Origin of the sequence: [Clostridium] symbiosum ATCC 14940 (assembly GCF_000466485.1) — a bacterium.
GTDB lineage: Bacteria > Bacillota > Clostridia > Lachnospirales > Lachnospiraceae > Otoolea > Otoolea symbiosa.
This window is the reverse complement of the sequence record NZ_KE992999.1, coordinates 1-48,675: the sequence shown is the minus strand read 5'-3', so window position 1 is coordinate 48,675 and position 48,675 is coordinate 1. Positions and strand designations below refer to the sequence as shown.

Sequence of the window (48,675 nt, the reverse complement as noted above, 5' to 3'; positions counted from 1 at the left end):
TCACGACAACCTCCAACCGGGGACGGAAGACTCAACCCGCCTCCAATACCGATCCTTCGATTATGGTCGAATTGCTTTTATATGAGCCGGTGCTGCTAATCGGCGCAATATCTCATCCGGCGCTGGGAAATTATGACATTACCCATGTGGATATCGAGCATCCCATTTTCATCAATGTTTCAGAACTGAATGACATCCCCATGATCCAATATAAAAACAGCTACGCAGAAGCGGCGTTACGTCAGAAATCCTATGCGCCTAAATCGGTCATAAAGGCCTCGTCGGCTCCCCTGGCTCTCGAACTGGCCGCAAAGGGCGTGGGCTTCACCAGCGTGATCCGCAGTCAGCTCAAATACGGGCGGCTAATCATCACCCAGTCCCTGTGCCCCATTTCGATCGGAGACTGCAAGCTGCCTATCTATCTGGCTTACAACAAACTGGCCGATAAAGCGATTCCGGAAATAAATCGGTTTATCCAGGAGGTTAAAGAGGAATACTGCGATGCATCCGGACTGTAACGGGATGGCCGGACGAACGGCAACCTGCAGGGACCGCGCAAAGGTCACCACCGTCAATAAAAAATGCAGCCCGATTGCATTTTCTATTTTACTTAACTGCTCCTGTCCTTTCCCGCTTTTTCCGGCAGAGGCCGATTGCCCTTGTTTTCACATATATGAAAGACTGGTTATGAGTGAGTACGGATAAGAACAGATAAATCATTCCCCCGGTAACAAGCTGTACCGACAGCTTCAAAAAATTGCCAAGCGGCAAGCCTCCTGCTAAAAAAACACAGCATCCCATCACCCCGCTCATCCACAGCGCCGGGAATATATCGGCCAGCTGCATCCGAAATGGATAATTTAAAAGCGATTTATTCGGAAAGGAATTTACCAGCAGTGAAAAAATCGAAAGCGGCAATGCACATACCGCTACTGCGAATACGCCATATCTTATCGACCAAATCAGACAGATAACCGTAACGGCCTTTTTAATTATCTCCAGTTTTAAGCTGATATCGCTTCTTCCCATTGCCTGAATCACCTGCAGGTTCGCCGTATGCAGCGGCCAGAACGCATAGCTGAAACATCCAATCCACATGTAGGGGACCGCTGCCGACCACACATCCGTATATAACAGCTGAACCAGAGTGGACGAGACAACCGCAAGTCCCGTCATTGCAGGAAAAATCAGGTAAGTGCTGATGGAGATCGATTTCCGGACCAATTCCCGCAGCTTTGATTTATCACCGATCGCGGACGAATATGCAGGAAAGAAAACGCTCTGTATTGAGGTATTCACATTTGATATGATTAATTCCGGCAGATGGTTTCCGCGGTTATAGAATGCCAAATCCGACTGGGTGTATACTTTGCCAATCAGCAGGCTTCTCAGGTTCTTGTAGAATGTATCTATTAAATTTGACACAAATACTTTCCACCCAAATGCAAACAGGGGTTTAAACCGCTGAAAGGAGAACTGAAACCGCGGATGCCAGTCAAGCATCTTCCACAGGATAACCGTGTCCATCAGCTGGTTCGTCAAAATCTGTCCGGCTAAGGCCCATACCCCGAAACCTGCATATGCCATACCTACACCGACAAAGGCGGAGCAGACCGTTCCGCCAATCGTAGCCCTGAAAAATAAGTGGAACCACATTTTTTTTGAAATATAGGCCTGTTGTATTCCATTGATGCCTCCCAGGACAACAGTTAGGGATAAGACCCGGATTACCGGGAGCATCTGAGGCATTTCATAAAACTTCGCCACCGCCGGGGCGGAGAAAAACAGGCCTGTATACAGTACGAGGGACATGCAGATATTAAAGACAAATACTGTCGTAAAATCCAGATCGTCCGCCCTTTGTTTCTGAATCAGAGCCGTCGATAAACCGCTGCTGACAAATACATTCAAAATATTTGTGATAACGGTGATTAATGCAACCGTTCCATAAACAGAGGGTTCCAGCAGTCTGGCGAGGACTACCGAAACAATAAAACTGACTCCCTGGGCCCCAAAGCGTTCTGCCAGACGCCATAAGATATTCGTAGAAATAGAAGTACTGTCATTTGTATTTTTCATCATTCTGTCTCTCTGCCGTCATCTCCGTAAATAATTGTTTCCATTTATCCCGGATTAGGTTGATATCCGTATATTTGCGAATCAATGCCATGTTTTTTTCTTTTTTTACAGGATCATAATAACGGAAGGTATCGAATGTCTCTTCTGAAAGAGTAAAGGCATTTTCAATCCGGAACCCTCTTCCCTCATAATTCCCCCACATCGTCGTATCATTGCGGATATAGATTTTCACTCCTGAAGCCAGGGCAATGGCGATGTTTCCCATGGCCTGCTGTCTGTCATTATAAAAGATACCGATATCCATATCGCTGATAAACTCCGAATATGCCTCGCCGTCCATAGACTCCGTGACGGGAACCACCTTATGTTCCCCGAATATTCTGACCGCCTCCTGAACCACCATCTCCCGGTATTCCTCATAGCCTTTAAACCCGTATGTGAGAGGAATATATAGCTTCATATCTTCCGGCGCGAATGCCGCCAGTTCCTGAAGCGCATCCATATGGCAGTTGGTCAGGGTCGCGGAGTTTCCCAGCATCACCTTTACCGTTTTCTTACCGAAGCCTTTCTTATTTCCTTTATCCGTAAGCTTCTGCATCACGCCCGGACGCTGGATGGGAAGGGGGTAGCTCAGAGAAAAATGTTTTCCGCCAACATGGTACCACTGGCGCGCAAGCGGCAGATCCTTGTCCACAAGAGTCGCCACATAACCAATCTGACATGCATACTTTTGTTTTAAGTATTCCGTCAGCTTCACTCCCCAGCGGTTCGATTTTTCATTATAACGGTAGATATCGCCGCCCCAGATTACCCAGCATGTCTTTTCCAGCCATTCCTTTTTACGGGAAATAAAAATAAAATGTTTGAAATTAAATAATCCATGTAGGATAATTGCATCACAGGCATCCAGATTTTTAATATACCTGATGAAATGTTTCGGGTTAATGACCTCGGCGTTTCCTTTTGCCTGATTTAATCCAATCGGAGCTAAAGAATCCTTTCGCTTTGCATGCCCTGTGCAGAATTTATGTTCTGTTCCGTCAAAACATGTATTAATCAACATATACATATCCTGTGTATACATTGTCTGAGCCATAATATGTGTGATGTTCATCTCTGCTTCCTTTCCGCGAATATTAACTTTTCCTAATACTTATCTTCTAATCCTCCGGTATAGCCAGACAGCGGCATTTACAGCACAGACAGCAGCCGTAAATCCTACTGCATCTACCAGTACATCCTGGAATCTCGCATTTCTGCCGTTTACAAAGTACTGATGGAATTCATCCATGCACCCGTAGATAAAGCAGAGCAAAGCTGACAGAAATGAACATTTTAATATCTTTATTTCTGTCAGCTCAGTCTGTTTTAACAGCAGGTAAGCATGGGTGACTCCGCCCAGCAGGGCAAAAAGTGTAATGTGTCCAAGCTGTCTTATATTCCATTCCCAGAAAAGAAACCGGCCGTAAAATTCTCCATTTTCATCTTCCCTCAACACCCCTAAGAGTCTCCCCGCCGCATTGCTGAGATAGTGGGAAGAAGCTCCGGCCTGGCTTGAAAAGATAAAAATGAGAAACATGACTCCAATGACGCAAAACAAAAGAAAATTCCGACGCATAGCATAAACCTCCAGTTTTTTCAAATTGACTACAATGGGATATTCCCATGTTTTTTCCGGAGTATTTTTGCTTTCCGCAATTTCTTTTTCCGCAGTGCATCATTTAACAAGGCAACGACAGTCTCCCTGGTTTCAGACGGCTTAATCACTTGATCTATATACCCCATTTCAAGGCCATGTTTGTAATTGATAACCTCCGCCTTATATTCTGCTTTTTTCTTATCTAAAAAATCTGTTTTTTCTTTTCCCGACAGGTTTTTCAGCTCTTTCGCATAGAGTATTTCAACCGCGCCGTCCTCACCCATAACCGCCACCTCGGCAGTCGGCCATGCTATTACGTAATCCGCTCCCAAGTGTTTGCTGTTCATCGCTATATAGGCCCCGCCATAGGCTTTTCTCAGTATAATATTAATCTTTGGAACCGTCGCCTCTGAAAAAGCATACAAAAGCTTTGCTCCATGGCGGATAATGCCCTTTGTTTCCTGAGATACCCCAGGCAGATACCCGGGTACATCCGTGAACGTGATTAACGGTATGCCAAATGCATCACAGAATCTGACAAACCGCGCCGCTTTATCACTTGTATCACAGTCCAGGCTTCCCGCAAGACAGCTTGGCTGATTTCCGACGACCCCGATTGTGGTCTGGCAAAGGGTTGCAAACCCGACTACTATCGACATTGCGAATTCCGCAGACACCTCCATAAATGATCCCTCATCCGCCACGGCCCGGATTACGCTCCTGACATCATACCCGATCCGGGTATTCTCCGGTATCGCAAGCTCAGCTTCTGCTTTTTCACAGAGTTCTTTTCTGGGAAGCGCGGTCTTTTCTTCACAGTTTGCCGGCAGCATGGCTATCAGACGGCGGAGCTCCTCAAAACACATCTCCTCATCCGGATAGCAGAAATGGGATACGCCGCTTTCCCTGTTATGGACTTTAAAGCCTCCCAGCTCCTCTGCCGTTATATTACTGCCTGTCACGCTTTTCACTACCTTCGGTCCCGTAATATACATCTGCGCAATATTCTCAACCATAAAGACAAAATCTGTGATCCCCGGCGAATATACCGCGCCGCCGGCACAAGGGCCTAAAATCACGGAAATCTGAGGAATAAAACCAGATGCCATAACATTTCTGTAGAATATTTCACCATAACCGGCCAGCGAATCAATGCCTTCCTGGATTCTTGCTCCTCCGGAATCATTGATTGTAATAAAGGGACATTTTTTTGTAATCGCAATATCCTGGGCTCTGGCAATATTCTCTCCTATTTTTCTGCCCAGAGTTCCGCCTCTATATGTAAAATCCTGAGCAGCAACAATCACTTTCTTGCCGCTGATCCGTCCTTCGCAAATCAATACGCCGATCCTTCGTCCCTTGTCTAAGATCTCCTTATATTTACCTTCATCAAATAATTTTTCAAGTCGTTCTGTCACAAACAGTTTCCCTTTTGCATGCTGTTTTTGCTTTGCAGTTTCGATTTTATTTAGCTCGTCCATTCTTATCCTCTGTATCTTCCGACAAAATATAACTATTTCTTTTTTCTTACGAACCGTATGCGGCCGGTAAACGTTTCTTTCTTCTCTTCTTTAAACACAAAGAACAGATATCCGATCAGCATCCAAAATTGAGGGTATCCCCAAAATGTGTCCGACAGGAATAATTTTGCATTGGCCGCAAGCAGGATACAGATGACAAACGTCTGCTCTTCCCTGGCTCTGATTAAAACCTGTATACTTCTGACACAGATAATCAGGAAAATGATAATTCCAAACAGCCAGCCGAAATCAATAATCAGTTCCAGGATGATATTATGGCAATATCCCCAATAGTAATAGGGCGTGATAAACTGCCGATCCCCGAATGCACCGTATCCCAGAAAAGACATTGTTTTAACAGCCCCGGCCGCAAGTGCATAAATCGCATCCCTGCCGTTATCACTGGTAATATCTCCGCTGAGGAACATTTGAATCGTCCTCGCGTCAATCCCTGACAGCCATGATAAAATATCATAATAAAACGCATTGAACAGGATCCCAGCCAGTACCGCCCCAGCGGTTATCAAAATTTTTTTATAGACAGGAACAACGGAAAACTCTTTAAAAAGATAGAGTATTCCAAAAATGAGAAGACAGAGAACACAGCCTCTGGATCCCCCTACTAAAGCCAGCACAGTGGATATGCAGCCTAACAGCAGATAAGTTTTTTTTCTTTCCCTGATAAAAAGTCCCAAAAAAACAGTGGCACAGAAAATAACGGTGTAACCAAAGCCAAGGTTATAGCTCTGCTCTATCGATTCACCCGCGGCATTTAAAACCGTCCAGTATCCGTCACTGACGGCCTTAAGGAACTGGTAGATGCTGTACAGCAGTAAAAGCATCGAAGCGTATTTAAGATTCTCTATTAACCGCCTGCTGTTCCTACTGGCAGTTACAACCAGAAAGCCAAAAACAGCTCCGCTGTCCGGCCGGAACACATCCTCCCATGCACCATATGTCTCCCTGAAAAAGAAGCGGTCATAATCCGGATGGAAAAACAGAGTGAGAGCGAAAAAAAATACTGTTGCACACAGAACCAGTAAAAAGCTCCATAACGATTTATCAATCTTTCGTTTTGATATCATCAGAACCAGCACAAGAATAAGCGGCATATATATGATTAAGTTTGCGAATAAAATATAGGAACTCTGTAATCTGGCAACAGACAAAACCCTCCTTGCAGCCAGTCTGACCAAGCCATTTGAAAAATACAGACAGATAAACCAGGTGATCGCTTTATCAAAATCTATATGTACAAAATTAAAACGAATTTTCAGTTTATCCATAAATATCGACTCCATTACTCATATATATCCCGGCTCCATTCTATTCATTCATAACCAAACCTGTACCTGACGGCAGATTCTAATGTAAATCCTTATACAGTATTTTTCCCGATTCATTTTTAGGCAGCTTAGCAATGACCGTCACTTCAAATGCAGAAGCGTTTAAATTCAATTTTTCTGCCAGATAGCCCGGAATTTGATCCTTCAGTGCTTTGTCTACAATATAAATCCTCATTTTGTCATCATCGCCGGTGCAGGCGCATTCGCAGTTAAATTTCTCTTTGATGATTCGTTCCGATTGATCCAGGCTGATACGAAGACCGAAGAGCTTCAAAAACCGTTTTTTTCTCCCGATTATAAAGTAATAGCCCTCCAAATCCCGCTTCGCAATATCTCCCGTGTGGTACTCACCGTCCCACTCATCACCTTTAAGCAAATCCTCCCGGCAGATTCCGTATCCCATCGTGACATTCGGTCCGCGGTACCCCAATTCTCCCTGTGCCTCCGGTTCCTCTATCTCATTTCCATTCACATCCAACAGGAATAATTCACCTTCCGGAATTGCCTTGCCGATGCTGCCGGTTTTCAGCCGCGCCATCTCCGGCGGCAAATATGCCATTCTGGCGCTTGTCTCCGTTGTGCCGAATGTGGCACAAAAACGCTTGCCTGCTTTCTCTGCGTATTCCGCCAGAGCCTTGAACATATCATCCGTCAGTTTTCCGCCGCCTTCCGATAAGGTCCTTAAATCAGGCAGAACCATTCTGGTAAATTTAAGTTTCATCATTATTTCGTAGCTGTAGGGCACACCCGTGAAGTTCGTCCCATGATTTTCTTTAATAAAGCTCCAGAATTCCGGACTCATCAGATTATTTTTTATCAGAAGAACCGTGGCTCCCACAATGAGATGGCTGTTTATGACATTCAGCCCCATGGTATATTGTACCGGCAGATCCATAATACAGTTTTCGCTGCTCGTCCATCCGAATACGGCGGCCACATTCCTGGCATTGGCTTCCAGATTGCCATACTTATACCGTACCAGCTTCGGGCTGCCGGTTGAGCCGGAAGTTGTCATCAGCAGTGCAAGCCTGTCATGAACCGGATAGACCTCATAGCCTGTTTTCACAAGGCAGCAGCCATATCCGGAAAATATCACCTCACCCTTTAAGCGTTCCTTCTGTGTTTCGGGAATCCAGTAATAGTGCGGTGTGTACATAGCATCCAATTCTTCTAACAAAGAGGCGTCAATGGATGCGCTTAACAGCAGCGGAACAACCCTGATGCTTTCAAACGCGGCAATTCCCGCAAGTATTCCCGCCGTATTCTCACACAGGCAGAATACAATGCTGCGCGGCAGTTGCAGCGCTTCCATCTCACTGATAAAATCGCACAATTCCCCATAGGTAAGCTGAGTCCCGCTGTCATCATGGATTGCTGTCTTTTTTCTTTCAATGCTTTCAATATTTAAAAACATAGTAAACCTCCGCCTTTACATTATTGTGCAGCCGTCAACAGCAAGAACCTGTCCGGATACATATCCCGACAAATCAGATGCAAAAAACACACATGCCTGGGCTATGTCCCTTGGTTTGGCCGGTCTCCCCATACAGATATTCTTAATTCTGGCCTCCAGTTTTTCCTGATCCGCCTGTTCCATCATTGGTGTCTGTGTAAGTCCCGGAGCAATGGCATTCACTCTGATCTTTTTACCGGCCAGTTCTTTGGCGGCTGATTTGGTGAGCGATACCACGGCGCCCTTAGTCGCTGAGTATACAAGCTGTCCGCGGTTTCCCCGGAGCCCTACCATGGAAGAGATATTGATTATGCTTCCTCCCTCCGGCTGCCTGCCCATTACTCTGGCAGCCGTCTGAAGCATATTAATGGTTCCTATCACATTGACACTTAGCATCAAATCCATATTTTTTCTGCTGATCATGCCAATCAGCTCATTGAATTCCACGCCTGCGTTATTGATAAGGACATCGATGCGTCCGCTCTCTTTTTTGATCCCCATCACGGCCGCCTTCACCGCCGATTCATCGGTTATGTCAAAGTAGGAGGCATATATCTTTCCGGGCCGTCCGGCTCCCGCTTCCGAAAGCCAGCCGTCCATGCATCCCTCCCTTGCGTCATTGGCATAGACAGTCGCCCCAAGTTCGGCAAACAGCTCTGCAACCGCTCTTCCGATCCCTCTCCCCGCGCCTGTTATCAGACAGATTTTATGTTCGAGAAGTCTCTCCATTTTGCTCCACCCTTCCTCAGATTTCCACTCCGTTTCTTCTCAATATTTCTAATCCGTTGAGATAGGAACCGTAATGAAGGATATCCTCTGTCTCAAGCATTGTGTCAAAGGTATCTTCCAATTCCGAAATCAGGTTCAGGTGAGCCACCGAATCCCATTTCTCAACTTTTCCAAAAACAAAATCTTCTCCCAGCTCGCTTTTATCCACCGTAAAAACATGGGCAAATATCTCATCATAAAGTTCTCTGTTATTCATTTTTATCCTCCGTAGCTGCTGCCTGTGGCTTCTTTACTTCATGCAATCCAGTATATCTGCCACCGTCTGGAACTTTTTAACAATATCTCCGGTAAGCTTTACCCCGCACTCGTCATCCATCATGACAATCAGAGATAATTTTGCCATTGAATCGTACTCTTCTATATCCGACAGCATCATTTCCGGTGCAAGGGTTCCCTCGTCCAAATCCAGTGTTTCTTCCAGCAGCGCCAATTTTTCTTTTTCGCTCATCATCATTTCCTCCTGTTGTATGTTTTATTAAATTCCGCCGTCCGGCCGCACTCTTCTGCCCCGGCAATTCAGGACGTAGTCATGCCGCCGTCCACCGGCAAAGTGATACCTGTGATAAAACGGGCCGCAGGGCTCATCAGAAATGCAATCGCATTTGCAATATCATCCGGTTTTCCCACCCCCAAATACTGGCGTTCCAGAATTTCCCAGCTGATCCGGCTGTCCTCCCCGTTCTTTTTAATGAATTCATGGTACATCTGCGTTTCCGTCATCGCAGGCGCCACGGTATTAATACAGATGCCTTTGTCCGCCACTTCTTTTGCAATACATCGGACGGAGGCGTCCATCGCAGCCTTAGAGCCGGAATAGGCAAGATGGGCTTTATCCCCCTGCAGTGAAGCCACCGATGATACTCCGACAATACGCATCCCTTCGTTATATCTTCCTTTTTTGCAGATTTGGCGGACTGCTTCGATAAAACCGAAATAGTTAATATTAAACACTTCCCGTATTTTTTCAGGTTTGAACAGCTTTAGTGGCAGTGACATCGCAATTCCCGCCGCGTAAACCATTCCGTCCAGTCTCCCCTGTTCTTCTGCGATCTGCTTAAAAAGCATTTCTATCCTGTCCGTCTCACTTAAGTCCGCAGCGTAACAGGCGTTATTATTACCGTCCAGCTCATTCAATACTTCTTTCAGCTTCTCTTCCCTTCTTGCAACCAGAATCACGTCTGCTCCCAGCTTCCCAAGCGTAAGGGCCGTCTGCTTTCCGATGCCGGAGGATGCCCCTGTAATCAGAATCTTTCTGCCGGTAAAATCAATGAAATTCATCGCTGTTTCTCCTGTCTCAATATGCTCCCGGCTCAAATTTCCCCTCCGCGTAAAAATCCTTTGTTCTGATGACGGGAAATATCTTCTCTGTGTCCACTGCCGCTGATGTCACTCCCCAGGACAGCCCGATTCCAAAGCCGCTCATCAGGATATTCTTTTTCCCATCCTCTGTGTCCCCAAAATGATCGCAGAGTGTCAGCGGAATCGACATCCCTCCCGTATTGCCGAAACGATCCAGTGAGATCAGAACCTTTTCCTTCGGAGCCTTCAGCTTGCGTGTAATCTGCTTTAAGATAAACCGGTTGGCCTGATGAAAGGCCAGACAGTCATATTCCTCGATTGCGCTTTCCGTTAAGCTGAGATATTCTTTCACTGTCTCCGGTACATCTGTTATGGAAAAGGAGAAGACCGAGGTGCCATCCATAAAGATGTCATAGAGGGATCTCTCGATCCCGTCGCTGCACATAAAAGACTCATCGGAGGGATTCATATCGCGGAATCCTCCTGCCGGCAGGACAATCGCTTTAAACCGGTTTCCGTCGCTCTTTAAAAGAGTCTTCATGCTGGCGCCTTCTTCTCTTTTTAACAGAATTGCCGCACCGGCATCGCCGTACATCATAACAATGGATTTGTCAAGCGGATTTACAAGTTTCGATGCGGTCTCCCCTATCAGCACAAGCGCATACTCCATATCTGATGAGGCCATCAAAGAGGCGGCCGTCTGCAGCCCGTAGACGAAGCCGGAACAGCCAAGGCCGATATCCATAGCGGCACAGCCGAGTGACAGGCCAAGCCGTTTCTGTAACACGCAGGCCGTCGCAGGTCTCCGGTAATCCGGCGACTGCGTCACAAAAACAAGGGCGCCGATTTTACTGCGATCCGTCTCTGTCTTCTCAAAAAGATTCTCAGCGGCAGCATAAGCCAGATCGCCTGCCGTCTGTTCCGGCAGAGCCTTATACATTTCCCGGATCCCCGTACTCTCTGTAAACTTTTTACATGCCTCCGCACCGAAAACAGGCTCAAAACTCTGAACGAGAACCAGGTTGTCCGGCACGGCGCATGAAACTGCCTCGATTTTTATATCTTTTATCTCAAAAAAAGCCATTCTATCTTCTCCTTCGTACAAACTCGTTATAGTGTCCGGGATAGACTATGATACCTTCCGGCAAACCGGCAAGCCGCCCGCTGGAAATGGTTTTCCATTTTTCACGGTCCCCTCCGGGGAACCCAAGCTCCACCTCATGTTCCTCAAACAGGCTGTCTCCGGAAAAGAAATTGCAGCGGTTTACCATGATTCCGATACTTCCGTCCGAATGGCCCGGCAGGGCAAATAATTCAAAAAAATTATCCTGCCAGTAAAACTGCATCTGATCATCAAATGTGAATTCGGCGGTGCAGCAATAATTCTTTTCTATGGATACATGTTCATCCTGTCTGGCGTAGGTCTGCATCTGGCTGAATGCCTCAAAGTACCGGCTCATATTCTTCCTGGAAGTTCCAATATTGACGGCACATGCCCTGCTGCAAATTACCGGAGCGCCGTATGCGTCTTTCCATGCATTGACTCCGGAGATATGATCATAGTGTTCATGGGTCAATATCAGTGCATCTGTCTTCAGGCCGGAACCAGGAGACGTATCACGGCAGGGATCGATCACAACCGCATGTCCGTTTTCAGACAGCAAATACATATTGGATGCCATCATATCTGACTCAAACCGTTTGATTTCCATCTGAGCCTCCTCATAATTCAAACCGCCTGGCGGGATTCCCCAGCACCCGCCTTTCTCTTTTTACCTTCGCAAAAACCGCGCTTCCGGCCGCAATGACAGCGTCATCCTCTACCGTGATATGGGGAACAATAAATGCATGGCCTCCGATTTTCACCCGCCGGCCTATCTTAACGTAACCGGCCAGCCCGCAGCCGCCCATCACGCATGCGTAGTCACCCACCTCGGCATCATGTCCCAGTGTCGTGCACCCGTTAATAACCACGCCTTTTCCGATTTTAATATTCACAGTCATCATAACGCCATGGGCAATCACAGAACCTGCGCCGACTTTTACTGTACTGTGAAGTTCCACATCCGGTGAAATCAAGGTTTCAAACTGAATGCCCTTTTGTTCCAGCTCTTCCTGAATGGCTTCCCGAGGTCCCGGCTCACCAATCGCACAGGTACACACCACTTCATTTTTATGGGCAATCAGCCACTGCCTTGTGCCAAGAACCGGATAGCCGTTGATCTCCAGACCGTCCCGGTAGTAAGCATCGTCGACGATAAAGCCCAGCAATTCATAAGCGGCTCTTACGTTATTTATTCTTTCTATCAGATAAGCGGTTTCCCGTGCAAAGCCTCCGGCTCCAAATAATACAATTTTTTTCATACTAATCTGCCTCTCCGATGAACTCTCCATCGATTTTCTCACTTCGAATGCCGGCCCTTTTTCTGTTGAACACCAGCTTAAAAAGCCTGCAGATCATGATGCAGTCTGTTTTAAAGCTGATATGCTCCACATACCAAACGTCATTTTCCAGCCGTTCCTCCCAGGTTAAATCGGTTTTTGAGTAATCCGGCAGCGGACATTCCAGTCCGGGACGGACCGCATGGCGCAGGTGCTGGCGTTTTGAATACCGGGGGAGATATTTCATCAGCAGCGGCCTGGGGCCGATAATCGACATCTTTCCTATGAATATAAGCCAGAACTGCAAAAGCTCATCGAGAGAAGTCTTCCTCAGAAATTTTCCAAGCTTTGTAATCCGCTCTGAGGCCGGCAGCAACTCGCCGTTTTCATCTGTCTCATTTGTCATATTCCGGAATTTTATCATTTTAAACGGTCTCTCTCCCACGCCCGGCCTCTCATGGATGAAAAAAACAGGTTTTCCGACATCCATAAGGGTGGCTGCCGCTATCAGGATATTAACCGGCAGCGTCAGCAGAATTGCGGCCGATGAGACTATGATATCGATTGCCCGTTTTACATATCGGATGTAAAATGTATGTTTGATACGTATTTCGCCTGTCATGAAGGGACTTATAAACGGCTCTTCCAATTCTCCATAATAATGCGGACCTTGTTTTACATCTCCCATTCCCAATCCCCCCTTTCCCGGCTGACGCACCTTCATTTCTTCTTTGGGAAACCGTCACATTCTCAGCGATAAAATCATACCGCATATCCGATCGACATCCTCCATGGCCAGATCAGCGTACATGGGAAGTGTCAGGATATTTTTTGACACCCGCTCTGCTACCGGTGTCTCCCCATGGGCAAATTTACCTTTGTAGGAATCGAGATCATTCGTAGCCGGGTAGAAATACCTTCTGGAGAAAATATCATTTTCACATAGTTTTGTGTACACCTCATCGCGGTTCTTTCCAAACTCTTCCTCATCAATATAGAGAGGAAAATAGGAGTAATTTGGCTCAATCTCTTTGTTATAAGTGATTAATGTAAGGCCGTTTATTCCTGCCAGATGGCCGACATACCTCTCATACACTTTTTTCCGTTTTTGGATTTCCTCGTCCACATGGCGCAGGTTACAGATTCCCATGGCTGCCCTGAATTCATCCAGCTTTGCATTTCCGCCCACTTCCTCGATAATATCCTCAGAAGTAATACCGAAATTCTTCAGACAATGCAGAGGATTTTTTAAATTTTCATCGGAAAATGCGATGGCGCCTCCCTCTATCGTGTGGAATACCTTCGTCGCATGAAAGCTGAACATCGATGCATCACCGAAATTCCCAACCCCAACTCCTTTATATGTAACGCCAAATGCATGTGCCGCATCGTAAATCACTTTCAGATGATGCTTTCTGGCAATCCGCTCGATCGACTCCACATCGCAGATATTGCCGTATACGTGGACCGGTATAATCGCCGATGTCTTCTCGGTAATCAGCTCCTCAATTTTTTCAGGATCCATCGTATAATCATCGGGTTTAATATCACAGAATACCGGTTTTAGCCCATTTCTCACTATCGCATGCGTCGTCGAAACAAATGTATAAGGAGTTGTGATCACCTCTCCTGTCAGCTTTAATGCCTGGATTGCAATTTCGAGAGCCATATGGCCGTTTACAAAGAGAGATAACTGCGGAACCGACAGGTAATCTTTCAGCTGATACTGGAACCGCTTGTAAACGGGTCCCATGTTGGTCAGCCAGTGACTTTCAAAAATAGGTTTTATCTCCTCGACAAATTCATCTAACTCCGGCATTGAAGATCTAGTAACTAAAATGCTCATTTGTATATCCTCCTGACCCTTCCCTTAATCCTGGTTCTCTTCTGGTATCCTATCGGTTCCCATACATTTTTTCATAGTAATTCTGATAATCTCCGGAGATTATGCTTTCCCACCATCCACGGTTTTCCAGATACCACTGAATCGTTTTCCGTATTCCGTCTTCAAATTTTGTTTCCGGCTGCCATCCAAGCTCACTGCTTATCTTCTCCGGGTCGATTGCATACCGCATATCATGGCCCTTCCGATCTGCCACATATGTAATCAGGCTCTCCGGTTTGCCCAGAGCCTGGCAAATCATTCTGACAATATCGATATTTCTCATCTCGTTGTGTCCGCCGATATTGTAAACCTCGCCGATTCGCCCTTTGTGAAGGATTAAATCGATGGCTTTGCAGTGATCTTCCACATACAGCCAGTCGCGGACGTTCAGCCCTTCTCCGTATACCGGCAGCGGTTTATCGGCCAGAGCGTTTACGATCATCAGGGGTATCAGCTTCTCCGGAAAATGGAAGGGCCCATAGTTATTGGAACAGCGGCTGATGGTCACGGGGAGGCCGTAGGTCCGGTGGTATGCCTGCACCAGCAAGTCCGCTCCGGCCTTAGAGGCACTGTATGGAGAACTGGTATGAATAGGAGTGCTTTCAGTAAAAAACAGGTCAGGCCGGTTCAGCGGAAGATCTCCGTAAACCTCATCTGTCGATACCTGATGGTATCGCACCATGCCGAATTTGCGGCAGGCATCCATCAAGACTGCCGTACCTTTGATGTTGGTATCTAAAAAGACCTCGGGTTCTTCAATCGACCGGTCCACATGGCTTTCCGCAGCAAAGTTGACAACCATGTCCGGCTGTTCTTTTTGGAATACACTGTAAACATCATTTCTTTCGCAGATGTCAACCTTATAAAAATGAAAGTTTGAATTACTCATCGCTTTTTCTAATGTGGATAAATTTCCGGCATAGGTCAGGCAATCCACACAGACAATCTGATAGTCAGGATGCACGTCCAGCATGTGGTAGATAAAATTGCTTCCAATAAAACCAGCTCCGCCGGTCACTATAATTTTCATACTCTCTTCCCTCTTTTTCATTCGTAAAGAACATCAATATACTTCCCGTCCAGAACATCCTTCAGGTATTGGCCATACTGATTCTTCTTCATACTCTCGTAAACCGCCAGTACCTCATCGCCTGATATCCAGCCGTTTAAATAGGCGATCTCTTCCAGGCAGGCGATTTTCCGGTGCTGGTGGCTCTCCACTGTTTTTACAAAGTTTGTCGCATCCACCAGGCTTTCATGGGTGCCGGTATCCAGCCATGTGAAGCCCTGCCCCAGCAGTTCCACATTAAGAAGTCCTTCCTCTAAATAAATCCGGTTCAGATCTGTGATTTCCAGTTCTCCCCTCCCGCTCGGCTTTAGCTGTCCGGCATAATCCACCACCCTGTTGTCATAAAAGTACAGGCCAGTAACACAGTAGTTGCTTTTTGGTTGTTTTGGCTTTTCTTCGATCGAGACTGCTTTTCCATCTCTGTCAAACTCCACTATTCCAAAGCGCTCCGGATCGTCTACGTAATAGCCGAATACCGTTGCCCCTTTGCCTTTTTCCGCATTACGGACTGCGTTTTTCAATCTTTTTTTCAATCCGTGGCCGGCAAAAATGTTATCACCTAAAACCATCGCAACTGTGTCATTTCCTATAAAATCTGCGCCAATCAAAAATGCCTGGGCCAGTCCGTCCGGGGATGCCTGAACTGCATATTTCAGATTCAGTCCAAAGGCCTTTCCATCTCCCAGCAGCTCCTGAAAGCGGGGCGTATCCTGCGGTGTGGAAATAATCAGGATTTCCCGGATGCCTGCCTCCATCAGCACGGACATCGGATAATAAATCATCGGCTTGTCGTAAATCGGCAGCAATTGTTTAGAAGTTACTTTCGTCAGCGGGTAAAGGCGGGTACCGGAACCTCCGGCAAGAATAATCCCTTTCATCAGTTTTCTTCTGTCCTTCCGTTTATTTCATCTATATTTAATTCCGCGGGCAACACTCACTATTAAATATCCATTTCCTATTCTAATGAGTGTCCCCGTGGAAATCAGGCGCTCGTATTCCTTACCTAAAACCGGGAAGCTGCCCCAAAAATGGCAGGGGCAGTCCCTCAGCTTCACTCACGAATGTTTATTTCTTATAAACAATTGTAAATGGGGTTGTTCCGCTTAAAGTAACGGAAATTTCTTTTGTTGCATAATTAATGCTGGACGGTGCCATCAGTTCCCAAGTATGTGTTGCCTGATTGTAGTACAGGATCTGAACATCGTTCAGTCCCTCTACCAGGTTTGGAACATACATCGTTACTGTGGTGGAGCCGCTGACAACTGCTGCCTGTACCGGCGCCAAAGGAACATAACCAACCATGTTGTTAGTTCCAATTGTACGGTACAGAGGTTCTACTCCGGCATTGATGGTATTAATCTCTTCGATTACGTCCCAGGCAAATCCGGCATTCTCATAAACAGCCCGATCCGTGCTGAACGCAACTGAACTGCCTGCAGTGCCGGTAGGAGCTGCACCGTTATTCAGTTCGCCACTGATCATTGATTGTGTCGAACTGCTCATGTTGTCACGAGACGGTGAAGGCGTAGACGGCATACTGCCGGCTGCCAGAGATGTAAACGGCTGAGCCATCAGGACAGCAGCGGTTAACACTCCTGCTAATTTCCTCTTCATGTCACATCACCCTTCCTTTCTTTTTAGTTTTATCAATAAATAGCATTTGCTAGTTATTGCCGTAAGGCATTTGCATCATCCGAGTTCTGTCAGATTTCCTTGTAGAACAGTTCTATGATGATTCGTTTCAATTCATCCAGGTCCGGATAATACTCATCAAAATTAATTGTTTCCACTGCCTGGCCCGGTATTGTCAAAAAATCTTTATCTCCCAGCTCCTGCTGGCTGTTCAGGACCGCCATCCCCATATCGAGGTACTGGTCTTTCGCCATATTGGTAACCATATGGTTCTCTATGGCATTGACAAGTCTTGTTATCAGACCACTGTCTTTTTCCGACTCTTTTTTGACCGTTTCAAAGTAGGCCTGTATATACTGCTGCTGCCTGTCCATTCTGCTCAGAGCCGTCTGCGGCTTCGTAATATCGCGGTAACGTACAAATAATTCTGCCTGACTGCCGTTTAGGTGTACGACACTCCCTTTTTTCAGCAGCGGGTCTTTTACTTCCAACCCATCCTCTTCTATCGTGACGGTAACTCCTCCCACCTCGTCATTTAAGAGGGGGATGGAACTAACATTCATTGCAAGATATCCGTCCAGACGGATTCCAAAGCATAAATCCGAGACAGCGGCCGCGAGAAGCTCACAGCTTTTCTCTCTGCCGTCTCCATAGGCAAATGCAAGGGTAAGGTGCTGAACATCTTTACCCAGCTCATTGCCCATTAAATCAAAAAGCGTTATCTCCGTCATCGTGTCCCGGGGAATCATTAAAATCCTGACCGTATCTCTGGCCATATCCTGCGCCACAAGAAAAAGGCCGTCCGCCTGCCCCGCTACTCCGGACGCGGTTTGCTGCTGCATATCCCCGCTCGTATCCACGCCAATACAGAGAATCGCGCGAATTGAAGTGTTTCTTCTGTATTTTTTTCCGTCCAGTTCAATTATTCCGTTTGACGGCGTCCCGGCAAGTCCGGAGGCTTTGGCTGCATTCCCGGCCTCTGTCAATCGCCGCGCTTTCTCCTGTGCATAGTAACGGTATGACAACATAAAAATGGCAGCGGCCGCACAAAACACCGCCAATACAACCGGCCATTTGCTTATTGCTTTTCGTTTTTCCCGGATTTGTTTTTTACTATCCGGCGCTTCCTTTTCAGCCGGGCCGTTCTTAATGTCACTCATCTTTCATTTTTCTCCATGACGGCTTTCTGCCGCAGCCTTGTATTTTGGTAACCGTTCAGCCATGATGTATTCCGCGAGGTGTTTTCGCTGTTTTTTGCGAAAATCCCGAGTTGTGCGGCGCGATGCGATGAAAAATGAACTTTTCACCACTATCCAACGACGTTTTTTGCCGTTTCTGTGCATCATTTGTTACGGTTTAGCCGAAGGCTGAACTGTAACATATTTTTAAAGCTCTGTGCGTCTTAATGCTCGCTGCTATACTCTTTTCCATAATATTTCCCGTATTTTCCGTAATAATAGTAACTGTTTTGTCTGACGTCCACTTTATTTAACACCGCACCCAAAATCCGGCATCCGCTCTTTTCCAACTGGCCTTTCACTTTTTGCAGAAGGCGGTGGCTGATATTGCCGCTCTCAATAACCAGTATGGCTCCGTCACAGTTCCGGCTTATAATCGCGCCATCAATCAGGTTTCCCATCGGAGGCGTATCGATTATGACATAATCAAAATTCTCCCTTGCCCAGGCAACTAATTTATCGAAAAGGGGTTCTGCCAACAGCTCTGCCGGGTTCGGAGAATAGGGACCGGAAAAAATCATGGTCAAATTAGGCAGATTCGTTTTATAAACTACCTCTTCCAATTTTTTCTGGCCGCTCAGGTATTGGGACAGCCCGTCAACTCTCCGGTCCAATTGGTATCGTGTGACAAGGATCGATTTGCGGATATCGGCGTCAATCAGAAGAACCTTCTTATCCAGCTGTGCCAGCGAGGCCGCTAAATGAAAAGTGGTCTCGCTCTTTCCCTCTCCGGGAACAGAACTTGTAAGCATAACAACCTGAATACCTGTGCCTGAAAACTGGATATTCGTACGAAGTGTTTTCATCGCCTCATTGTACTGATAATCTTCTATTGCCGTTCTTTTTAAAAAGACTTCGTTATCCATTTATCTGCTCCTCCTCTTTTGGCCCTTTTACTTCTTTCCTGATTTCTTCCTTCCTGGTTTCTCCCTTACCCGGCTCTTTCGGTGATTTATGTTTTTCTTTTTTCTTGCCCTTCTCTCTCTTTTTGGGAATAACAGCCAATACAGGGATACTCAGGTATCTTTCAACATCTTCCTCACTCTTGACGGTGTCACTAAAGACAACACGGACCGCTATCAAGGCACAGATTAAAAATACCGCCAGGATTCCTCCAAGTAGTGCATTTCTCTTTATGCTGGGGCTGTAGGGCTCCGATGCCACCACACCGTCCTCAATCATTTTCGGCGGTACCATTTCCATGATTTCCCCAATGTAGTCGGAAGCGGTATTTGCGATATCATCCACGATCTGCTTAGCCATATACGGATTCTCATCACGCACCGTTAAAGACAGGATTCGCGTATTCTGCGGATTCTCCACCGTCAGCTTTCCGGCCAATTCTTTGTAAGAATAGTCTAATTTGAGATGGTTAATGACACCCTCCATAACCGGCCGGCTGCTGACCAAAACCTTGTAGTCCTGTGTAAGCTGACTGCCGATTTGAAGATCTGCCAGAGAAGTCAAAGTTGTCTCCTTCGATAATATGTAAAGCTTCGCTTCTGATTTATATTGCGGGGTGATTAGAAATGCGCTGCCGGCGCCGGCAATGCCGATTCCGAGAAACAGGGCCACAAGAATCAGCCATAACCTTTTTTTCAGCTCAAACAGCAGTTCCCGGAGATCAATCTCTATCTCTTCTTTGTCTTCTGTGTACATCTTTTCCATTTTCCAGATTCCTTTTCTTTTTTATATTAATCTTATCTATTTCCATCAAGCAGGAATTAGCTTACTAAAACAGTTCCCCATTCAGGAGTTTCTTTGGCTGATAATAGGTCAGCCGCTCAAAAGTCTCCCTTCTGCAGTCCTTTAGCAGCCAGTCAACTGCTTTCTTTATTTCAGGCGGCCTGTAGTCCAGCCGGTGCATATCGGAACCCAAAAGATGAACATTTCCTTTTTTCACTGCTTTTCTGCACCAGATACGATCAACCGGATGGTTGATTCCCGACAGGCTGCTGTAATTCATCTGCATATAAGCTCCTGCCTGAATCAGTTCTTCAATGCAGCCGCTTTTCCTCAGACAGGTGAAGCGTTCAATATGAGCGAGTACCGGAATATAACCGGCCAGAGTCAGCTGGCGTACGGCCTGATAGATCTCTTTATATGAAACAGTAGTTGAAAACTCTATCAGAACATATCTTGTACCCCCCAGCGATAAGGCCCTTCCGGACTGCAGCGCTTCCACAATACCATCGTGGTAGAATAGTTCTTCGCCGGAATAGATTGTTAAATCCGGGGCAATTTCGCCTGCCATTTTTTTTACTTTTTCTAAGGCGTCCAGAATCTGGCCTGCGCTCATTTTATTATGTCTGTGCAGATAATGAGGCGTGGCAATCACACTGCGTATTCCCTGTGCATATGCTTCTTTCAGCATAAACCGGGTTTCCCCCAGATATCTGGAACCGTCATCTGCTTTGGGGATAATATGGGCATGGACATCGATTATCCCGTTTACTGGCTGCAACATAGATACACTCCCTACATTAATAGTGTCAGGTGAAATAACATAATATTGATATGTTTTTATGGACAACAACATAATATAGATTATGTTGAGAAAGAAACCACATAATATAGATTATGTCGTGGGGATTTGGGATTTTTTTATTGCTGCGTGAATAGAATAATGAAATTTTTTTATAGAGTTTTGAAATATGGGATTTTCACAGACAGGAGATGGGATTTTTTGTAAATAATGGAGTTATTTGTATTTTTAGATACTTCATTTGGGGGAGCAAAATAAAAAACAACTGGTGATAATATTGCATTATCGATAGGTTATTGGTATAATATGGAAATTAAGGGTAATGTTATGAAAAGTGAAATATATTAAATTAATAATTAATTTAGATTTTTTTAATTTTCTAATAGACGTTTTAGATTTTTAGGTGTATAATACGACATAATCTATATTATGTTGTAAATAAGAAGCTTTATCAGCATTTATTCTAATTGCTTTCTTATAGCAGGAGTTTCATTCGATCAATTTGCCGCCTGTGCTCTTCCCCCGATGATATGATATAAATCCTTGTTGTGTTGATACTGCTGTGTCCCAGTAGGTCGGCCAGCTTCGAGATGTCTTTTTCCATCTTGTAATAGGTCTTTGCGAAAAGATGGCGGAGGTTATGGGGAAAGACTTTGTTTTCTTTCACATGCGCTATCTTACATAGGTTTTTCATCTCCCGCCATACATTACTGCGGTTAATCGGGTTGCCCTGCTTGGTTATGAATATGGGACCCTGGCGGATGTGCTGCTTCTTAATATAGGTTAACAGCATCATCTTTAGCTTATGGGGAATGAAAATTTGCCGGCTCTTGCCTTTGCAGTTTACTTCGGCCACGCCGCTTTGCGCCGCTCGGACGGTAATACATTCCAGTTCGCTTATCCGGATTCCTGTACTGCAGATGGTCTGGATTATTAAGGAGAGGCGGTCTTTCTGCAATTCCTGCGCGGCTTTTATGAGGCGATAGTACTCTTCTTTTGAAAGTTCCTTTTCCTCTGGGCAGTAAACCCGGCGTTGTTGTTTGATTTGCTTGACTTTGCATTCGTAGAGACCGGCAAAATCGAAATAGTGATTCAGTGAGGCCAGCATGGAGTTGATACTGGCGGTGGCGTATTGCTGTTTTAGTTCCTCTTTGTAGGTTATGACCAGTTCCTTGGTGATGGGGCGACCGGCGGTGTAGGTGAGGAATTTCTGGAGGTCGCGGAGGTATTTGGTGATGGTGGTGGGGGATTTTTCTTCACCTATTAAATAATGATAATAGGTGGTTAATCCGGGAATAGATATCGAGTTAGTCTCTGGAAACATCATTTCAGCCCTTTCTTATAAATTACGAAGTATAAATAAATCTACAGTTAGTTTTGATATAATCTTCTGTTTATTATACACATAAATTTCTGTAAGCACATATTCATTAAATTGGTTAAAGAGGTGGCTCTCGACAACGGATTGGTTGGCTCTCGCGAGGCAGTATATTCATCCAAAAATAAATCGGTTTGATTTGATAATAGTATTTAGAAATTTGTCAACCCAATTTCAAGTTACAAAAAAACGACATTTAAAGGTTCTTTTATATGTTACAGTTGGACTAAACAAAAGAACCAACATCCATTTGTTGCCATGCAACAAAAATAAACACTATTAACCTACAAATATAAAAGGAATAATCCTTATAAACCATAAATGAGAGCAGTACTCCGAACGTTATTCCTAAAGCTATCGTTTCCCCAGATACCCCACAAAATTCTGTTTATTCTCTAATGGAGTAGTCGTTGGTCTTCCAAGATCTCCCCTGGCACCGATTGCACACTTTACCTCAATCAGTCGCAATTCGTTCCCATTCTTTGCCTTCAGAAGTTCTATATCGAGAGTATCATAATCTGCAACACTTACTGCATATGGATAACCGCAGGCTTTTGCAATAGCTGCAAGATCAATTTTCGCCGCTGCAGTAGGCATACCGCCAACCGTTTCATGCGCGCCATTGTTAATGATAATATGAACCATATTCTCAGGATGATTAGCTCCGAGAACTGCCAGCGCTCCCATATGCATCAAAACAGCGCCGTCGCCGTCAATACACCAAACTTTTGTATTAGTTTTATTGAGTGCAATGCCAAGAGCAATAGACGAACTATGGCCCATAGACCCAACCGTCAAAAAATCATATTTGTGGCTTTGTCCATTTGTTTCACGAATCTCAAATAATTCACGGCTCGCCTTTCCTGTTGTTGAAACGATCGTGTCTTCTCCTGTAATCCGGACAATATGTTGAATAATTTGTTCACGTATCATCGTATTTTTATTTTCATATTTCACCGCAGTTTCATAAGACAGCGCACCTTTACAAACTACAAAAGCCACGCTCTGCCCCTTATCCAGTCCTATTCTGAATTTTTTCATTGCATCACGAAGTTCTTCTTCCGTCGTATTTTTCCCTACAATAAAAGAGTCGATTCCCATATCATCCAGCAATTTTAGGGTCACCTCACCTTGATAGATATGTTGCGGTTCATCATGAACTCCAGGTTCTCCGCGCCACCCAATTACAAAAACAACCGGGATTGCATACACTTTCTCGTTTAAAAGAGAAGCAGCAGGGTTAATTATATTACCTTCACCGGAATTTTGCATGTAAACTACCGGCACTTTGCCTGTCGCCATGTGATAGCCGGCGGCAAGTCCGGTACAGTTTCCCTCATTCGCTGCAATTATGTGGTGTTGCGGATCGATTCCATAGGTATTTACGAGATAATCGCAAAGGGCTTTTAATTGAGAATCAGGCACACCAGCATAAAAATCAGCGCCAATTATATTTACAAATGATTCAACTTTCATCTTCGATACTCCATTCTAGTTGATGTTTAAAATTAATTTGTACAGATAACGTAACGTTTCTTTATCCAATCTCACCGGATTATTCCTTAACCGTGCCGGATTCACCGATTCTGTAAGCACTTCAAGGTCACTTACATTTTTCATAATTGGAGCATCCATTCCCAGTTCTGCCAAAATAGACTGGTATCTGGTGAGTGCTTCTTCTATTGAGCCGCAGCCCATAGCACTTGCAGTTTCAAGAAACAAATCTTCAAGATAATCTTTTCCCCGCGGATCAATACATTTTTCCATATGTTGCGCCATATAGGGCCATAATGCCGCATTGCACAATGCTGCTGCATGTCCATGGGCGATTCCATAAAGGCTTGTAAGCTTATAGCACATCGCATGCCCGGCTGTCGTTTGAGTGATATTGATCGCCTTGCCTGCTATATTAGCGGCCTTTAACATTGCCGTGTTGCCAATCGCTTCATTGGCAAGATAAGCGTTTTTATATTTCATCATTAATTGGATTGCTTCACGCGAATACTGTTTACTTTCTTCTGTTGAATTCACGGACCAGAATGATTCTATTGAATGGCACAATGCATCCAGCATTGTAGATTTTTTTTGGTACAATGGCAATGTTTTCAAGACAGACGCATCCATTAAAACACAGGACGGAATACAGCTTTCGTCCGCAATCGACTGTTTTTCACCATTATAATAAATTACCGCATACCGTGTCGCCTCACTGCCTGAACCGGCCGTCGTTGGCAGTGCAATCAGATTAACATCATTGGGTGTAATTTTTTGTTCAATGTAATTAACAGATTCATCCATGTTAGAAAAAAGTTTAATACATTTTGCTACGTCCATTGCACTTCCGCCGCCTGCCGCCATGATGGTATCGCAATTATTCTGACGAAAAATTTTGACCCCTTCTACCACTGAATCATATGTTGGATTTGGTTTGTAATTACTAAATTTGACAATCTTTACCCCTATCCGTTTTTCAATTGTCTCAAAGCTTTTGCTAATGGCAAGAGAAGAAAATGATTCCCCACAAACTAAAAGCAACCTTTTTACACCAATCTTTTTTAAATAATAATCCAGTTCAGAATATACGCTGTCTGTCACTAATATTTCCTGTTTCTTCATTGCTTTCCTCCATCAGCTCTCTTCTGGAATCAATGTAATAATATCTTTAATCGACATACATATATCATCGCATTCTTTTGCCCTATGGTTTTCCAAAATTGTACGCGCCGCTTTCTGCATGGCAGGGAATCCCGTCCGCGTCAACTGATTTGCATAAATGACAACATTAACGCCGCGCGCTTTAAATTCTTCTTCCGTAACAGTATTAAAAGAGGTCGGAACCACAACTATGGGAACTTCCGGTTCCTGTGCACGGAATTTTTCCACAAACTCGAAAATTTCGTCGGGCTCCTTTTTACGACTGTGAATCATAATACCATCTGCCCCCGCTTTCACAAATGCAAATGCACGTGTAAGGGCATCGTTCATCCCGCGCTCCAAAATCAGACTTTCGATACGCGCCACTATCATAAAATCCTGCGTCTGTTTTGCCTGTTTACCAGCGGCAATTTTTGCGCTGAAATTTTCGATAGAATCTTGTGTCTGTTTCACTTCATTACCAAACAGAGAATTTTTCTTCATCCCTGTCTTATCTTCCACGATAATCATGGAAACTCCCATGCGTTCCAGCGTTTTTACAGTATAGACAAAGTGTTCTGTAAGTCCGCCGGTATCGCCGTCAAAAATAATGGGTTTTGTAGTTACTTCCATAATGTCATCAATTGTTCGAAAACGTGAAGTCATATCCACTAGTTCAATATCCGGTTTTCCTTTTGCGGTTGAGTCACACAGCGAGCTTACCCACATAGCGTCAAACTGATGGGCTTCCCCATTCTGATAAGCAGTTGTTTTCTCCACAATTAAGCCAGTCAAACCACTATGCGCCTCCATTGCAGTAATTGTGCCTTTCATTGCAATTGCTTTTTTCAGTCTTCCTCTTCGCACATCAGGCAGTGAGAGTTCCGCTCTCGCTCTATTTTCCAGCGCCTGATATTTTTCATCTGCAGAATAAGGAAACTCTACCAATTTTCCGCCATAAGTGGCCAGAACCGACACTACTTCATCACGAATTGGTTTTTGAAAACCGGTAACCCAATCATCCCCGTGCACAACGTAAGTTGGCTTATACTTTTCCAGGTTTTCTTTATAGCTTAATGTTTTCTGTTCCACTACCTGGTATACACCGGAAATATTCTCGAACAGCGCCTGTCGTTCCTCATAAGGTAAAAGGGGAAATCGCTTATAACTGATGACAGCCTCATCAGACAGTACGCCGACAATCAGTTTACCCAATTTTTCAGCTTTTTTAATAATAGAAATATGTCCGCTGTGAATCATATCGGTGGAAAAACACATGTATACGGTACGATTTGATATCTCTTTTACCTGTTTCGATACAACAGCCAAATCCTCCGGACTGTCAATCTCACTGCATAACTTATTTTCAACATCCAGCGCTTTAATCAAGCACCTTTCCGACACCTCATTAAATGCATTTTCCGCATAGCATTCCACACGATCACTCTCACAGAACGCCACGATATTAGAGAGCCATACTTTCCAGTCCTGCTTTTCAATTTTATACAGCGGTTGTGCTGTAACTGCTTCATTAAAAAATTCAATGCCAATATTGGAAATGTACCCGTTATGTATAACCGCTTTAAAATCTTTTTCAGGAAGAGGGAGTGTAGAACTAACCGCCATGCAGCTTCCCTCGTGGTTTACTACAGAATCAAGGACTGCACTTTCAAATACCAAATCGCCATGCATGAGTAAAATATCATCATCCAAATATTCTCTTGCGCAGTATATCGAATAGATATAATTGGTTTCTTTATACAGTTCATTCTTTACAAAAGTATAAGTCAACGGAAGTTCCAGACTTTGGCAATAGTTTACAAGTACACTGTCAAACAGACCCGTAGTTATAACAACCTCTGTGAGACCGGACTCAGCTATCATTTTTAGCTGCCGGCTTAAAATAGTATCTTTATTGGAAATCTCTGTCATGCATTTGGGATGCTCAGATGTCAATACTCCCATACGGCTGCCCATACCAGAATTTAAAATCAATACCTTCATAAAACCACACTCTTTCTATTCAAAATTTAGTACGCCGTCACAATTCTACTGCGACAGTTTTTTTTGAATTTGTTTATAAATGATCTCGTTGTTCTCTGCGTTATCATAACACATATATTTTCTACGCATCTGCCCGCGCAAATCCTGATGCCTGCGCGGATCTTTTAAATTCTTTTCTATATCTGAAATAAGCATTTCCTCATTGACTGCTACATCACCCGCTACAACCTCTTCCTTGGAAAAATACAGTCCCCTGTCATTATCACGGTAAAAATGATAATCATACAAATAGTATTGGACAGGTCGCTCCAACAATAGGTAGTCAAATGAAGCTCCAGAATAATCCGTTATCAATATATCTGCCGCCGCAAGTAAAGACTGCGCATCCCAATCTTTTAATATAAATACCTTCCCCAACATTTCTGTTTCTTTAGAATGCCGCTCCTGATTTACAAAATGTGCCTTTTCTACAATTACTGCATTATATTTCTCCAATATTTTTGTAAGTCTCCTGTTATCAGCCAAAGACGAGAAAGAGAAAGTATTTTCCCGCGTGTCCCGAAATGTAGGCATATAGGCAATTATTTTTGTATCACTATCCATGTCTATTTTTTCTGTTAATTCACTCCTCGATTTAATGTGAAATCTTTTATCGTATAATACAGTATTTCTTGGTTGCCCTGCTAAAATAAAATTCCTGTTTTTCGCTCCGAACGCACTTTGATAGCAGGGACGAAACACATCTGACGGAATTACATAGCAGTCACAGTTAAAAGCATAGTCATATAAATAGCAATAAATTAAAAAGGCACATCCCCGCAAATTACTACCGCTATGTCCGATTTTCTTCCACGGAATTCCATGCCAAAGATTTACTGTTACTGCATTTCCAAAAAAATTATTTCCTTTTGAAGAAAGATCCCTAAACCCTTGCCCAACAACCACAACACCTGCTTCTGAAATTATATGCTTTGCCTCTGCAGTATTCATTTCACATACTTTGATTTTATTGTTAAGTTTGGATGTATCTACTCCCTTATTTGCTATCCAAATAAGTTTAATTTCAGGATGGACTTCGGCTAGATAGTTTGCGAAATACATGCAGTTATCATTGCATTTTCTTCCAAACCACTCACCGAAAACCCAAATGTTTTTATTCGTTCTATTTCGTCTGCTGCTCACTTTAACTGCTATAGCGCTTAATAGGTTCCATATTTTCTCTGCTTTATTAGTTTGACTCATACCTGTATATCCGCCTTTCTACTCACGCTTTTCCAATAGCTGAAAGCACAGAATAATAATACTGCCAGCACCCCCAAACGAAATTCAATATACGAAACCAGAGTGACCGCGATAGCTGCGACTGTCACACATAACCCACCGCTCAAAAATAAACCAGACCACTTAAAGTAATGTACGTTACCGATTCTTGACGATATAAACGCATGAAATGCAAAATTCATACCATAGGTCACTGCTGTCGTGTACGCTGCTGCAACATACCCATACATGGGAATAAAAATACTATTAAGCACTATATTTATCATTGCAGCTACCACTGTACCCAATGCAATTAATTTGGTCTTTCCATAAAAATATTGAACCTGTACAGGTATTGTGTATAAAAAAGCAAAAAAGCCTCCCACAAGAATAGGTATCACACAATACTCCGCTCCGGTATATGAAGATGTGCCTAAAATAACAATTAATTCTGGTGAAACAAGCATAATTGATGATACAAACAAGGCTACCATAACTGCATACTGTGTCGCATGTTTTTGTATACTTCCAATCTCACCAATTTGGGCTTTTTCGAAAAACCACGGACTCCAAACATTTTCCAGCGAGGCTGTTGTGACTCCAACAATAGAATAGATGTTATAAGCAAAGCTGTATATTCCGGCCTGTGCCGCGCCGCAAATGCTATTTATCATGATTCGATCAAACTGATTTAATAATACCTGCGATATTCCATGCGGGATTAGAGGAACACTGTAGGCTAAAGCAAATCTCCAATAACGAAAATTAGTTGTTCTGTCTGCAGGCGGCCTTTTTTCTTTCCAAAAATACAAACAAATAAACACCGCTAAAAACAAAACAGGAATCACCGTTCCGACTATACGTCCTTCTGCAGGATGCCTGCTAAATACCGTCTTTATCAGCAGAATAGATAATCCAATATTGAACACGGCATTAAAACCTGCTGCCAGTAAATAGCTTTTATAACTGTAAGTAATACTTAAATACACATTAAAAATAGAAAGTATCGCGCTCCCCAGACAATGTAATATCAATAAATTATGTATCCAGTAGTCAAACCCCGTATATGCTGTTAAAGGTCTTTCAAACATCTTTATCAGAAGAAGCCAAGTCCCTGCGCTAACTAATAACAATACCATGCAGGAAGACACAAATTCGCCATAATCTTTCCCATATTTATATCTTGCATTTTTTTGACATGTATTAAGTGTAAAGCCCACACACATACAAAGAATACTTTCATAAGCAATATATGTATTATAAATACCATAGTTATCAGGGGATAAAAGACGTGCAAATATTGGAATTGAAAAAAACGTCAATCCCTTAATCATATAATTTCCAATCGTATAACCTAACCCAGCTTTTAAAATAGCATTACCGTTCTGCTTTATTTTCTTCATGTGACATACTACTCTTTTCAATTTGTTCTATGTGTCTGACAGATTTCTTCTGGTTTTGAGAACAATTGCAGTAACGTCAGAAGTTCTGACTCTGGCAGATCCCACCACCTTGTTGCGGAAATCCTTTGGCACAATTCTTCTTTGAATCTATATCTTAATACCCTTGCAGGGTTACCGACAACAACTGCGTATGGCGGAACGTCTTTTGTAACAATACTTCCAGCTCCAATAATAACTCCGTCACCAATTGTTTTGACATTGGGGAGTATAATTGCGTTAGCGCCAATCCACACATCATTCCCAATTGTAAGCATTGTATATTCGCGCATATCTTTCTCCACCCAGCCACATACCGGGTTAAAGGAATACGGGGAGGTTGTTATCATATCTATTGCATGATTCACTGGGAATCTGCGAACTCCCGGCCCAAAACTGCAATATTTGCCAACCTCAATTGGTCCGACAATTAATGGAGACTCCCATCCATATGACATATTCTCCGCCCGTTTATTTTCAGCTTCATACAGTAGCTTTCTCAGTGATTTTGAACGCCATGCATCAGCAACAATTCCGTAAGGTTATTAATTTAATTTTAGCAATTGACAAATATATTAATATAACAGCAAATTGTGGCTCTACTAATATAGGGCCTCCCCAAATAATTGATACGATGATAAGAAACATTAGTACATATCTCATTTGGGATTTATATTTATGTAGTTGATAAAATAACAGACACATATACCACGTACAAAACAAGGCACAAAAAGGTCCCCATAACAGGACCGAAGCCAGTAATGTTGAGTGTGGATATGTCGGAAATCCATATTGAAGCATCCAATATTGCAAGTCATAATAGTCATTACTCAATCCCATCATATTCTCTTCAAGTGTTTTCATACCTGCTTCTATGGATGCCTGTCTTCCTAGGATGGAGATATCGCTATTAACTGAACCAATAAAGATTTGTGTCACCGACTCAGAAAGTCTTTTAATCGGCTCAATAAATCCTATTTGAATACCAAAACTATCAAGAGCAACAATTATTAACACTACAAACACACTAATATAAAGCATCAATACAAGAAAATTTATTTTATATTTATCTGACTTCCCAACTTGTAACTCTAAGTGGTTTTTCATTATTTTTTTTAAATTGTTAGAGACAAAAGGTAATAAACACATTATCATTATAAAAATATTTGTCCGCTGACCAGACAGTAATAATCCCACAAAAGCAGTAATAAATAAAAATGTAAAACGTCTGTCAAACGTTCTTGTATATACTAACAATATAATATAACTAGCCAAAAAAAATCCTGTTCCTCCAACACCTAAGCCCAATGCCCCAAGTCTGCCCTCTGTTGTAAAGCCTAATACTGCGCGAAACAATTGTGATGCAACAGCAAATATCACATAATAATCTAAGAATTTTTCAATTTTAGCAACCTGATTTTTGCATAACACACATACAGTAATACACAAAGCAAGACTTTGTGTCAAAATAAAAAACATCTCAAAATAATTTGAATCAAAAATACTGGAATATCCACATATCCATCGTATTAATTCTCGGCATAGCAAATATACAATCACATAACCAAAATGAATCCCCTTATACTTCCGACGTTTTAAAAACGCAAATAATAATATAGGAATAGTCAGTAGTGAAAAACTATAAGTTAAGTAGTTATACCAATTTGTATCAGGTGTAACTGTTGTATATATTGCGGTAGCTTTTGTTATTGATACTACAGACAGAAGTGACAATAAACAATAACCTTTCATGAGTACATTAATTGAAAACGTATTTTGAGATTTCATTATTGTTCTATTCAGTTCTCCCATTGTATACTGATTTCCTTTCCGCAAATTTAGATATTTGTTCAAGATAAGCTGTGCCATATTCCTTATCTGGTTCTAAAAATGCTCCTTCCGCCCATTCATTCCATGCATTAATAACAATTACAGGAGAATGAATCTCCTGGGCTTTTTTCATCAGCTTACACATATACTCTCCAAATTTTTCCGGTGTAGCTCCCGTTATAACAGTAGCATTGTAACTCTTACGCGGAGAATTATCCCAAGCCACAAATGCACCTAAAAATGCGCCTTCCATATCACGTCTGGAAAGAATTTGCTTCCATATTACGTCGTATGATACACGCATTCTAACTATTCCCTTACCCTTTGGCAAAAGGAAATATGTGTTTATCACCTCAATAACTCTTGTCTTTATAATTCTGGTTATTTTTTTGATGATTTTTTCTTGAGCAAACGTATAATTGGGTTCTCTTGTAACAATTGCGGAAAATTTCCCCTTATTTTTATTGTCGCGGGAACCTTGTGCTTTAATAAAATAGATTTCTGGAAATCCATCAGCTTTTGCCAATTCATTCCAATATGAAATGAATTCGTCTACCCGGGAAAAATTCCAAGCATTATAAATTGCATATATTGGTTTTTCATCAATACACATATATCGACTATCATGAAAAAATTTTCTACAATACTCATACTGTTTTTTCCACTCTTTTTTTCCTCCATACTCTTGCGCCCATACCACAGTATTATCTTGTCCAAACCACGCCTTTTTCCAACTTTCATTTGCCCAAAACAAGAAGAATGGGATATCTAAATCCCTATTATCTCGTATCATCTCCGTTGGAACATCCAATAATTTTTTTCCACAAGAATAGTATTGATAAATAGCAAATCCATCAATCCCATATTTTTTCGCCAAATCAATCTGTTTTTTTATATTGTACTTTAATGAAAGGTCGTAATACCAATCATTCAAAGGGACTCTAGGTTGGCAATGTCCACGGAAAAGCGGCTTTGCAGCTTTGCATGCAGTCCATTCTGTATAGCCTTTTCCCCACCATTCATCATTGTAAGATGTTTCATAATATTGAGGCAAATATAAAGCAACTATTTTAGTACCACTGATTTCCAAATTAAACACTCCTATAATATCCGCTACCGTTTATAGACTTTTTTACGAATAGTCTGCCCTAAAATACCAAATAGCGTCACTTTTTCCGCCAATATTCCAGCATATCATGTACTGTCTGTTGCATAGAAATTTCCTGCACCCATCCAGTATCCCGCTTAATCTTAGTTATGTCTCCGACGATTACCCGTTCATCAGTTGGCCGCAGTAATTGCTGATCAACGCAACGTTCTAATTGATGCCCAATCTCCCTTTCAATCATTGTCACAATATCATCCATGCGATAAATATATTCTGACGATATATTATATACATCCCCTGCATGCCCTTTTTCAGACAATAGTAAAAGTGCCTGAATAAGATCTCTCTGATCCATAATCGCTCTCTTTGTATTGAGATTTCCGACACGAAGCTGATAGTTACCCGTGCGTTCAGCCTCTATCGCCCGCCGAGTAAAATCACTTGTAACATCATTCACTTTTCTTGTACCTGTCGAATTAAAAATACGGGCACGGATGCATCGAATATGATCATTCATAAAATATTGAAATGCAAGTAAATCCTGTCCGACTTTACTGACTCCATATGGATGCAGCGGCTTCAGTTCTGCTGATTCCTTAACAAATACCTCTTCTCCCTGTAATTTATTCAATGTCTCTCCATACTCCGCACTGGAACAGGCAACCACCACCATTGGATCATAAGTAGAATCATATTCCGTTCTGACTTTCTTGACTGCTTCAAACACACTGATTGTTCCATTTACATTGGTGTCAATTGTAGCATAGGGTTGTGACCAGGAAACAACCGGATAACTCTGCGCAGCCAGGTGAAAAATCTTTTCTGGCCTGTATTGTAAAATTATTTTTTCAATATTTGCAGGATATCGGATATCGCACTCGAGCATTTTAATATCACTATGTATTTCTGTTATATCGGTAGTTGGTTTATAATATGTCCCTATGACCGCTTCGCCCTTCTCATATAACACTTCAACCATATGAGAACCTACCATACCGCCTGCACCTGTAACAAGTATCATCCAATTATCCTTCTTTCACTATTAATTTATCATCTTCAAATATCGCTTTAGCTGTATTGCAAAAATTTTTATAATAGTAATTTGATATAAAAGCCTGCCTTGCCTCTTTACTCGCTGTATCAATATTTTTTTCAAGATATCGAAACGCAGAATAAAGTTCGCTGTTATTCGTTGGATATCCTATTAGGCATCCTGATTTTTTGTTCTCTATCACATATTTTGATATACCATTTTCATTGGCAATTACAGGTGTCCCCATCATTAAAGAACTGGGTAGCACTCCGCTTTGCGTGCTTCTCGTATAAGCATTCCATACACAAATACTCTGCAGATAGTAACCGTTGATTTCCTCAGTTGTCATATACCTGCCATCATGTATATATAAAATTTCTTTTTTTAATGCTTTTTTAATACAAGGGCGTTTGCGAATATGGCTCACATCATCTTTTGTCGCTATCAAAAATTTGACTTTCAAATTATTTTCAATGGCAAATTCAATAAAAGATATAAAATCTTCAGTGCCATGCGCCGGTATAAAACCACCTATAAAGGAAAAGTATTCTCGTTTTATGTTATTTGTCTCATTATATTTGTCTTTCATGATAAGGGGAAAAAACTGATAGGGCGCACGGTATACTATATGTGCACGCTTATAATAATTCACTCCGGCCTGAGACGGCAGCAATACGCAGTAACTGTTACGGCAAATTACAGCATTAACTATCGCAGCAACACAAATACGCAGTGCCTTTTTCCCCTCCTTTACTAATCCGGTCAGCCCCATCCATGGATCATGTAATACATAATAAAACCTGATATTTTTCTTTCTGCATCGCTTTGCTAAGGATATATTTTCACTGCCAATGTTATATGAAATGATTATGTCAAATCCCAAATTAACTACTTCTTCTATTTCTTTCCCAATAATAATACGCTCAGATCCTTTATAATGAATCTGATATTTTTGTGCCAGCACTAAATAAGTTTCGTGCCCCATTTTTTCAAACATAGAACAAAATGCTTCCATATGTTGAAGCTGGTTTGGCGAGTATCTTATTGATGCAAGTGCAATCCGCATTTCCTGCACTCCTCCTTCATCTAATCAAGCTGTCTTTTAATCTCCAAAATGCCTTCAAACTGCGTTTGAAATCCGAAACATCATGGAGTCCCGCCCAAATTCTGTGCCCAATATACCAAGGTCTCATATAATATTTCTTTCTAGCATGAGCACAAAAATCAACCAGCTCTTTCGCACTTAATTCTGGAGTATTTAATATACAATTTAGTGTGCCGTCTTCCTGCAAATATTCATCATATTTCCCGTTGATATATCCATTTTCTTTTGCCCATTGATAGGCCTCTGTTCCAGGGTACGGTATCAGTGGAAAAAACTGTACCGTATCCGTCCTAAATCTCATGGCAGCGTCTAAAGTATGTTCCATGGTCTCCTGTGTTTCACCCTGATTTCCAACCATATAACAAGCATGAATCATCAAACCTGCCTTTTTTGCATTTTCTACATACGCATCAATTAGCTTTAAATTGCTGCCTTTTTTTATATTCTTTAAGATCTGCTCATTATAGCTTTCGAATCCTGGAATGATAAGGTGGCATCCAGCCTTCTTCATCGCCTGCATTGTTTTGAGATCGATGTTTACCCGCGCATTGCATAACCACTTAAGGCGCTTTGTAAGTTTTTTCTCCTCAAGCAATTCACATATTTTAATTACACGCTCTTTATTGGCAGTAAAAGTATCATCTTCAATTACTACCTCATGAACCTCCGGGAAATTCTTTGCAATATATTCAAATTCTTCCACAACATTTTCCGGACTTCGGAGGCGATACTTATGGCCGTGCAGCGTTTGCGGATATACGCAATAATTACAGTGCGCCGGGCAGCCGCGCCCTGTAAAGATTTGAATTGCCGGAAATGATGCGGCAGGAAATACATAATCTCTGATATCCAAATATTTTTTGATAAAGGGAGCCGCCATAGGAATATCGTCTAATTGTTCTATGTAATCTGCATCTGGCGTTTCTTTAATTTCTCCGATGCCATCCCGATATGTCAACCCACGAACACGGTCAATTGCCACATTGTTTTCCAACGCTTGCGCTGTCTTTAATACAATATAGTCATATTCACGACGCGCCACAAAATCTACAGCATCATTAATATTAAGTGTTTCTATTGGTACTGCCGATGGATGTGTGCCAACAAGCATAATCTTGCTTCCTGGATATTTCTTTTTAAGTTGTTCAGCAAATGCGACATCATTGTAAATCGAAGGTGTACTCGTATCTAAGACAAAGAGTGCCGCATCTGCTGCTTCCTTGTCCACTCTTTGCAATGTTTGCTGAACATCTAACTGCTTGGCTGGGGCATCGATAAAAGCAATTTCAAATCCATTATTCTCAACTACAGCTGCTGCATAAATAAGCCACAACGGATAATACAACACTCCGCTATGCCCTATACATGGACTGCGTGATTCCCTCGAAAATTTTCCAAACTCCGCTTTAAATGGGGGATTTATAAAACAAACCTTCATACCTTTGCCACCTCATTATTTAAAGTTATATATTTTTTTAAACCATTGAACATATACCAGATCATATAATACATGCGTGAAACTACGTCCAGGCCTATGTATCTATATGTATTCCAATTCATTTTTGCAGCAATTAATTTATTTCCTGATTTTGATTTCCTCATAAAGCGGTAAATGAGCAAAGGCTCATCAATTCCATATGCTTTTCTCCCGGTCTTGAGTATCCTAAGCCATATAGCAAAATCCTCATGCATGTTGTCCCCCGACGCATAGTATTGCATATACAATTCTTTTCGTACCAGCGCAGAAGAATTTGAAATTAGGTTCTGTTTCAGCAACTTCCTGTAACCGATTTCCGGTGGTACATGCAAATACCATTCTATTGAATTTCCAGACGAATCCATAAAAGCAGAGCCCGTATAAACCAGATCTGCATTTTTTTCTTTTTGAAGCCTGATCTGCTTTTCCAATTTATCCGCCGCCCAGGCATCATCACTGTCAAGAATAGCAATCCATTCCCCTCTTGCCTTCTCAAGTCCATATCTGCGTGAATAAGAAACACCACGATTATAGGAATTATTAATCAAAAATATCCGCTTATCAAATTCTTCAAACTTTTTTATAATAGAAAGAGTTTTGTCGGTGGAACAGTCATTTATTATAATAAGTTCAAATTGTGTATACGTTTGTGCCATTACAGACATAACCGCCTTTTCAATCGTATTTTCTGCATTATAAGCAGCCATAATTATACTTATTAATCCAAAATTTTGCTCCATACCATACACCCCCATCACATAGCATTTGACTAGCTAATACCTCTTAGATACCTCTCGCCTGAACAGTATTTTCACTGTCCGTCGCAGCTGCCATTTCCAACCTTGCCGCCGTAGCTTGTCCTTCCGCCACGCCTTCCGTACTCTCCGGTTTGAACAATATTTTCACAGTTGCCAATACTATCTTCATATCCTCTATCAGACTCGGATGGGCGATATACATCAAATCCATCTGCAGCTTATCATAGGGGATAGTGTTATATTTTCCATACACCTGTGCGTACCCGGTCAGGCCCGCCTTTGCCTGCAGTCTCAGTTCAAATTCCGGGAGAAGCTCACAATACTGCGCCGCTATCTCCGGACGTTCCGGGCGCGGGCCGACAATGCTTAAGGAGCCTTCCAGAATATTAAATAACTGCGGCAGTTCATCAATCCGGTACTTACGGATAACACGTCCCACGAACGTAATGCGGTCATCCTTTTCACCGGTGGAGAGCCGGGCCACTCCGTCTTTTTCCGCATCAGGCTGCATGCTCCTGAATTTCACTATCTCAAAAGGCCGGGCGTTTTTTGTCAGCCTCACCTGTTTATATAAAACCGGTCCGCCATCCTCCGCTTTAATGGCAATCGCCGTTGCAAGCATGACAGGACTTGCAATCACTAGTGCCGCCAGTGAAAGGAAGATGTCCATCGCTCGTTTTAAGAACAGATATTCCGGCTGCGCCATATAGCGTTTCACCTGTAGAAGGGGCAGATGAAACATATGCATGGGATTTGCGCCGCTCATGATCACATCTCCAATACAGGGAACCACATAAACCGTGATACCCCTGGCAATGCAATATTTTAAAATCACATTCCGTTCATGGCTATGTACACCGCTTAGAAACACCGTTTCTATATCTGCCAGCATTTCAATGTGGACAATGCATTCCGCTGCGCTGACCGTTTTCTTCACATCATATTTTTTATTCATACCGTATTCATCAATCAGTTTCGTCATCTGACTGTGCCGACCGTAGATGACCGCCGTAGTGCAGGGCGGAAAGGTCCGGAAATACCAGTGATTGGCCAGATATGCCCACACCGCCGCCAACAATATTTGCCCGCAGAAGGCCATCAGTCCCGGCAAGATATTGGGCAGATGCTTGCTGAGCAGCCAGATTATTATGTATAAAATGCCGTCGCACACTGCAAACGCCAGACTCTGGCTGTATATGATCTCTGAGATTCGCTGCATCGACATCAGAAATCCGTCATAGACACGCCCTATAATAATATACAGGGCAAAATAGATAAAAATAATCAGCAGATCTCCTTTTGCATGATAAAGAGACGCAGTTCGTTCTGAATAGTACCAGTACCAGCAAATCGCAAACGGTATTGTGATCATTACTGCATCCAGTATTTTCACAATTCTCAGTGCAAGATCATGCCTAAACCTTTTCACAGCACTCTCCCCCTTGATTTTTTTAAGCCAAATATTTTCCTTTTCAAAGTCTAGCAAAGCTTTCTCCCGACCAGATATTGTTCCGCCCACCCTAAAACACCCAATCCATTCAACTAATGTAACCCGTCGTATAAATCAAATGTTCTCAACGCTCACTTTTCTTCATCTCTCTCAACATTTTCAACCTAATCCCCCATTCTCCCCCCGGGTTATTCTCCAGGGGGACAAGGGACACTCTCCAAATACAGCTGATTAGCTCAAACTAAATCTTACTTCTTATAAACAATCGTAAATGGAGTTGTTCCGCTCAGGTTCACGGAAACTTCTTTCGTTGAATAATTGATGCTGCTTGGCGCCATCAGCTCCCATGCCTTTGTTGTCTGATTATAATACAGAATCTGAACATCGTTCAGTCCTTCAATCAGGTTCGGCACGTAGAGGTTCAAGCTTACGCCGTCTCCGGCCAGAGCCGTCTGAACCGGTGCTAACGGAACGTAACCAACCATGTTGGTTGTTCCGATTGTACGGTACAGAGCCTCGGTTCCTGCGTTGATTGTATTAATCTTATCAATCAAATCCCAGGATAATCCTGCCTCACGAAGAGCATTGTTGTCTGTGGCAAATGACACAGAACCACTTGCGGCAGCGCCTCCACTGTTGGCAACCGGTGCTGCACTCTGCTCCAGCTTTCCAGTCTTCAGAGACTCGCTACGGCTGCTGCTGTTGTCATGAGACGGTCTGGAACTAACACTTCCGGCTGCATAAGCAGTCAGAGGCTGTGCCATCAGTGCTGCTGCAATCAGCAGGCCTACATATCTCTTTTTCATGTCCTTCACTACTCCTTTCTAAATAATATTTATCAATAAATAGCGGTCTTTCGGCTGCTAATTATTGTCGCCTTAGTCTGCCAAAAGTACTGCTTTCCCGATATAAAGCAGCTACTTTACTTCCTTGTAAAACAGCTCAACCACCATTCTCTTCAGAGTTTCTTTATCGGGATGATATTCGTCAAAACGTTCTGTCTCAACGGCCTCACCGGGCACAGTCAGGAAATCTCCCTGCCCTATTTGCTGCTGGCTGCTCAAAACTGCCAGCCCCATATCCATATATTGGTCTTTGGCCATGTTGGTGACCATATGTTCCTCGATATCCTTAACAAGACGGGTAATCAATGTTTTATCTGTTCTGGCTTCCTCTTTTACCTGTTTCAAGTATGCTTCCATATAATGTTTCTGGCGATCCATACGGCCGATGGCTGTCTGAGCTTTAGTAATATCCCGGTAACGGACAAATATCTCCGCCTGCTTTCCATTGAGACGGACCGTACTGCCTTTTGTCAGAACCGGATCTCTGCTGTCCAGCCCCTCGTCCTGTATCGTAACCGTCACGCCCCCCACTTCATCATTCAGAAGTGCAATGGAGCTGATGTTTGTAGCCAGATAACCATCTATCTTCAGGTCAAACAGCAGATTGGAAACCGCCTCCTGCAAAAGCTCACAGCTTTTTTCTTTTCCATCACCGTAAGCAAAAGCCAACGTCAGGTGCTGTGTATCCTTTCCCAGTTCGTTCCCCATCAAGTCAAACAGCGTAATCTCCGTCATCGTATCCCTGGGTATCATCAGAATCCGGACCGTATCCCTGGCCATATCCTGGGCTACAAGAAACAGTCCGTCCGCCTGCCCGGCCACGCCGGATGCCTGGTAGGATTCCAGTTCCCCCTGGGTATCCACGCCAATGCAGAGAATTGCACGGATCGCCGTATTCCTGCGGTACAATTTCCCGTCCAGTTCTATAAACCCATCCTGCGTTTTGCCCGACGCCAAATTAAGTTCCTGCCCTTCAGAAAGATTTGCCTCCGCCTGCTTCTTATCGGTGTAGAGGCCGTAGCTAAATCTTACAAACCAGATTATGGCAAATAGGAGGCATAAAGCAACAACAGCCAAAAACAGTTTGTTATGTACCAGCTTATCTTGATTTCTGTTTTGATTTCTCTTGTTAACCATGGCTGCTCCCCTACACTATTTCTTGACTTCACAACTGATATATCAAACTAATATCACTATCGACATTACAAAACCTTCGCTTCTTTCCCCTGCTTCGCATTCTCATGGCCGTAACCATAATATTTGCCGTATTTGCCATAGTAATAATAACTGCCCTGCTTGATATCCACTTTATTAAGCACGGTTCCAAGTATCCGGCACCCGCTTTTCTCCAGCTGGTTTTTTACTTTCTGAAGCAGCCGGTAGCTGATTGCTCCGCTCTCGATAACTAGTATGGCCCCGTCACAGTGGCGCGAAATCACGGCTCCGTCGATCACACTCCCCATTGGAGGTGAATCAATCAATATGTAGTCATAACACTCCCTGGCCCAGGCAATCAGTTTAGTGAATAGTTCTCCCTCAAAAAGCTCTGCCGGATTTGGAGAAAACGGACCTGAAAATATAATATTGAGATTTGGAATATTCGTCCGGTAAACAACCTCTTCTTTTTTACACTGGCCGCTCAGATACTGAGACAGCCCATCCACCTGATGCTCCAGATGATACCGGGAAACTAATACCGACTTTCTGATATCCGAGTCAATCAACAGCACCTTCTTTCCCAGCTGGGCCATGGAAGCCGCCAACTGGAATGTTGTCTCACTTTTCCCCTCATTAGGAACAGAGCTGGTAAACATAACGGCATGGATATTGCTTCCTGAAAACTGGATGTTGGTTCTGAGTGTCTTCATGGCTTCCTCATATTGATAGTCATTGACTTCAAATCCCTTTAATACCAGTTCACCCATGCCTCTCTCATCAGGGCTAATCAAATCTTCAATTACGATTTCATCATGCATCAGTTCTCTCCCCTTCCTTTTCTGTCAGCGCCGCTCTTTTGTCTGGTACCGGCCCCTTTCTCCGGCGCCTTAGCGCCCCTGCCGGTGCTGCGGGATTTTTTCAGTTTTCCCTGGCCCTTTTTTCTGTCTTCATTTCCGTCTTTCTTAGGAATTACTGCAAGCACCGGAAGATCCAGATATTTGCTTACATCCTCCTCGGATTTAACCGTATCATTCAGAATCACTCTGACAACAATAATACCGCAAACAAGCAGCAGACCAAGAATTCCGCCGATTATTGTATTCTTCAGAACATTGGGGCTTGCCTTTTCAGACGCGACCTCTCCGTCCTCAATCAGTTTCGGCGGTACCATTTCCATAATCTCACCAATGTAATCGGAGGCGGTATTGGCAACCTCGTCAACAATGGATTTGGCCAGATACGGATTCGGGTCCTTTATCGTCAGGGTAAGAATTCGCGTGTTATTCGGATTATCAATCGTCAGCTTTTTCTCAAGTTTCCTGTAAGTCATATCCAGCTTCATATGGTCAACGACTCCCTGAAGGACGGGTCTGCTGCCGACAAGAATCTTATAATCCTGTGTCAGCTGGCTTCCAATCTGCAAATCTGCCAGGGAAGTCAGGGTTGTCTCTTTGGAAAGCACATAAAGCTTTGCCTCCGACTTATACTGGGGTGTAATCAGGAATTTGCTGTAAGCCCCGGTAATTGCCGCGCCGATCAGCAGTCCGGCAATAATAAACCATATTTTCTTCTTCATCTCAAAGAGAAGCTCTCTGAGGTCAATCTCGATTTCATCATCATCCTGGTAAACTTTTTCCATACTCTTATAATCCTCTTTATCCTTATTGTCTTTTTGTGTTTTTATCTGTCAGAAACATGTAAGATTCTGCTGTCTGTCTATGTTCTTTCCAGCTTTAAATTAATTATTTTCTATAAGCTATCTCCTGCCAGAATTGCGGAAGGATTTTCCATCGTCAATTTCTCCGCCAGCTCCTCCCCTCCTCTTTTTTTCAGCCATTCCAGGGACTTTGCCAGTTCCGGCGGCCGGTAATCAAGGCGGTGCATATCCGTACCCAGCAAATGAATTCTGCCCTCCAGAACCTGTTTTCTGCACCAGTTCCGCTCGGATAAACCTTTCAGTCTGCTCAGACACCTGTAATTCATCTGCATATATGCTCCCGCATGAATAAGTTCATCTATGGCTTCGCTCTTCCTCAAACATTGATAGCGCTCGATATGAGCCAGAACTGGAAAGTATCCGGACAGAATCAGAGAACGTACTGCCAAAAATATTTCATTGTAGGGCACTCCCGTCATAAACTCAACCAGAACATATCTTGTCTCTCCCAGAGTTAATATTTCGCCTGAAGCCAGTTTTTCCGTAACTCCGTCGAAATACAGGATCTCCTGCCCCTGATAAAGCTTCATTTCCGGTAAAGCCTCAGCGGCTTTCTCCCGAAGAAGCTGCATCTTCTCTCTCAGCCTGTCTGCGTCCGCCCGGTTATGTCCGCGCACATAATGCGGTGTTGCGATTACTCCGCTGACTCCTTGCTCATATGCCAGTTTCAATAATTCTATCGTTTCTCCGATATACCTGCATCCATCGTCTACCCCAGGCAGTATATGGGCATGAACATCGATAATTCCTTTATCCAGTAACATTTAGCAATCTCCAACTGTGGTGTCTAAGCTTGAATACAACATAATAGTGATTATGTTGTATTTTTGCTTAATTAGAGTTGGTATATGCCGATTGACTTTTAATAATTTGAAACTTATATGTGTATTTTTATGAAAACCCAATATAGAATAAAGATTATTAATTTTTTTATATATAGATGAAAAAATTTACCATATAGAATGGCAGTTCTTCACTAGAATATCAGAAATGTAATTTTACAATTGTTTTCTGTGATTCTTCTAAAGATTATCGGCATCGCCAGGATTTAGAAATAGACAAAATTATACAAAACAGGATAAGTTTATATAAGAAAACATTGAATTTTCCAATCTTTACTGCTATAATAGTCGAAGGTCAAAATTATAAATTTTTTATTAATTTTTGTTAATATTATATTTAACCGTACAGATCAATTTAATGTCGGATTTATACAACATAATCACTATTATGTTGTACCATCATAATAACAAGTTCATCTTTTCAATCTGTTTCCTATGTTCAACTCCCGAAGAGACAATATAAATCCTCGTCGTATTAATATTACTGTGTCCCAGTAAATCCGCCAGTTTGGCAATATCCTTTTCCATCTGATAAAAGGAATAGGCAAACAGGTGTCTGAGGTTATGGGGAAATACCTTTTTTTCATTTACGCCGGCCAGGCGGCAGATTTTTTTCATTTCTTTCCAGATGTTGCTCCGATCTAACGGATTCCCCTGTTTGGTTATAAAAATGGGTCCGCATTGTATGTGTTCTTTCCTTATATAATGCATTAATTTCACCAGAAGCTTTCGCGGCAAAAGGACCTGTCGGTTTTTCCCTTTGCAGTCCACCTGTGCCACACCGTTCTTAACAGCCTGTACTGTGATGCTTGGCAGTTCACTGATACGGATCCCCGTACTTCCGATAGTCTGGATAATCAAACCAATCTTTTCTTTCCCTTCCCGTTTGGCTGTCCGAATCAATTCGAAATACTCCTGTTTTGTCAGTTCCTTTTCTTCCGGACAGTATACCTGCCGCTGTTTTTTCAGCTGCTTGACTCTGAATTCCTGCCACCCCGCAAACTGCATAAATCGGTTCAGGGAGGCAATAATCGAATTTACGCTGTTCACCGCGTAATGCTCAACCAGATATTCTTTAAAACCTATGACCAGCTCTTTTGTCACCTCTTCACCGTCAATATATTCGACGAATTTTCTGAGATCGCGACGGTATTTTTCTATCGTATTCTTGCTTTTTTCGTCCTGTTCCAAATATTCCCCAAATAATATTTCCATTTCAGCAGTTATCACATAAGTCGTCATAATTGTTCTCCTTTAGTATGATTTTTCATCTATATTATCATTAATTGGAGTATATTTTAATAGATAACGCAGTATTTATTATGGTAATTTTTTCCATATATTCTTTTTCCCTAAAACACAGCAGACCTCCTGTGAGGGGATCACAGAAGGCCTGCCATGCAATATTTTATTCAAATATAACCTGTAACCGTTTAAACCAGCTCCAGTCGCTCATCTGCTTCAATTAACGGCAGCAAAGCTTCTGAAACCTCGATATATTCGAGCCGGAGCGTACTCTCAATCCTGACAATCTTAAGCCGCTCTTTATTGGCTCCCCGCAGCACTTTCACGGCAATTTTCACCGCTTCATCCTCGTCTCTGGCTATCACCGGAATCTTGCAGTCATCTAAATCCTTGACGGCAATTCCATTGGCATAGATTGACTCATAATCCAGCTGGTCAAATACTTTCCTTGTCGTTATGTCGAATATCCCAAGTCCCACGCCGTTTCCGTGAGTCTCCTCCGAGAGATCGAGAAGTACCATCTTATCAATCTTTGGTACCGGCAGGATAAATTCTTTGAGCAGAAAGCTTTTGCCCAAAATATTCGGATCGTATCCGCAGCCGGAAATATCTTTTCCTATTTTTTCAACTATCAGGACATCTATTTCCGGTATCATCAGCGTCGGCATATTTCCCGCCGCTATCTTCACAAGCTGCTTCTCGCGCTCTATCATGGTTTCAGCCGGAACGGCCTCTATCCATGCCGTCTCATCATAAGCGTTTTCCAGTACCGCAACGCCGAATCCAATATTGGCCGACTGCATAATCATGGCAGCCGCTTCTTTCAGCACTTCCCCAAAATGGTCGAAACTCTCCTCATGAATCGAGGTGCATCCCACATGGTTTCCAAGACCGATCACCAGCATCTTGCACAGTCCGCTCTGGATATCCGCAACAAAATCAGTATGGATTTTGACCCGGTTGACCGGAACTACCAAATCTGCTTCGAATGCCGCTTTGTCAAAATATACCTTCGTGCCGCTTTTTAACTTTCCAATCTCCACCACATCCAGGCTTGTGACCACGGGAACACCCATAGCCTCTTCCGTGATGCCGTACCCGGTCAGGATTTCCTTTTGTCCCTCCTCGGTTCCTCCGCCATGGCTCCCCATGGCGGAAACGATAAACGGCTCGCCGCCGCATCGTTTTATCTCACCGATAATGCTATGTACAATGAAAGCCAGATTCCTGATTCCGCGGCTTCCCACGGCAACTGCCACACGCTGCCCTTTTCGTATTTTTCCGGAGATTTCTTCTTTTGCAAATTCCGAACGGATTCTCCCCTCCGGATCTTCCACTCTGGGTCTGTCAAATTTCTGTCTGACCCGGTGCATGGACGGCAGACTTATCTGATAATCCTCTTCCAGCATCAAAGGCATTTTCCTACCTCCTGTCTAACACATTTTCTAATATCCATTTATTTCATAAGTCCCAAAAGGCCAAGTGTCACCGGCTCACAGAATGTGGTCAGGCCAAGCGCTATCAGGAGTCCTCCGATGAAAAACAGCATCGGTTTTATCAGCCGCGTCATCGGTTCCCCCGAGATACCGGCAGCCACAAACAGATTGATACCGTATGGAGGTGTGACAAAGCCGATGGCAAGGTTCATCGTAAGCATAACACCGAAGGTAATCGGAGACATTCCTATCTGAGTTACCACCGGCAGCAGAATCGGCGAAAGAATTATCGTAGCCGGGATATTATCGATAAGACATCCGATAAACAACAGGAAAACGTTGATTAACAGAAGCAGGACAATCCTGTTATCCGTAACGCTCAGCATGGCGGCTGCAATTTTGTGCGGAATCCGTTCCATTGTCAGATAGGCGGCAAAGGCCATTGATAATCCTACCATAAATGTCGTCATGCCATTGACGCTGATACTTCTGTAAAATGAATCGTATACTCCCTTCAAATCGATTTCCCGGTAAATAAACACGCTGACAACAAAGCAGTATACAACGGCCACAACCGCTGACTCCGTCGGCGTAAAAATACCGGAATAGATTCCGCCCAGAATGATTACCGGTGTCAAAAGTGCCCAGAAAGCTCCCTTAAAAGACACCCAAACCTTCTTAAATGTCGGCCTTTCACCTTTGCTTACATTTTCTCCGCCGGTGCGGAATACGGACACAATAATCAAAACCACACCCATCAGTATGCCCGGTACAATACCAGCCATGAACAAATCACTGATGGACTCTCCCACAACAACGGCGTAGATAACAAAGGGAATACTGGGAGGAATAATAACGCCGATGGTTCCGGCCGAAGCGGCCAGGGCCGCGCTGAACGGCCGGCTGTAACCGCGCTTCTCCATTTCCGGAATCATGAAACCTCCGATTGCGGATGTTGTCGCCATCGCGGAACCGGAAATGGCGGCAAAAAACATACATGCTATCGTTGTAACAATACACAGCCCTCCCTGTATCCAGCCTAAGAGCGTATCGGCAAAATCTACAATCCTCTTTGCAATTCCGCCGCTGCTCATCAGATTTCCGGCCAGCATAAAAAACGGGATTGCCATCAGAGGAAAGGAGTCACAGCCGGTAATGGCGTTCTGCGTGATAAGCGCCACCGGAATATTGGAAAAACAACTAAGCGTAATAAATGTTGCAATACCAATTGCATATCCGACAGGCACCGACAATGCCATCATCAGTATAAAAGAACCAAATAATACAGCTATATTCAAGCTTCCCCGCCTCCTTCCACAGGCTCTGCGGCGCCGTTTCTATACTCTTTTACCGTCCGCCATAATTCTCCGATAATACGAAGAGACACTGCAAGCTGGCTGACAGGAAGACTAAGGTATACAAGATACATCGGCATTCTCATAGCCGCTGAAATAAGACCGCGCGTATAAATCGATGCCACCAGTTCAAAACCGTATTTTACAAGAAGGAGACAGAAGGCCAGCCAGATGACGTCGGCGGCTATGCGGAGCATAGTCTTTCTCCTGCTTTCTTCCGAACCGCCCAGAGCCTCGATCCTGACATGGGAATTATCTTTTTGGGCAACACTTGTTCCAAGCCAAATCTGCCAGATAAATATGTATCTTGCCAGTTCTTCCGACCAGGACAGTGAGGAACTGAACACATATCTCAGAATAACCTGGAAAAAGACGAGGATTACGGTAAAAATCAGACTGCAAACCAGAAGATGCGCCTCCAGCTGATTGTAGAAGTATATGAGTTTCTTCATAATGCGCTTCCTTTCACAAATAAAACGGAGACACTACTGCGCTCTGTATTTCTCAACCGCGTCTACGATGTCCTGGCCATATGTGGTTTCCCAGTTCTCATACATTGGAGCCACCTTATCCGCAAATGCCTTGCGCTCTTCTGCCGTAAGCTCGGTCAGCTCCATTCCTTCCTCCTGCAGCTTTTTAAGATATTCGTCGTTATTATCTAATTCCATGGAACGCTGTTCGTCGATGAGCTTTGTCTGTACTGCATCGTCCAGAATCTTTCTGGCCTGCTCATCCATGCCCTCATAGAAATTTCTGTTGATGACAATACCGCAGAAATCATAAATATGTTCCGTTGTACTGATATATTTCTGTACTTCCTGGAATTTTGCTTCGTAAATCAGGGATGCCGGGTTTTCCTCCCCGTCTACCGTTCCCTGCTGAAGCGCTGTAAATAGTTCGCTCCAGCTCATAGGAGTTGCATTTGCCCCAAGGGCTTCAAACATCTTTATGTATACCTGATTGCTCATGCAGCGCATTTTCAGTCCCTTCAGATCGTCGGGAGTCTTAATCGGGCGTTTGTTGTTGGTCATATTCCTGATACCGTTAAAGTTATATCCAAGATTTAAAAGCCCCACATTGCCGTCTTCCAGCTTTTTATTCAGGATTGTTCCAAGATCCCCGTCCATGGCGGCAAAGGCGTGTTCCGGGGTGTCAAAGAGGTAAGGCATTCCCAGCACCTGGAAACCGTCTACGTAAGCGCTCAGCAGGTTTGCCGACGGTACGACCATGGTCAATGTTCCCAGCGCTACGGATTCCAGCATGGCTTCATCCCCACCCAGCTCGCTGTTCGGATGGATTTCAACCGTAATCTTCCCGCCCGATTTCGATTCGACCTCCTCCTTAAATGCGAGGCAGCATTTATGCAGGGAATGGCTCTCCGAACAGATATGGCCGAGGCTGATCTGGTAAGATTCTCCCGTATATTCCGAACCTCCTGATGCCGGGTTCTGTGATGTATCGCTTTTCGGTTCGGACTGGGCGGCCGGTGTGCCTGAAGCGCTGCCTGAAGAACCACATGCCGTCAGACCTGTAACCATACTGACTGCCGTTAAAATCGCTGCTGCCGCTTTAACACTACGTTTCATATTTTATCCTCCTTCTGGAATTTCACTCTGTATTATTCGTATCCGTTTGTCAGTTAAGCTCAGCTCTTGACGGTAATCACTCCGTTTGTCGCATCCATATGTACGAAATCCCCGTCCTTAATTTCACTGAAAAATTCCGGATCCACCTTATGCACCATCGGAATCTCCATTGCTACCGCCGCCGTCACCAGCACCGTGT

The 48,675-nt window shown here is 43.4% G+C and carries 47 protein-coding genes; 1 reads left to right on the top strand and 46 read right to left on the bottom strand.

The annotated features are described in order from the left end of the window. Window positions 1-518: LysR family transcriptional regulator substrate-binding protein (locus CLOSYM_RS17780; protein WP_169728245.1), on the top strand; the 518-nt coding region annotated here is incomplete at its 5' end. Between the two features lie 88 nt (window positions 519-606). On the opposite strand, the gene CLOSYM_RS17775 is transcribed toward CLOSYM_RS17780, so the two are convergent. The 46 genes from CLOSYM_RS17775 to CLOSYM_RS17550 form a co-directional block, all read right to left on the bottom strand. Then, window positions 607-2,082 carry a lipopolysaccharide biosynthesis protein gene (locus CLOSYM_RS17775; RefSeq protein ID WP_021643183.1) on the bottom strand — a complete coding sequence of 492 codons (1,476 nt, stop codon included), beginning with the start codon at window positions 2,080-2,082 and terminating at the stop codon, window positions 607-609. Further along, entirely contained in the window at window positions 2,063-3,193 is a 1,131-nt protein-coding gene (locus tag CLOSYM_RS17770; protein WP_021643182.1) for a TDP-N-acetylfucosamine:lipid II N-acetylfucosaminyltransferase family protein, read from the bottom strand. The genes CLOSYM_RS17775 and CLOSYM_RS17770 overlap by 20 nt, the downstream gene beginning before the upstream one ends. A 39-nt stretch (window positions 3,194-3,232) precedes the next feature. Further along, the gene (locus CLOSYM_RS17765; protein ID WP_003499796.1) at window positions 3,233-3,697 is read right to left on the bottom strand and encodes a VanZ family protein; all 465 of its coding nucleotides are present in this window, start codon (window positions 3,695-3,697) and stop codon (window positions 3,233-3,235) included. 29 nt (window positions 3,698-3,726) lie between these two features. Next, the gene (locus tag CLOSYM_RS17760) at window positions 3,727-5,199 is read right to left on the bottom strand and encodes an acyl-CoA carboxylase subunit beta (protein WP_003499794.1); all 1,473 of its coding nucleotides are present in this window, start codon (window positions 5,197-5,199) and stop codon (window positions 3,727-3,729) included. Window positions 5,200-5,231: 32 nt separating this feature from the next. Then, window positions 5,232-6,524, bottom strand: a complete 1,293-nt coding sequence (locus CLOSYM_RS17755; protein ID WP_044902775.1) for a hypothetical protein — start codon at window positions 6,522-6,524, stop codon at window positions 5,232-5,234. A gap of 79 nt (window positions 6,525-6,603) precedes the next feature. Continuing rightward, entirely contained in the window at window positions 6,604-7,998 is a 1,395-nt protein-coding gene (locus CLOSYM_RS17750; protein WP_021643179.1) for an AMP-binding protein, read from the bottom strand. 15 nt (window positions 7,999-8,013) lie between these two features. Next, on the bottom strand, window positions 8,014-8,766 hold the full coding sequence (locus tag CLOSYM_RS17745; protein WP_009296357.1) for an SDR family NAD(P)-dependent oxidoreductase: 753 nt from the start codon (window positions 8,764-8,766) through the stop codon (window positions 8,014-8,016). A 16-nt stretch (window positions 8,767-8,782) separates the two neighbouring features. Further along, window positions 8,783-9,022: an acyl carrier protein gene (locus tag CLOSYM_RS17740; RefSeq protein WP_003499786.1), complete on the bottom strand. Its 240-nt coding sequence runs from the start codon at window positions 9,020-9,022 to the stop codon at window positions 8,783-8,785. Between the two features lie 33 nt (window positions 9,023-9,055). Next, on the bottom strand, window positions 9,056-9,274 hold the full coding sequence (locus CLOSYM_RS17735) for an acyl carrier protein (protein WP_044902774.1): 219 nt from the start codon (window positions 9,272-9,274) through the stop codon (window positions 9,056-9,058). A 68-nt stretch (window positions 9,275-9,342) separates the two neighbouring features. Beyond that, window positions 9,343-10,104 (bottom strand): SDR family NAD(P)-dependent oxidoreductase, encoded by a 762-nt coding sequence (locus CLOSYM_RS17730; RefSeq protein WP_021643177.1) that lies wholly within the window; start codon window positions 10,102-10,104, stop codon window positions 9,343-9,345. 16 nt (window positions 10,105-10,120) lie between these two features. Next, the gene (locus CLOSYM_RS17725) at window positions 10,121-11,209 is read right to left on the bottom strand and encodes a 3-oxoacyl-ACP synthase III family protein (protein WP_021643176.1); all 1,089 of its coding nucleotides are present in this window, start codon (window positions 11,207-11,209) and stop codon (window positions 10,121-10,123) included. A gap of 1 nt (window position 11,210) precedes the next feature. Then, the gene (locus CLOSYM_RS17720; RefSeq protein ID WP_044902773.1) at window positions 11,211-11,837 is read right to left on the bottom strand and encodes an MBL fold metallo-hydrolase; all 627 of its coding nucleotides are present in this window, start codon (window positions 11,835-11,837) and stop codon (window positions 11,211-11,213) included. A 10-nt stretch (window positions 11,838-11,847) separates the two neighbouring features. Then, on the bottom strand, window positions 11,848-12,489 hold the full coding sequence (locus CLOSYM_RS17715) for a NeuD/PglB/VioB family sugar acetyltransferase (protein WP_021643174.1): 642 nt from the start codon (window positions 12,487-12,489) through the stop codon (window positions 11,848-11,850). Between the two features lies 1 nt (window position 12,490). Beyond that, window positions 12,491-13,195 carry a sugar transferase gene (locus CLOSYM_RS17710; protein ID WP_009296362.1) on the bottom strand — a complete coding sequence of 235 codons (705 nt, stop codon included), beginning with the start codon at window positions 13,193-13,195 and terminating at the stop codon, window positions 12,491-12,493. A gap of 54 nt (window positions 13,196-13,249) precedes the next feature. Next, window positions 13,250-14,353 (bottom strand): DegT/DnrJ/EryC1/StrS family aminotransferase, encoded by a 1,104-nt coding sequence (locus CLOSYM_RS17705; protein WP_003499776.1) that lies wholly within the window; start codon window positions 14,351-14,353, stop codon window positions 13,250-13,252. A gap of 49 nt (window positions 14,354-14,402) precedes the next feature. Beyond that, window positions 14,403-15,422, bottom strand: coding sequence for a dTDP-glucose 4,6-dehydratase (rfbB, locus tag CLOSYM_RS17700; RefSeq protein WP_044902782.1), 1,020 nt, complete (start codon window positions 15,420-15,422; stop codon window positions 14,403-14,405). A gap of 17 nt (window positions 15,423-15,439) precedes the next feature. Beyond that, a complete protein-coding gene (gene rfbA / locus CLOSYM_RS17695; protein WP_003499774.1) occupies window positions 15,440-16,339 on the bottom strand; it encodes a glucose-1-phosphate thymidylyltransferase RfbA in 900 nt (299 codons plus the stop codon). A 187-nt stretch (window positions 16,340-16,526) separates the two neighbouring features. Further along, window positions 16,527-17,075: a hypothetical protein gene (locus CLOSYM_RS17690; RefSeq protein ID WP_003499773.1), complete on the bottom strand. Its 549-nt coding sequence runs from the start codon at window positions 17,073-17,075 to the stop codon at window positions 16,527-16,529. 89 nt (window positions 17,076-17,164) lie between these two features. Next, window positions 17,165-18,253, bottom strand: a complete 1,089-nt coding sequence (locus tag CLOSYM_RS17685) for an LCP family protein (protein ID WP_009296365.1) — start codon at window positions 18,251-18,253, stop codon at window positions 17,165-17,167. Between the two features lie 242 nt (window positions 18,254-18,495). Then, the gene (locus CLOSYM_RS17680) at window positions 18,496-19,197 is read right to left on the bottom strand and encodes a CpsD/CapB family tyrosine-protein kinase (RefSeq protein WP_003499771.1); all 702 of its coding nucleotides are present in this window, start codon (window positions 19,195-19,197) and stop codon (window positions 18,496-18,498) included. Beyond that, window positions 19,190-19,999 (bottom strand): YveK family protein, encoded by an 810-nt coding sequence (locus CLOSYM_RS17675; RefSeq protein WP_021643169.1) that lies wholly within the window; start codon window positions 19,997-19,999, stop codon window positions 19,190-19,192. Before CLOSYM_RS17675 ends, CLOSYM_RS17680 begins: the two co-directional genes overlap by 8 nt. Before the next feature lie 64 nt (window positions 20,000-20,063). After that, window positions 20,064-20,798 carry a CpsB/CapC family capsule biosynthesis tyrosine phosphatase gene (locus tag CLOSYM_RS17670; RefSeq protein ID WP_021643168.1) on the bottom strand — a complete coding sequence of 245 codons (735 nt, stop codon included), beginning with the start codon at window positions 20,796-20,798 and terminating at the stop codon, window positions 20,064-20,066. A gap of 493 nt (window positions 20,799-21,291) precedes the next feature. After that, window positions 21,292-22,143, bottom strand: coding sequence for a tyrosine-type recombinase/integrase (locus tag CLOSYM_RS17665; protein ID WP_021643167.1), 852 nt, complete (start codon window positions 22,141-22,143; stop codon window positions 21,292-21,294). Window positions 22,144-22,548: 405 nt separating this feature from the next. Next, window positions 22,549-23,670 carry a phosphonopyruvate decarboxylase gene (gene aepY, locus CLOSYM_RS17660; protein WP_021643166.1) on the bottom strand — a complete coding sequence of 374 codons (1,122 nt, stop codon included), beginning with the start codon at window positions 23,668-23,670 and terminating at the stop codon, window positions 22,549-22,551. 15 nt (window positions 23,671-23,685) lie between these two features. After that, on the bottom strand, window positions 23,686-24,810 hold the full coding sequence (locus CLOSYM_RS17655; RefSeq protein ID WP_021643165.1) for a phosphonoacetaldehyde reductase: 1,125 nt from the start codon (window positions 24,808-24,810) through the stop codon (window positions 23,686-23,688). A gap of 12 nt (window positions 24,811-24,822) precedes the next feature. Beyond that, window positions 24,823-26,832, bottom strand: a complete 2,010-nt coding sequence (aepX, locus tag CLOSYM_RS17650) for a phosphoenolpyruvate mutase (protein ID WP_021643164.1) — start codon at window positions 26,830-26,832, stop codon at window positions 24,823-24,825. A gap of 45 nt (window positions 26,833-26,877) precedes the next feature. Continuing rightward, on the bottom strand, window positions 26,878-28,074 hold the full coding sequence (locus CLOSYM_RS17645) for a CDP-glycerol--poly(glycerophosphate) glycerophosphotransferase (protein ID WP_021643163.1): 1,197 nt from the start codon (window positions 28,072-28,074) through the stop codon (window positions 26,878-26,880). Then, window positions 28,071-29,495 (bottom strand): oligosaccharide flippase family protein, encoded by a 1,425-nt coding sequence (locus CLOSYM_RS17640; RefSeq protein WP_021643162.1) that lies wholly within the window; start codon window positions 29,493-29,495, stop codon window positions 28,071-28,073. Before CLOSYM_RS17640 ends, CLOSYM_RS17645 begins: the two co-directional genes overlap by 4 nt. Window positions 29,496-29,512: 17 nt before the next feature. Further along, a complete protein-coding gene (locus CLOSYM_RS23680) occupies window positions 29,513-29,989 on the bottom strand; it encodes a CatB-related O-acetyltransferase (protein WP_021643161.1) in 477 nt (158 codons plus the stop codon). Window positions 29,990-30,053: 64 nt separating this feature from the next. Beyond that, the gene (locus tag CLOSYM_RS17630) at window positions 30,054-31,343 is read right to left on the bottom strand and encodes a hypothetical protein (RefSeq protein ID WP_044902772.1); all 1,290 of its coding nucleotides are present in this window, start codon (window positions 31,341-31,343) and stop codon (window positions 30,054-30,056) included. Then, window positions 31,327-32,460 (bottom strand): glycosyltransferase WbsX family protein, encoded by a 1,134-nt coding sequence (locus CLOSYM_RS17625; protein WP_021643159.1) that lies wholly within the window; start codon window positions 32,458-32,460, stop codon window positions 31,327-31,329. Before CLOSYM_RS17625 ends, CLOSYM_RS17630 begins: the two co-directional genes overlap by 17 nt. A 67-nt stretch (window positions 32,461-32,527) precedes the next feature. After that, on the bottom strand, window positions 32,528-33,490 hold the full coding sequence (locus tag CLOSYM_RS17620) for a GDP-mannose 4,6-dehydratase (RefSeq protein WP_021643158.1): 963 nt from the start codon (window positions 33,488-33,490) through the stop codon (window positions 32,528-32,530). Window positions 33,491-33,494: 4 nt separating this feature from the next. Continuing rightward, window positions 33,495-34,568, bottom strand: coding sequence for a glycosyltransferase family protein (locus tag CLOSYM_RS17615; protein ID WP_044902768.1), 1,074 nt, complete (start codon window positions 34,566-34,568; stop codon window positions 33,495-33,497). A gap of 16 nt (window positions 34,569-34,584) precedes the next feature. Beyond that, a complete protein-coding gene (locus tag CLOSYM_RS17610) occupies window positions 34,585-36,045 on the bottom strand; it encodes a B12-binding domain-containing radical SAM protein (RefSeq protein WP_021643156.1) in 1,461 nt (486 codons plus the stop codon). After that, the gene (locus CLOSYM_RS17605; protein WP_044902766.1) at window positions 36,042-36,824 is read right to left on the bottom strand and encodes a glycosyltransferase family 2 protein; all 783 of its coding nucleotides are present in this window, start codon (window positions 36,822-36,824) and stop codon (window positions 36,042-36,044) included. Before CLOSYM_RS17605 ends, CLOSYM_RS17610 begins: the two co-directional genes overlap by 4 nt. A gap of 43 nt (window positions 36,825-36,867) precedes the next feature. Beyond that, a complete protein-coding gene (locus tag CLOSYM_RS17600) occupies window positions 36,868-38,271 on the bottom strand; it encodes an exopolysaccharide biosynthesis polyprenyl glycosylphosphotransferase (RefSeq protein ID WP_044902779.1) in 1,404 nt (467 codons plus the stop codon). A 269-nt stretch (window positions 38,272-38,540) separates the two neighbouring features. Further along, on the bottom strand, window positions 38,541-39,098 hold the full coding sequence (locus CLOSYM_RS17595; RefSeq protein ID WP_021643153.1) for a hypothetical protein: 558 nt from the start codon (window positions 39,096-39,098) through the stop codon (window positions 38,541-38,543). Window positions 39,099-39,209: 111 nt separating this feature from the next. Continuing rightward, window positions 39,210-40,274, bottom strand: a complete 1,065-nt coding sequence (locus CLOSYM_RS17590; protein ID WP_021643152.1) for an LCP family protein — start codon at window positions 40,272-40,274, stop codon at window positions 39,210-39,212. Window positions 40,275-40,339: 65 nt separating this feature from the next. Further along, window positions 40,340-41,062: a CpsD/CapB family tyrosine-protein kinase gene (locus tag CLOSYM_RS17585; RefSeq protein WP_044902778.1), complete on the bottom strand. Its 723-nt coding sequence runs from the start codon at window positions 41,060-41,062 to the stop codon at window positions 40,340-40,342. A gap of 50 nt (window positions 41,063-41,112) precedes the next feature. Beyond that, window positions 41,113-41,934, bottom strand: coding sequence for a YveK family protein (locus CLOSYM_RS17580; protein WP_021643150.1), 822 nt, complete (start codon window positions 41,932-41,934; stop codon window positions 41,113-41,115). 110 nt (window positions 41,935-42,044) lie between these two features. Further along, a complete protein-coding gene (locus CLOSYM_RS17575) occupies window positions 42,045-42,776 on the bottom strand; it encodes a CpsB/CapC family capsule biosynthesis tyrosine phosphatase (RefSeq protein ID WP_021643149.1) in 732 nt (243 codons plus the stop codon). A gap of 477 nt (window positions 42,777-43,253) precedes the next feature. Further along, window positions 43,254-44,096 (bottom strand): tyrosine-type recombinase/integrase, encoded by an 843-nt coding sequence (locus CLOSYM_RS17570; protein WP_003499734.1) that lies wholly within the window; start codon window positions 44,094-44,096, stop codon window positions 43,254-43,256. A 191-nt stretch (window positions 44,097-44,287) separates the two neighbouring features. After that, complete coding sequence (locus CLOSYM_RS17565; protein WP_021643148.1) at window positions 44,288-45,517, bottom strand: nickel pincer cofactor-dependent isomerase, group 22; 1,230 nt, start codon at window positions 45,515-45,517, stop codon at window positions 44,288-44,290. 38 nt (window positions 45,518-45,555) lie between these two features. After that, window positions 45,556-46,833 (bottom strand): TRAP transporter large permease, encoded by a 1,278-nt coding sequence (locus CLOSYM_RS17560; protein WP_003499732.1) that lies wholly within the window; start codon window positions 46,831-46,833, stop codon window positions 45,556-45,558. Next, window positions 46,830-47,342 carry a TRAP transporter small permease gene (locus CLOSYM_RS17555; protein WP_021643146.1) on the bottom strand — a complete coding sequence of 171 codons (513 nt, stop codon included), beginning with the start codon at window positions 47,340-47,342 and terminating at the stop codon, window positions 46,830-46,832. Before CLOSYM_RS17555 ends, CLOSYM_RS17560 begins: the two co-directional genes overlap by 4 nt. A gap of 33 nt (window positions 47,343-47,375) precedes the next feature. After that, window positions 47,376-48,476: a TRAP transporter substrate-binding protein gene (locus CLOSYM_RS17550; RefSeq protein ID WP_009296382.1), complete on the bottom strand. Its 1,101-nt coding sequence runs from the start codon at window positions 48,474-48,476 to the stop codon at window positions 47,376-47,378. Between the last annotated feature and the right edge of the window lie 199 nt (window positions 48,477-48,675).

Bases quoted from the DNA above. Each gene is read 5' to 3' on its own strand.
- CLOSYM_RS17775 (WP_021643183.1), bottom strand. From the start codon at position 2,082: ATGATGAAAAATACAAATGACAGTACTTCTATTTCTACGAATATCTTA.
- CLOSYM_RS17770 (WP_021643182.1), bottom strand. From the start codon at position 3,193: ATGAACATCACACATATTATGGCTCAGACAATGTATACACAGGATATG.
- CLOSYM_RS17765 (WP_003499796.1), bottom strand. From the start codon at position 3,697: ATGCGTCGGAATTTTCTTTTGTTTTGCGTCATTGGAGTCATGTTTCTC.
- CLOSYM_RS17760 (WP_003499794.1), bottom strand. From the start codon at position 5,199: ATGGACGAGCTAAATAAAATCGAAACTGCAAAGCAAAAACAGCATGCA.
- CLOSYM_RS17755 (WP_044902775.1), bottom strand. From the start codon at position 6,524: ATGGATAAACTGAAAATTCGTTTTAATTTTGTACATATAGATTTTGAT.
- CLOSYM_RS17750 (WP_021643179.1), bottom strand. From the start codon at position 7,998: ATGTTTTTAAATATTGAAAGCATTGAAAGAAAAAAGACAGCAATCCAT.
- CLOSYM_RS17745 (WP_009296357.1), bottom strand. From the start codon at position 8,766: ATGGAGAGACTTCTCGAACATAAAATCTGTCTGATAACAGGCGCGGGG.
- CLOSYM_RS17740 (WP_003499786.1), bottom strand. From the start codon at position 9,022: ATGAATAACAGAGAACTTTATGATGAGATATTTGCCCATGTTTTTACG.
- CLOSYM_RS17735 (WP_044902774.1), bottom strand. From the start codon at position 9,274: ATGAGCGAAAAAGAAAAATTGGCGCTGCTGGAAGAAACACTGGATTTG.
- CLOSYM_RS17730 (WP_021643177.1), bottom strand. From the start codon at position 10,104: ATGAATTTCATTGATTTTACCGGCAGAAAGATTCTGATTACAGGGGCA.
- CLOSYM_RS17725 (WP_021643176.1), bottom strand. From the start codon at position 11,209: ATGGCTTTTTTTGAGATAAAAGATATAAAAATCGAGGCAGTTTCATGC.
- CLOSYM_RS17720 (WP_044902773.1), bottom strand. From the start codon at position 11,837: ATGGAAATCAAACGGTTTGAGTCAGATATGATGGCATCCAATATGTAT.
- CLOSYM_RS17715 (WP_021643174.1), bottom strand. From the start codon at position 12,489: ATGAAAAAAATTGTATTATTTGGAGCCGGAGGCTTTGCACGGGAAACC.
- CLOSYM_RS17710 (WP_009296362.1), bottom strand. From the start codon at position 13,195: ATGGGAGATGTAAAACAAGGTCCGCATTATTATGGAGAATTGGAAGAG.
- CLOSYM_RS17705 (WP_003499776.1), bottom strand. From the start codon at position 14,353: ATGAGCATTTTAGTTACTAGATCTTCAATGCCGGAGTTAGATGAATTT.
- rfbB (WP_044902782.1), bottom strand. From the start codon at position 15,422: ATGAAAATTATAGTGACCGGCGGAGCTGGTTTTATTGGAAGCAATTTT.
- rfbA (WP_003499774.1), bottom strand. From the start codon at position 16,339: ATGAAAGGGATTATTCTTGCCGGAGGTTCCGGTACCCGCCTTTACCCG.
- CLOSYM_RS17690 (WP_003499773.1), bottom strand. From the start codon at position 17,075: ATGAAGAGGAAATTAGCAGGAGTGTTAACCGCTGCTGTCCTGATGGCT.
- CLOSYM_RS17685 (WP_009296365.1), bottom strand. From the start codon at position 18,253: ATGAGTGACATTAAGAACGGCCCGGCTGAAAAGGAAGCGCCGGATAGT.
- CLOSYM_RS17680 (WP_003499771.1), bottom strand. From the start codon at position 19,197: ATGGATAACGAAGTCTTTTTAAAAAGAACGGCAATAGAAGATTATCAG.
- CLOSYM_RS17675 (WP_021643169.1), bottom strand. From the start codon at position 19,999: ATGGAAAAGATGTACACAGAAGACAAAGAAGAGATAGAGATTGATCTC.
- CLOSYM_RS17670 (WP_021643168.1), bottom strand. From the start codon at position 20,798: ATGTTGCAGCCAGTAAACGGGATAATCGATGTCCATGCCCATATTATC.
- CLOSYM_RS17665 (WP_021643167.1), bottom strand. From the start codon at position 22,143: ATGATGTTTCCAGAGACTAACTCGATATCTATTCCCGGATTAACCACC.
- aepY (WP_021643166.1), bottom strand. From the start codon at position 23,670: ATGAAAGTTGAATCATTTGTAAATATAATTGGCGCTGATTTTTATGCT.
- CLOSYM_RS17655 (WP_021643165.1), bottom strand. From the start codon at position 24,810: ATGAAGAAACAGGAAATATTAGTGACAGACAGCGTATATTCTGAACTG.
- aepX (WP_021643164.1), bottom strand. From the start codon at position 26,832: ATGAAGGTATTGATTTTAAATTCTGGTATGGGCAGCCGTATGGGAGTA.
- CLOSYM_RS17645 (WP_021643163.1), bottom strand. From the start codon at position 28,074: ATGAGTCAAACTAATAAAGCAGAGAAAATATGGAACCTATTAAGCGCT.
- CLOSYM_RS17640 (WP_021643162.1), bottom strand. From the start codon at position 29,495: ATGAAGAAAATAAAGCAGAACGGTAATGCTATTTTAAAAGCTGGGTTA.
- CLOSYM_RS23680 (WP_021643161.1), bottom strand. From the start codon at position 29,989: ATGTCATATGGATGGGAGTCTCCATTAATTGTCGGACCAATTGAGGTT.
- CLOSYM_RS17630 (WP_044902772.1), bottom strand. From the start codon at position 31,343: ATGGGAGAACTGAATAGAACAATAATGAAATCTCAAAATACGTTTTCA.
- CLOSYM_RS17620 (WP_021643158.1), bottom strand. From the start codon at position 33,490: ATGATACTTGTTACAGGTGCAGGCGGTATGGTAGGTTCTCATATGGTT.
- CLOSYM_RS17615 (WP_044902768.1), bottom strand. From the start codon at position 34,568: ATGCGGATTGCACTTGCATCAATAAGATACTCGCCAAACCAGCTTCAA.
- CLOSYM_RS17610 (WP_021643156.1), bottom strand. From the start codon at position 36,045: ATGAAGGTTTGTTTTATAAATCCCCCATTTAAAGCGGAGTTTGGAAAA.
- CLOSYM_RS17605 (WP_044902766.1), bottom strand. From the start codon at position 36,824: ATGGAGCAAAATTTTGGATTAATAAGTATAATTATGGCTGCTTATAAT.
- CLOSYM_RS17595 (WP_021643153.1), bottom strand. From the start codon at position 39,098: ATGAAAAAGAGATATGTAGGCCTGCTGATTGCAGCAGCACTGATGGCA.
- CLOSYM_RS17590 (WP_021643152.1), bottom strand. From the start codon at position 40,274: ATGGTTAACAAGAGAAATCAAAACAGAAATCAAGATAAGCTGGTACAT.
- CLOSYM_RS17585 (WP_044902778.1), bottom strand. From the start codon at position 41,062: ATGGGTGAACTGGTATTAAAGGGATTTGAAGTCAATGACTATCAATAT.
- CLOSYM_RS17580 (WP_021643150.1), bottom strand. From the start codon at position 41,934: ATGGAAAAAGTTTACCAGGATGATGATGAAATCGAGATTGACCTCAGA.
- CLOSYM_RS17575 (WP_021643149.1), bottom strand. From the start codon at position 42,776: ATGTTACTGGATAAAGGAATTATCGATGTTCATGCCCATATACTGCCT.
- CLOSYM_RS17570 (WP_003499734.1), bottom strand. From the start codon at position 44,096: ATGACGACTTATGTGATAACTGCTGAAATGGAAATATTATTTGGGGAA.
- CLOSYM_RS17565 (WP_021643148.1), bottom strand. From the start codon at position 45,517: ATGCCTTTGATGCTGGAAGAGGATTATCAGATAAGTCTGCCGTCCATG.
- CLOSYM_RS17555 (WP_021643146.1), bottom strand. From the start codon at position 47,342: ATGAAGAAACTCATATACTTCTACAATCAGCTGGAGGCGCATCTTCTG.
- CLOSYM_RS17550 (WP_009296382.1), bottom strand. From the start codon at position 48,476: ATGAAACGTAGTGTTAAAGCGGCAGCAGCGATTTTAACGGCAGTCAGT.